56 protein-coding genes, 3 tRNA genes and 1 pseudogene (1 of these 60 only partly in view) are annotated in these 55,122 nt (G+C 71.3%); 27 read left to right on the forward strand and 33 right to left on the reverse strand.

Annotated elements, in window-relative coordinates; translation table 11 throughout:
- The 5 genes from gyrA to HF577_RS10390 form a co-directional block, all read left to right on the forward strand.
- A partial coding sequence (gyrA, locus tag HF577_RS10375; protein WP_407692198.1) for a DNA gyrase subunit A occupies positions 1-2,513 on the forward strand: 2,513 nt, incomplete at its 5' end.
- Between the two features lie 520 nt (positions 2,514-3,033).
- Positions 3,034-3,579, forward strand: a complete 546-nt coding sequence (locus tag HF577_RS10380; RefSeq protein ID WP_169395568.1) for a DUF3566 domain-containing protein — start codon at positions 3,034-3,036, stop codon at positions 3,577-3,579.
- Positions 3,580-3,659: 80 nt separating this feature from the next.
- Positions 3,660-3,733: transfer RNA gene (locus HF577_RS10385), tRNA-Ile, on the forward strand.
- Positions 3,734-3,767: 34 nt separating this feature from the next.
- Positions 3,768-3,881, forward strand: coding sequence for a DLW-39 family protein (locus HF577_RS39190; RefSeq protein WP_312859057.1), 114 nt, complete (start codon positions 3,768-3,770; stop codon positions 3,879-3,881).
- A gap of 50 nt (positions 3,882-3,931) precedes the next feature.
- Positions 3,932-4,007 (forward strand) — tRNA-Ala (locus HF577_RS10390).
- 62 nt (positions 4,008-4,069) lie between these two features.
- Here the strand turns inward: HF577_RS10390 and HF577_RS10395 are convergent.
- A complete protein-coding gene (locus HF577_RS10395) occupies positions 4,070-4,813 on the reverse strand; it encodes a tyrosine-type recombinase/integrase (RefSeq protein ID WP_169395569.1) in 744 nt (247 codons plus the stop codon).
- A gap of 24 nt (positions 4,814-4,837) precedes the next feature.
- Positions 4,838-5,095 (reverse strand): annotated as a pseudogene (locus HF577_RS40145) (N-terminal phage integrase SAM-like domain-containing protein); the annotation flags it as partial.
- A 476-nt stretch (positions 5,096-5,571) separates the two neighbouring features.
- Here HF577_RS40145 and HF577_RS10405 point away from each other — a divergent pair.
- The gene (locus tag HF577_RS10405; protein ID WP_246266198.1) at positions 5,572-6,129 is read left to right on the forward strand and encodes an AAA family ATPase; all 558 of its coding nucleotides are present in this window, start codon (positions 5,572-5,574) and stop codon (positions 6,127-6,129) included.
- Positions 6,130-6,382: 253 nt separating this feature from the next.
- Here the strand turns inward: HF577_RS10405 and HF577_RS10410 are convergent, their stop codons facing one another.
- From HF577_RS10410 to HF577_RS10430, 5 genes are all read right to left on the reverse strand, one after another.
- The gene (locus HF577_RS10410) at positions 6,383-6,586 is read right to left on the reverse strand and encodes a hypothetical protein (RefSeq protein WP_169395570.1); all 204 of its coding nucleotides are present in this window, start codon (positions 6,584-6,586) and stop codon (positions 6,383-6,385) included.
- Between the two features lie 189 nt (positions 6,587-6,775).
- The gene (locus tag HF577_RS10415) at positions 6,776-7,303 is read right to left on the reverse strand and encodes a hypothetical protein (protein ID WP_169395571.1); all 528 of its coding nucleotides are present in this window, start codon (positions 7,301-7,303) and stop codon (positions 6,776-6,778) included.
- 486 nt (positions 7,304-7,789) lie between these two features.
- Complete coding sequence (locus HF577_RS10420) at positions 7,790-7,936, reverse strand: hypothetical protein (RefSeq protein WP_169395572.1); 147 nt, start codon at positions 7,934-7,936, stop codon at positions 7,790-7,792.
- Between the two features lie 156 nt (positions 7,937-8,092).
- Positions 8,093-8,965: an HAD family hydrolase gene (locus tag HF577_RS10425; RefSeq protein WP_169395573.1), complete on the reverse strand. Its 873-nt coding sequence runs from the start codon at positions 8,963-8,965 to the stop codon at positions 8,093-8,095.
- Positions 8,966-9,500: 535 nt separating this feature from the next.
- Positions 9,501-10,160: a MarR family transcriptional regulator gene (locus HF577_RS10430; protein ID WP_169395574.1), complete on the reverse strand. Its 660-nt coding sequence runs from the start codon at positions 10,158-10,160 to the stop codon at positions 9,501-9,503.
- A 196-nt stretch (positions 10,161-10,356) separates the two neighbouring features.
- Between HF577_RS10430 and HF577_RS10435 the strand changes: the two genes are divergently transcribed.
- The 5 genes from HF577_RS10435 to HF577_RS10455 all read left to right on the forward strand — a co-directional run bounded on the left by HF577_RS10435 (position 10,357) and on the right by HF577_RS10455 (position 14,366).
- On the forward strand, positions 10,357-11,565 hold the full coding sequence (locus tag HF577_RS10435) for a cytochrome P450 (protein ID WP_169395575.1): 1,209 nt from the start codon (positions 10,357-10,359) through the stop codon (positions 11,563-11,565).
- A gap of 66 nt (positions 11,566-11,631) precedes the next feature.
- A complete protein-coding gene (locus HF577_RS10440; RefSeq protein ID WP_169395576.1) occupies positions 11,632-12,060 on the forward strand; it encodes a pyridoxamine 5'-phosphate oxidase family protein in 429 nt (142 codons plus the stop codon).
- Between the two features lie 140 nt (positions 12,061-12,200).
- Complete coding sequence (locus HF577_RS10445) at positions 12,201-13,082, forward strand: heavy metal-binding domain-containing protein (protein WP_169395577.1); 882 nt, start codon at positions 12,201-12,203, stop codon at positions 13,080-13,082.
- 17 nt (positions 13,083-13,099) lie between these two features.
- Positions 13,100-13,933, forward strand: coding sequence for a heavy metal-binding domain-containing protein (locus tag HF577_RS10450; protein WP_312859058.1), 834 nt, complete (start codon positions 13,100-13,102; stop codon positions 13,931-13,933).
- Positions 13,934-13,943: 10 nt separating this feature from the next.
- Positions 13,944-14,366: a hypothetical protein gene (locus tag HF577_RS10455; RefSeq protein WP_246266200.1), complete on the forward strand. Its 423-nt coding sequence runs from the start codon at positions 13,944-13,946 to the stop codon at positions 14,364-14,366.
- A gap of 6 nt (positions 14,367-14,372) precedes the next feature.
- Here the strand turns inward: HF577_RS10455 and HF577_RS10460 are convergent, their stop codons facing one another.
- Together HF577_RS10460 and HF577_RS10465 are read right to left on the reverse strand one after the other, a co-directional pair.
- Entirely contained in the window at positions 14,373-15,995 is a 1,623-nt protein-coding gene (locus tag HF577_RS10460) for an APC family permease (RefSeq protein ID WP_246266195.1), read from the reverse strand.
- Between the two features lie 188 nt (positions 15,996-16,183).
- Positions 16,184-17,176, reverse strand: a complete 993-nt coding sequence (locus HF577_RS10465; protein ID WP_169395578.1) for an undecaprenyl-diphosphate phosphatase — start codon at positions 17,174-17,176, stop codon at positions 16,184-16,186.
- Between the two features lie 257 nt (positions 17,177-17,433).
- Between HF577_RS10465 and HF577_RS10470 the strand changes: the two genes are divergently transcribed.
- Positions 17,434-18,429 carry an Ldh family oxidoreductase gene (locus tag HF577_RS10470; RefSeq protein WP_169395579.1) on the forward strand — a complete coding sequence of 332 codons (996 nt, stop codon included), beginning with the start codon at positions 17,434-17,436 and terminating at the stop codon, positions 18,427-18,429.
- Between the two features lie 35 nt (positions 18,430-18,464).
- Here the strand turns inward: HF577_RS10470 and HF577_RS10475 are convergent, their stop codons facing one another.
- Positions 18,465-19,970 carry a glycosyltransferase family 39 protein gene (locus HF577_RS10475; RefSeq protein WP_211174063.1) on the reverse strand — a complete coding sequence of 502 codons (1,506 nt, stop codon included), beginning with the start codon at positions 19,968-19,970 and terminating at the stop codon, positions 18,465-18,467.
- Between the two features lie 133 nt (positions 19,971-20,103).
- Here HF577_RS10475 and HF577_RS10480 point away from each other — a divergent pair, with 133 nt between their 5' ends.
- On the forward strand, positions 20,104-20,595 hold the full coding sequence (locus HF577_RS10480; protein WP_169395580.1) for a GNAT family N-acetyltransferase: 492 nt from the start codon (positions 20,104-20,106) through the stop codon (positions 20,593-20,595).
- Positions 20,596-20,659: 64 nt separating this feature from the next.
- On the opposite strand, the gene HF577_RS10485 is transcribed toward HF577_RS10480, so the two are convergent.
- Positions 20,660-21,220, reverse strand: a complete 561-nt coding sequence (locus HF577_RS10485) for a hypothetical protein (RefSeq protein WP_169395581.1) — start codon at positions 21,218-21,220, stop codon at positions 20,660-20,662.
- A gap of 244 nt (positions 21,221-21,464) precedes the next feature.
- Here HF577_RS10485 and HF577_RS10490 point away from each other — a divergent pair, with 244 nt between their 5' ends.
- From HF577_RS10490 to HF577_RS38130, 3 genes are all read left to right on the forward strand, one after another.
- Positions 21,465-22,607: an alpha/beta hydrolase family protein gene (locus tag HF577_RS10490; protein ID WP_169395582.1), complete on the forward strand. Its 1,143-nt coding sequence runs from the start codon at positions 21,465-21,467 to the stop codon at positions 22,605-22,607.
- Between the two features lie 31 nt (positions 22,608-22,638).
- Complete coding sequence (locus HF577_RS10495; RefSeq protein WP_169395583.1) at positions 22,639-23,172, forward strand: peptidylprolyl isomerase; 534 nt, start codon at positions 22,639-22,641, stop codon at positions 23,170-23,172.
- Positions 23,173-23,437: 265 nt separating this feature from the next.
- A complete protein-coding gene (locus tag HF577_RS38130) occupies positions 23,438-24,064 on the forward strand; it encodes a rhomboid family intramembrane serine protease (protein ID WP_312859059.1) in 627 nt (208 codons plus the stop codon).
- A 296-nt stretch (positions 24,065-24,360) separates the two neighbouring features.
- Here HF577_RS38130 and HF577_RS10505 read toward each other — a convergent pair whose 3' ends face one another.
- The 10 genes from HF577_RS10505 to HF577_RS10550 form a co-directional block, all read right to left on the reverse strand.
- Positions 24,361-24,795: a PH domain-containing protein gene (locus tag HF577_RS10505; protein WP_169395585.1), complete on the reverse strand. Its 435-nt coding sequence runs from the start codon at positions 24,793-24,795 to the stop codon at positions 24,361-24,363.
- Between the two features lie 73 nt (positions 24,796-24,868).
- Positions 24,869-25,132, reverse strand: coding sequence for a cell division protein CrgA (gene crgA / locus HF577_RS10510; RefSeq protein WP_169395586.1), 264 nt, complete (start codon positions 25,130-25,132; stop codon positions 24,869-24,871).
- A gap of 94 nt (positions 25,133-25,226) precedes the next feature.
- A complete protein-coding gene (locus tag HF577_RS10515) occupies positions 25,227-25,862 on the reverse strand; it encodes an aminodeoxychorismate/anthranilate synthase component II (RefSeq protein ID WP_169395587.1) in 636 nt (211 codons plus the stop codon).
- A 37-nt stretch (positions 25,863-25,899) separates the two neighbouring features.
- Positions 25,900-27,834, reverse strand: a complete 1,935-nt coding sequence (pknB, locus tag HF577_RS10520; RefSeq protein WP_169395588.1) for a Stk1 family PASTA domain-containing Ser/Thr kinase — start codon at positions 27,832-27,834, stop codon at positions 25,900-25,902.
- A gap of 109 nt (positions 27,835-27,943) precedes the next feature.
- The gene (locus HF577_RS10525; RefSeq protein WP_312859060.1) at positions 27,944-29,233 is read right to left on the reverse strand and encodes a serine/threonine-protein kinase; all 1,290 of its coding nucleotides are present in this window, start codon (positions 29,231-29,233) and stop codon (positions 27,944-27,946) included.
- A gap of 52 nt (positions 29,234-29,285) precedes the next feature.
- Positions 29,286-30,758, reverse strand: a complete 1,473-nt coding sequence (locus HF577_RS10530) for a peptidoglycan D,D-transpeptidase FtsI family protein (protein ID WP_169395589.1) — start codon at positions 30,756-30,758, stop codon at positions 29,286-29,288.
- The gene (locus HF577_RS10535; RefSeq protein WP_169395590.1) at positions 30,755-32,194 is read right to left on the reverse strand and encodes an FtsW/RodA/SpoVE family cell cycle protein; all 1,440 of its coding nucleotides are present in this window, start codon (positions 32,192-32,194) and stop codon (positions 30,755-30,757) included. Before HF577_RS10535 ends, HF577_RS10530 begins: the two co-directional genes overlap by 4 nt.
- Entirely contained in the window at positions 32,194-33,546 is a 1,353-nt protein-coding gene (locus HF577_RS10540) for a PP2C family protein-serine/threonine phosphatase (RefSeq protein ID WP_169395591.1), read from the reverse strand. Before HF577_RS10540 ends, HF577_RS10535 begins: the two co-directional genes overlap by 1 nt.
- A gap of 91 nt (positions 33,547-33,637) precedes the next feature.
- Complete coding sequence (locus HF577_RS10545; RefSeq protein ID WP_169395592.1) at positions 33,638-34,093, reverse strand: FHA domain-containing protein FhaB/FipA; 456 nt, start codon at positions 34,091-34,093, stop codon at positions 33,638-33,640.
- A 57-nt stretch (positions 34,094-34,150) separates the two neighbouring features.
- Positions 34,151-35,431, reverse strand: a complete 1,281-nt coding sequence (locus tag HF577_RS10550) for a DUF3662 and FHA domain-containing protein (RefSeq protein WP_281359724.1) — start codon at positions 35,429-35,431, stop codon at positions 34,151-34,153.
- A 134-nt stretch (positions 35,432-35,565) separates the two neighbouring features.
- Here HF577_RS10550 and HF577_RS10555 point away from each other — a divergent pair.
- Positions 35,566-35,648, forward strand: a tRNA-Leu gene (locus HF577_RS10555).
- Between the two features lie 3 nt (positions 35,649-35,651).
- On the opposite strand, the gene HF577_RS10560 is transcribed toward HF577_RS10555, so the two are convergent.
- Both HF577_RS10560 and HF577_RS10565 read right to left on the reverse strand, forming a co-directional pair.
- Positions 35,652-36,317, reverse strand: a complete 666-nt coding sequence (locus HF577_RS10560; protein ID WP_211174064.1) for a nucleoside/nucleotide kinase family protein — start codon at positions 36,315-36,317, stop codon at positions 35,652-35,654.
- 50 nt (positions 36,318-36,367) lie between these two features.
- Positions 36,368-36,610: a DUF2630 family protein gene (locus tag HF577_RS10565; RefSeq protein ID WP_169395595.1), complete on the reverse strand. Its 243-nt coding sequence runs from the start codon at positions 36,608-36,610 to the stop codon at positions 36,368-36,370.
- Positions 36,611-36,672: 62 nt separating this feature from the next.
- Here HF577_RS10565 and HF577_RS10570 point away from each other — a divergent pair, with 62 nt between their 5' ends.
- Positions 36,673-37,443 (forward strand): IclR family transcriptional regulator, encoded by a 771-nt coding sequence (locus HF577_RS10570; RefSeq protein WP_169395596.1) that lies wholly within the window; start codon positions 36,673-36,675, stop codon positions 37,441-37,443.
- Between the two features lie 3 nt (positions 37,444-37,446).
- On the opposite strand, the gene HF577_RS10575 is transcribed toward HF577_RS10570, so the two are convergent.
- Positions 37,447-38,280, reverse strand: a complete 834-nt coding sequence (locus HF577_RS10575) for an LLM class F420-dependent oxidoreductase (RefSeq protein ID WP_169395597.1) — start codon at positions 38,278-38,280, stop codon at positions 37,447-37,449.
- A 93-nt stretch (positions 38,281-38,373) separates the two neighbouring features.
- On the opposite strand from HF577_RS10575, the gene HF577_RS10580 reads away from it, so the two are divergent.
- Together HF577_RS10580 and HF577_RS10585 are read left to right on the forward strand one after the other, a co-directional pair.
- Positions 38,374-39,492, forward strand: coding sequence for a 5-methyltetrahydropteroyltriglutamate--homocysteine S-methyltransferase (locus tag HF577_RS10580; RefSeq protein ID WP_169395598.1), 1,119 nt, complete (start codon positions 38,374-38,376; stop codon positions 39,490-39,492).
- A gap of 31 nt (positions 39,493-39,523) precedes the next feature.
- Positions 39,524-40,240, forward strand: coding sequence for a methyltransferase domain-containing protein (locus tag HF577_RS10585; RefSeq protein ID WP_169395599.1), 717 nt, complete (start codon positions 39,524-39,526; stop codon positions 40,238-40,240).
- Positions 40,241-40,257: 17 nt separating this feature from the next.
- Here the strand turns inward: HF577_RS10585 and HF577_RS10590 are convergent, their stop codons facing one another.
- The 4 genes from HF577_RS10590 to HF577_RS10605 form a co-directional block, all read right to left on the reverse strand.
- Entirely contained in the window at positions 40,258-40,953 is a 696-nt protein-coding gene (locus HF577_RS10590; RefSeq protein ID WP_169395600.1) for a haloacid dehalogenase type II, read from the reverse strand.
- 127 nt (positions 40,954-41,080) lie between these two features.
- Positions 41,081-41,800 carry an iron-sulfur cluster assembly protein gene (locus HF577_RS10595; RefSeq protein ID WP_169395601.1) on the reverse strand — a complete coding sequence of 240 codons (720 nt, stop codon included), beginning with the start codon at positions 41,798-41,800 and terminating at the stop codon, positions 41,081-41,083.
- On the reverse strand, positions 41,800-42,864 hold the full coding sequence (locus HF577_RS10600) for an amidohydrolase family protein (protein WP_169395602.1): 1,065 nt from the start codon (positions 42,862-42,864) through the stop codon (positions 41,800-41,802). The genes HF577_RS10595 and HF577_RS10600 overlap by 1 nt, the downstream gene beginning before the upstream one ends.
- A 45-nt stretch (positions 42,865-42,909) precedes the next feature.
- Positions 42,910-43,938: an NAD(P)-dependent alcohol dehydrogenase gene (locus HF577_RS10605; protein ID WP_169395603.1), complete on the reverse strand. Its 1,029-nt coding sequence runs from the start codon at positions 43,936-43,938 to the stop codon at positions 42,910-42,912.
- A gap of 231 nt (positions 43,939-44,169) precedes the next feature.
- On the opposite strand from HF577_RS10605, the gene HF577_RS10610 reads away from it, so the two are divergent.
- The 3 genes from HF577_RS10610 to HF577_RS10620 all read left to right on the forward strand — a co-directional run bounded on the left by HF577_RS10610 (position 44,170) and on the right by HF577_RS10620 (position 46,802).
- Positions 44,170-44,637 (forward strand): DUF4442 domain-containing protein, encoded by a 468-nt coding sequence (locus tag HF577_RS10610; protein ID WP_312859061.1) that lies wholly within the window; start codon positions 44,170-44,172, stop codon positions 44,635-44,637.
- An 87-nt stretch (positions 44,638-44,724) separates the two neighbouring features.
- On the forward strand, positions 44,725-45,384 hold the full coding sequence (locus HF577_RS10615) for an NAD(P)-binding oxidoreductase (RefSeq protein ID WP_169395604.1): 660 nt from the start codon (positions 44,725-44,727) through the stop codon (positions 45,382-45,384).
- Positions 45,381-46,802, forward strand: a complete 1,422-nt coding sequence (locus tag HF577_RS10620) for a dihydrolipoyl dehydrogenase family protein (RefSeq protein WP_169395605.1) — start codon at positions 45,381-45,383, stop codon at positions 46,800-46,802. The genes HF577_RS10615 and HF577_RS10620 overlap by 4 nt, the downstream gene beginning before the upstream one ends.
- Before the next feature lie 2 nt (positions 46,803-46,804).
- Here HF577_RS10620 and HF577_RS10625 read toward each other — a convergent pair whose 3' ends face one another.
- Genes HF577_RS10625 through HF577_RS10645 form a run of 5 tightly spaced genes read right to left on the reverse strand, consistent with a single transcriptional unit; the run spans position 46,805 to position 50,271 of the window.
- Positions 46,805-47,800: a copper resistance D family protein gene (locus HF577_RS10625; protein WP_169395606.1), complete on the reverse strand. Its 996-nt coding sequence runs from the start codon at positions 47,798-47,800 to the stop codon at positions 46,805-46,807.
- Positions 47,797-48,369 carry a copper resistance CopC family protein gene (locus HF577_RS10630; RefSeq protein ID WP_211174067.1) on the reverse strand — a complete coding sequence of 191 codons (573 nt, stop codon included), beginning with the start codon at positions 48,367-48,369 and terminating at the stop codon, positions 47,797-47,799. The genes HF577_RS10625 and HF577_RS10630 overlap by 4 nt, the downstream gene beginning before the upstream one ends.
- On the reverse strand, positions 48,366-49,100 hold the full coding sequence (locus HF577_RS10635) for a YcnI family copper-binding membrane protein (RefSeq protein ID WP_169395607.1): 735 nt from the start codon (positions 49,098-49,100) through the stop codon (positions 48,366-48,368). Before HF577_RS10635 ends, HF577_RS10630 begins: the two co-directional genes overlap by 4 nt.
- A 36-nt stretch (positions 49,101-49,136) precedes the next feature.
- Entirely contained in the window at positions 49,137-49,673 is a 537-nt protein-coding gene (locus HF577_RS10640; protein WP_169395608.1) for a hypothetical protein, read from the reverse strand.
- 25 nt (positions 49,674-49,698) lie between these two features.
- Complete coding sequence (locus HF577_RS10645; RefSeq protein WP_169395609.1) at positions 49,699-50,271, reverse strand: DUF6474 family protein; 573 nt, start codon at positions 50,269-50,271, stop codon at positions 49,699-49,701.
- Between the two features lie 212 nt (positions 50,272-50,483).
- Between HF577_RS10645 and HF577_RS10650 the strand changes: the two genes are divergently transcribed.
- The 4 genes from HF577_RS10650 to HF577_RS10665 form a co-directional block, all read left to right on the forward strand.
- The gene (locus HF577_RS10650) at positions 50,484-52,196 is read left to right on the forward strand and encodes a TM0106 family RecB-like putative nuclease (RefSeq protein WP_312859062.1); all 1,713 of its coding nucleotides are present in this window, start codon (positions 50,484-50,486) and stop codon (positions 52,194-52,196) included.
- 78 nt (positions 52,197-52,274) lie between these two features.
- Positions 52,275-54,062 carry a gamma-glutamyltransferase family protein gene (locus HF577_RS10655; protein WP_169395610.1) on the forward strand — a complete coding sequence of 596 codons (1,788 nt, stop codon included), beginning with the start codon at positions 52,275-52,277 and terminating at the stop codon, positions 54,060-54,062.
- A 177-nt stretch (positions 54,063-54,239) separates the two neighbouring features.
- Complete coding sequence (locus tag HF577_RS10660) at positions 54,240-54,809, forward strand: TetR/AcrR family transcriptional regulator (protein ID WP_169395611.1); 570 nt, start codon at positions 54,240-54,242, stop codon at positions 54,807-54,809.
- A gap of 4 nt (positions 54,810-54,813) precedes the next feature.
- Positions 54,814-55,122, forward strand: the 5' portion of a protein-coding gene (locus tag HF577_RS10665) for a methylated-DNA--[protein]-cysteine S-methyltransferase (protein ID WP_211174068.1). The gene runs 225 nt beyond the window's last position; only the first 309 of its 534 coding nucleotides appear in the window; its start codon is at positions 54,814-54,816; its stop codon lies off the right edge, out of view.

The following is a 55,122-nucleotide window of genomic DNA, read 5'->3' on the forward strand; positions in this document are numbered from 1 at the left end:
CCCTCGACCCCACCCTGCCCCCACCGCCCGGCGGTGGCGACCGAACCGAACCGGTCGACATCCAGCAGGAGATGCAGCGCTCCTACATCGACTACGCGATGAGCGTCATCGTCGGCCGCGCGCTGCCGCTGGTCGAGGACGGGCTCAAGCCGGTGCACCGGCGCGTCCTGTACTCGATGGGGGAGAACGGCTTCCGCCCCGACCGCAGCTACGTCAAGTGCGCGCGCGTCGTGGGCGAGGTGATGGGGAACTACCACCCGCACGGTGACTCCTCGATCTACGACGCGCTCGTGCGGCTGGCCCAGCCCTGGGCGCTGCGCTACCCGCTGATCGACGGGCAGGGCAACTTCGGGTCCCGCGGCAACGACCCGGCTGCGGCGATGCGCTACACCGAGTGCCGCCTGTCGCCGCTGGCCATGGCGATGCTGCAGGACATCGACGAGGAGACCGTCGACTTCGCCGACAACTACGACGGCAAGACGCAGGAGCCACTCGTCCTGCCGTCGCGGGTGCCCAACCTGCTCATCAACGGCAGCGCCGGGATCGCCGTCGGCATGGCCACCAACGTGCCGCCGCACAACCTGCGTGAGGTCGGCGCCGGCGTCGTGTGGGCGCTGGACAACTGGGAGGCCACCGACGAGGAGCTGCTCGCCGCGCTCATGGAGCGCGTCAAGGGCCCCGACTTCCCCACCGCCGGGCTGATCGTCGGCCGCGACGGCATCGAGCAGGCGTACCGCACGGGTCGCGGCTCGGTGCGGATGCGCGCCGTGGTGGAGGTCGAGGAGGACGCCAAGGGGCGCGCCATCCTCGTGGTCACCGAGCTGCCCTACCAGGTCAACCCGGACAACCTGATCGAGTCGATCGCCGCGCAGCACCGCGACGGCAAGATCGCCGGGATCGCCGAGATCAACGACGAGTCCTCCGACCGCGTCGGCATGCGCATCGTCATCACGCTCAAGCGGGACGCCGTCGCCAAGGTCGTGCTGAACAACCTCTACAAGCACACCCAGCTGCAGTACGGCTTCGGCGTCAACATGCTGGCGATCGTCGACGGCGTGCCGCGCACCCTGCGGCTCGACCAGGTGGTGCGCAACTACATCCGCCACCAGATCGAGGTCATCGTCCGGCGCACCCGCTACCGCCTCCGCAAGAAGGAGGAGCGGGCCCACATCCTGCGCGGCTACGTCAAGGCGCTCGACGCGCTCGACGAGGTCATCGCGCTGATCCGCGCGTCGGAGACGGTCGACGTCGCCCGCGACGGCCTGATCCAGCTGCTCGACGTCGACGAGATCCAGGCCCAGGCGATCCTCGACATGCAGCTGCGGCGCCTCGCCGCACTCGAGCGCCAGAAGATCATCGACGAGCTCGCCGAGATCGAGCGGGAGATCGCCGACCTGCAGGACATCCTCGCCAGGCCCGAGCGCCAGCGGCAGATCGTCCGCGACGAGCTCACCGAGATCGTCGAGAAGCACGGCGACGACCGGCGCACCCGCATCGTGGCCGACGACGGCGACGTCACCAACGAGGACCTCATCGCCGTCGAGGACGTGGTCGTCACGATCACGCAGACCGGCTATGCGAAGCGCACGAAGACCGACCTCTACCGGGCGCAGAAGCGCGGCGGCAAGGGCGTGCAGGGCGCCACGCTGAAGCAGGACGACATCGTCGCCCACTTCTTCGTGTGCTCCACACACGACTGGATGCTGTTCTTCACCAACAAGGGGCGGGTCTACCGGCTCAAGGCCTACGAGCTGCCGGAAGCCAACCGCAACGCCCGCGGCCAGCACGTCGCCAACCTGCTCGCCTTCCAGCCCGACGAGCACATCGCCCAGGTCATGCAGATCAGCGACTACCAGGCGGCGCCCTACCTGGTGCTCGCCACCCGCACCGGCCTGGTGAAGAAGTCGCGGCTCACCGACTTCGACTCGCCCCGCACGGGCGGCCTGATCGGCATCAACCTGCGCGAGGACGACGAACTGGTCGGTGCGGTGCTCTGCTCGGCTGAGGACGACCTGCTGCTGGTGTCCGCCGAGGGCCAGTCCATCCGGTTCACGGCCAGCGACGAGGTGCTCCGGCCGATGGGACGCGCCACGTCCGGGGTGCTGGGGATGCGCTTCAACTCGGGCGACCGGCTGCTTTCGCTCGGCGTCGTCCAGCAGGACAAGTTCGTGCTGGTCGCCACGGCGGGCGGCTACGCGAAACGTACGCCGATCGAGGACTACCCCGTGCAGGGTCGCGGGGGTAAGGGTGTTCTCACGCTTCAGTACGACCGGCGCCGTGGCACTCTGGTTGGCGCGCTCATCGTCGGCATCGACGACGAGCTGTACGCGATCACCTCGACCGGAGGGGTGATTCGCACGTCGGCCCGCGAGGTACGCAAGGCCGGCCGTCAGACGAAGGGAGTGCGCCTGATGAATCTCGGTGAAAGCGCCACCCTCCTGGCGGTCGCCCGCAACGCGGAGGACGACGCGGACGATGCGGACCTGAACGGCGCTACCACCGCCGAGCAGTGATGCGCCGAGCCGGCAACACCCCACCTGGCCCCGAGGAGACGTTCACCTCGTGAACGACAAGACGCGAAAATCGAGTGAGCCCGACGGCCGTGGCCGGGTGACCACCGGAGAGTCCGCTGCTGCTCAGCAGCGTGCTGATGGCGCCGAGGTCGCCGCTCCGGAGGGGGCCGCGGGTTCCGCAGAGGCGCCTGTCGCGAACGGGGCCGGCGCCCCTGCCGGTACACCGGCCCAGGAACCGGTCGCTCCCGCGGTGCGCGTGTCGGAGGGTGCCGTCGCACGGCCGAAGGACGAGCGCGACTCGCCCCTGCTCGATCCGGAGGGGCCCGAGGCGGTCACCACGGAGTTGCGGTTGACCACAGCGGAGAACGGCTCCGGCCCGCAGCCGGCGCCGGAGCCCGCGGAGGCCTCTCGTGCTGCGGCGGCGCGTCCGTCCTCGGGATCGTCGGGCGCGCGTCCCGCCGCGTCTCCAGGTCCGGCTCCGTCCCCTGGCCCGGCAGCGGGGCCGCCACCGTGGCACCGGATGCCGGGGAAGGACGCGCCGGAGAAGCCCGAGAAGGCCGCCGACGAGCGACCTGCCGGTGGCCTGCTCGAAGAAGCCCCCACCACCTTCCTCGAGCCCGCCACCCACGGCGACGGTTCGTCGGAGACCGAGCCAGCGGCGGACAGCGACTCGCTCGCGACCGGTCGGCCCAGGCGTAGCCGCCCGCCGCGCCAGGCGGCGCTGCAGCTCAAGCGCCTCGATCCGTGGTCGGTACTGAAGCTCGGTCTCGTGCTGGCCGTGGTGCTGTTCTTCATCTGGATGGTCGCGATCGGGGTGCTGTACGGCATCCTCGACGGGATGGGTGTCTGGGACCGGCTCAACGGCACCTACGCCGACCTGGTGTCGGGTGAGACCCCGACCGGCAGCCCGCTGATCAGTGCCGGGCGCGTGTTCGGGCTCGCGGCGGTCATCGGCGCGATCAACAGCCTGCTCTTCGCCGTCGCCGTCACGATCGGGGCGTTCGTCTACAACGTGTCGGCCGACCTCGTCGGCGGCATCGAGGTCACGCTCTCCGAGCGCGACTGACCCCCGACCGGCGGTCCTCCGGAAGGGGGAGCCGGTGGGGGGCGGCTGGAGACGCTGGGGTAATCTCGTCTCCGCCGCAGGGGCCCATAGCTCAGTTGGTTAGAGCGCGTCGCTGATAACGACGAGGTCGCTGGTTCAAATCCAGCTGGGCCCACTACCCATCCCCGGGACAGGCAGGACGTGAACCCGTGAAGAAGATCATCGCTGTCGTCGCCGCAATCGCCGCAGGCGCCCTTGTGTTCTCGAAGGTCCGTGCGTCCCGTTCGGACAACGACCTCTGGCATGACGCCACCAACAACTGAGCCTGGTGTGCTCCCGCCCACCGCGGGCGGGTAACGTCCTCGCTCAGCATGGGGACGTAGCTCAATTGGCAGAGCACCGCCTTTGCAAGGCGGGGGTTAGGGGTTCGATTCCCCTCGTCTCCACCAGCAATAACGGCCCCTAGCGAGATCGTCAGGCCAGGGGCCGTGCCACATACGTGCCACACCGCTCATGAGCTGTCCTCCTTCGCGGCGCCTGCCCTGCGACCCATCTCCGCGGCGATCTCACGGTCCCGGCGATCGGTCGAGTGCTGGTAGCGCATCGCTGCACGGACTGTGCTGTGTCCCATTCGGCGCATGAGTTCGCGGGTGGTCGCGCCAGCCTCGGCGGCGAGCTGGTTACCGGTGTGTCGCAGGTCGTGAAAGTGGAAGTTGGCTGGCAGGCCCACCGCCTGCACAGTCGACGACCACCTCGTCGCGCGACGGAAGTTGCTGCGCCGCAGTCGGCCGCCCAGCTCACCGAGGAACACGAACGCCGCGGGATCTTCTTCGACGTGCTCGGCGACGTGCCCCATGAGATCGGGCAGGACCAGCGTTGGCACGGCCACCGTACGGACGCCGGCGTCGGACTTGGTGTGCCCGTCGGCGAGCGTGCCATCGTCGCGTTCGCTCAGGGTTCTCGTCACTTCGACGATGCCGTTGACCAGGTCGATGTCGACTCGGCGCAGGTTCACCAGCTCACCCCACCGCAGGCTCGTGAACGCCCCCAGCAGCACGAGCGTCCGGAACCGCGCGGGTACTGCATCTGCCAGCGCGTAGACCTGTAGCACCGTGGCAACCGGGCGGGCCGCCTCCCGCTCGCGGTCTGCCCCCTTGATCCGGCAGGGGTTCCGCTTGATCATCCCGTCGTCGACCGCGGTGTACAGGATCGCCCGCAGCAGCCGGTACACCTTCGCCGCCCGGTTCTCGCCCATCCCGCCGTCGAGTAGTTGCGCCCGCCACTGCCGGACTGTCGAGGTCCCGATCTCACCGACAGGAAGCGCGCCGAGGTGCGGGTCGATGTGGTTGCGGAAGATGCCCTCGTAGTCGTCGCGCGTCCGAGGCCGCAGAGTGCGCTCTTTGATCCAGCGTTGCCCGAAGTCGCCGAGCTTTACCGCGGACTGCCACGGGTCGATCCAGTCTCCCCGGAGGACCTCCGACTCGGTGATCGTCAGCCACTGATCGGCATCGCGTTTGGTGAGGAACGGGATGGCCAGGCTGGGGCAGTGGAGTTGCGGATGGGGTGAAGCGGGTGCGGCATCTCATTGACCTCCTCGAGGGCTACCACACGGCATCCCGGACGCAGGCTTGTCAGGATCGGCCGGCGGAACGGTGACAGGCTGCGCCCGGGATGCCGCGCGGTCGGGCTGCGCCAGGTCGACGAGATGCCACACAGATCCGTTGTGGCTCGGATACCCGGTGGTCGGCTGGTGGCTGTGCGGGCTGGCCGGGCCGCCGATGAGTGACTAACTGAGTGACAACCGCTGTGCAGGAGTGCGAACGGAGCCGGACTTTGGCGGACACTGTCGCCAGCAGGAGGGCACCATCGAGCCGGTTCCGACACCTCGCGCGAGTGGCTGGCAGTCAAAGGGCGCCCGGCGAAGCGGGCTCGGGCGGACGATCTTTGCTGCTGGGCGGTGATCGGCTGGCTCCCTAACCCAATGGCGCTCCTGTCCCACGCTGCGGCAGGGTGATGCTCGTGACCATGAGGCCGACGTTACATCTCACGGTCGGCTTGCCGGGGGTGGGCAAGACGACCCTTGCGCGCGAGTTGGAGCGGGGCAGCGGAGCCCTGCGGCTGACGCCTGATGAGTGGATGGTGCCGCTGTTCGGAGTCCGGTGGGTCGACTTCGGGGGGAAGCGCGACGTTCTGGAGGGTCGGCTTATCTGGGTTGCCCGCCACGTCTTGCGGGTGGGTGGCTCCGTGATCCTGGACTTCGGATGCTGGTCTAGTGACGAGCGATACGCTCTCCGCGTGATCGCCGAGCTCGCCGATGCGGACTTCGAGCTACACTACGTGACTCTTCCGGAGGAGGAGCGCAGAGAACGAGCGACGGCGCGGTGGCGCGAGGCTCCCGAGGAGACCTTCGAGATGACCGTGGCCGATCACGAGCGATTCCTAGGGTCCTTCACGCCCCCGACGGCGGCCGAGTTCGAAGGTTCTTCGATCCCTCCGCCTCCAGTACCGTTCGGCAGCTGGCCCGCCTGGGCGTCTGATCGATGGCCCACGCTCCCGCGTCTGGACATGTGAGCGGTGCCCAGGCGGGCGTGGACTCGGAGCATTCCCGGAGCGGGCCGGGTAGGCGTGCCCGACCTCTGCTGACACAGGACGTCAGGAAACCGCAGATCAGGTGGCACAAGGCGGCACCGGACGTCGGCACTCAAGCTGTCGCTTCCAGGTTCACACCGATGAGTTCGGGCGTCCACTTCGGGCCGTCCTGGAGGGCGTGACGACTCCGGCTACAACGCCGAGTTATTGATCAACTCCGAGCAAGCGGTCGCGTTCACGATGAATGCGAGCCTCGAACTGTTGCGGAGGACTGCCGGTCCAGCTGTCCAGTCGTGGTGAGGGCGAACAGGACGCCCAGCGCGAAGTGCCATTCCTTGCCCGGTGGATCGGAGGGTGTGTCGCGTACGTTCTCCACTCGGGCCAGTGCCCCCTCGATAAGTTCTGCCGGCGTTGGTCGTGGTGGGTTCTCGGCGGTCATGCGCCGATGATGCCCACGCTGCGCCGCTGGTCAAAGGGCCCGGTACAGATCCGGTACAGTGGCAGCTGATCTGGGGTATCACAGGACGACACGCCCTGACACTGCTCGGCAGCTCAGAGCGTTGCGGGGCTGAAAGCCCCTGGTTGGACACGGTTCACCAACTACCGCTGACACAGGTCGCGCTGTCGATTACGTCAAGTTCGTTGATCGTCGGCGCCGTACGCGAACGACCAGCACGCATGTCAGAACGATGACCCCGCCGAGCGCGCCGAGCGCGCCGAGCGCGATGACCCACCCCAGAATTGGCGACTCGGCGGGCGCCGCAGATGAAACCGCACCAGCAGGAGCAGCCGACGTCGAGGGTGAGGCTGGCAGCTCGTGGGTCGCAGTGCAGTTGTTGTCGGAGTACGGCGACGTGGAGTTGATCGGATGGAACTCGTACCGCTGGCCGGTCACGTAGGAGCGATCCACCGACGTGGCGGCGCCCCCGCCGGGAGGGTCGATGGCATCCGTGCCGCGCACCTCCACCATCAAGCCCGCGTCCGTCCGAACCTGAGCGATGCGCCCCGCTCGTGTCGTCTGAATGACGGTGCCGCTGAAGGCCGCATCCGATAGCCGCGGAGTTCCGGCCGCGCAGGATGCCCACGCTGGCGATGCTGCCCCTACGGACAGCACGAACAGGTGCGCCGCCGTCAGTAGCACCGTCACCACGATCATCCAACGAGCGCCCGGCTTCCGGCGAGACCTCGTGCGACTCAGCCTGCACTCACCAACTGATTGCGCAACCGACGCCGACACGTCCGCGATACTCCCATCCTGCCGCGCTTCCGCCCTGGGCACCCTGCCGACATCCCTGTGGACCTCTGCCCGACCGTTACCCCGGGTCGCCGATGCGCCGTGAGCCGCCCTCAGCCGCTTCAATTACGCCTCGGGTCAACGTGCGTCTGATGGGCTGGAGAGGCAGCAGAGAGGCATCACCAGCATCGGCACATGCTGATTTCGCCGAGCGCTCGATGGCACTACTACCAACCGCAACGGTCCTGAGCGGCACGACAGGACACGCCAAATCCGCGTTCACACCGAAAAGGTCACTGGTTCGATTCCATTATCGCCATAGCAAATGTCCTGTTCAGAGGCTCTTTTGAGAGCTTCCGACCAGATCGCGTTCGTCGTTGTATTAGCGCGATAGGCAGCAGGAAGGCATCAGGCGGGCACGAGGGCGCCAGTCGGGCCGTCCTCCGGCGTCTGGTCGTCGAGCTCACGCAAGATGCGAAAGGAGTCGTCGGTGCGGCGTGTGTAGAGATCCAGCGTCGTCGACGCGCGCTCGTGGCCCATTACCCGCTGCACCATGTACTTCTTTGCAAGTTCGGTCGGGTGGCGTCGAGCCGCTCCGAGATCAGGAAGGCGTGGGCTGGTGGTCTCGGGCTGCGCCGGGTCGACGTGCCGCCGTACGACCTTCGAAGTGGCTCGGCAGCGGTTCATCCGAGAGGCCGTCCAGGATGTGCTCTAAGTGTGTAAGGGGACCGCGGAAAGCACGCTGGGGTGGGCATTCGCCATCGCGTACCCAGCGCCGGCCCAACGGAGAAGGCTCAGGTCGTTCGGCATGTCGCCGAATGCAATCACCTCGGACCTGTTGACTCCCAACGAGCCACAAAGGCCCGCCACCGTGCTGGCCTTCGTTACCCCGGGCGCGCTGACTTCTAGCGGACCCACCGCGCTCGAACAGGTGATTTCAGCAACCTGCTGCACTGCCTCGGCCGCAATCGACAGCATCGAGTACGTATCCAGCCGGGGTGACCAGGCGAGCAGCTTGACGATCGGGTCCCCGACCCCCCAAAGCTGTTCCGCGTCATCGATGCGTACTCGGGCTCCCTTCCGATCGTCGGGGCTGGGCCAGTCGTAACCGGGTCCGTCGTATGCCATTCGTCCGGTATCGACAGCGAACCTGACATCTGGAAGCGTTCCAGCGAGGGCCTTGACGACCTCACGCACCGTTTTCACCTCCAGGGCGTGCACCTCGGCGAAGACGTGCGACGACAGGGTGTAGACGATGGCGCCGTTGCTGCAGACTGCAGGACCCGACAGGCGAAGACGCTCGGCGAGTTTGTCTAGCTGTCGGGGAGGGCGAGCGGTCACGAACACCACTGTCGCCCCGAGCTCGGTTATCGCTCGCAAGGCCGCCAGCGTCCGATCGGACACCGCGCCGTCGGGCCGCAGGAGCGTACCGTCAAGATCGGTAGCGATCAGTCGAGGCAGCAACACACCGCCGAGACTACCCAGGTCGCCGGAAGGGATCCGAGACCTCGTGCACTCCGCTATCGGCGTTTCCTCCGCCTTCGCCGCCGTTTCCTTCGCGAGATCCGCGAGACCCGCCAGCATGGCGGACGCTGTCGATCTGGCGATCGACGGCGAGCCAGGCTGAGCGACAAACTGAGTGACAACCGCGCCACAGAAGGGCGGATCGCTCTGGACTCCCATGGACGGAGCTACCAGCAGGTAAGCGGCGAGTAGCCGGATCAGAGCCGTAGCGCGATTGCCTGGCAGTCAAACGCCTCACGTGCCACACCCGTGCCACAGGGTCCGGTCAACCACGGTCACTACGGACACACGCAGACGCTCGCGGAGCTGCGCGAATGCCCTCGTCGTGGCCGCTGATCCACATTTGCAAGGCGGGGGTTAGGGGTTCGATTCCCCTCGTCTCCACCAGCAATAACGGCCTCCGGTGAGGTCGCCCGGTCAGCGGGCGTGCCATGCCACACGCTCATGGACTGTCGCCCCTCGCGGCGCCTGTCCTGCGGCTCATCTCTGCGGTGACCTCCTGGCGCCGCTGCAGCCGGCCAGTCACCTGACACGGGTCGGTGGAGATCGGCAGGAACTGGTCGGCCGGCACTCCAGGTGATCGGGCTCGGACCCATCACGCCAGGAGGGCGCGCCAGCGATCGGCCGACTCGATGACGTCCAGGCTGACCCGCTCCAGGAACGCCCCTGTTCTGGCCATTCGCTGCCCCACGGGCCTGTCGAGCCCGAGCTTCTCCGCCGCCGCCGTCGCGGCCCGCGCCGACTCGAGCGTCTGCTGCGCTCCGAGTACGACCGAGTGGTACCAGGCGGCGTCGTCGACCACGTAGATGTCGCGACGTCGCTGCGGATCACGCTCTCGCCGGACATACCCGTGCTGGACCAGGTAGTTCACGGCCACGGAGACGGAGGCCGGGCTGACGTTCAGCCTCCTGGTCAGCTCTGCCGCGGAGCGCCTGCCGTCCTCGGACAGCAACAGGTCGAGGTGCACGCGCGCCGTCATTCTCGGCAGCCCCGTCCGGACCGCCATCTCGATGATCTCCTCTTCCACCGCGCTGGTGGGCGATCCGGCCTCGCGCGGGGGCGCCGGTGTGCCACGCCGCGCCCGCTGGACCGTCGCTCGGTGCGCCTGCTGGGGCCGGTAGCCGTGAGGGCCGCCGTTGCGTCCGACCTCCCGGCTGATCGTCGAGGTCGGACGGTCGAGCCGCCTGGCGATCTCAGCGTAGGAGAGCCGGGCGGCGAGGCCGGCCGCGATGCGCTGGCGGTCCTGCTGGGTCAACCGTCCTCTCGGCACGCCGCCACTATTGCCTTCGCCGTCAGCAATTGCAACGCAGCATTGCGTTCGGGCCCAGCGTCATCGCACCAGTTTCCCTCGTCTATCTGGGAAAACGCATCTAGATCTTTGACGCAATTCTGAATGCAACGTAGCTTTCCGCTCGAACCGAACATGCTCCATCGCGAGATCGGGAATGATCATGAGTGAGTCCGTCCACACCGTCGCGACGCTGCCGACGGCGCGTCAGCCGGGCTGCCCCTTCGACCCGCCGGCAGAGCTGACCGACGCCCGTCGGCACGGCCCCATCAGCCGTTACCCCTTCCCTGACGGGCACGAGGGCTGGCTGATCACCGGATACGACCTGGTCCGGTCGGTGCTGGCCGACTCGCGGTTCAGCTCACGCAAGGAGCTCATGTTCCACCACCCGTTGATCGACTACACCGGCGTGGAGGTCCCGCCGGCGGCGCCCGGCGAGTTTCTCCTCATGGACGAGCCACAGCACGGGCGCTACCGGAAACCGCTGGTGGGCAAGTTCACCGTGCGGCGGATGCGGCAGCTCACCGAGCGCGTGGAACAGATCACCGCCGAGCACCTGGACGCCATGGAGAAGGCCGGGCCGCCGACGGACCTGGTGACCGCGTTCGCCACGCCCATCCCCGCCATCATGATCTGCGAGCTGCTGGGGGTGCCGTACGAGGACCGGGGCTACTTCCAGAAGCAGGTCGAGTCGTTCATGAGCGGGGAGACGAGCGACGAGGACCTGATGGCGGCCTACACCGCGACCCAGACCTACCTCGCGGAGCTGGTGGCCGCCAAGCGCGCGAACCCTACCGACGACGTGCTCAGCGACCTCACCGACAGTGATCTGAGCGATGAGGAGCTGCGCGGGATGAGTCTGATCCTGCTGGCGGCCGGGCTCGACACCACCGCGAACATGCTGGCGCTGGGCACCTTCGCGCTGCTGCGCAACCCGGCACAGCTGGCTGCGCTGCGCGTCGATCCCACGCTCGCCGACCAGGCCGTGGAGGAGCTGCTGCGGTATCTCAGCGTCGCCAAGACGTTCATGAGGACAGCGCTGGAGGACGTGGAGCTGGGTGGCCAGACCATCGAGGCCGGTACCGCCGTCATCCTGTCGTACAACACCGCGAACCGCGACCCTGAGCGCTTCGCCGATCCCCAGGTGCTCGATCTCCGCAGGCAGGACGGCGGGCACCTGGCCTTCGGCCACGGCATCCACCAGTGCCTGGGTCAGCAACTGGCCCGCGTCGAGATGCGCGTCGCGTTCCCCGCGCTGGTCAACCGCTTTCCCACGCTGCGCCTGGCCGTAGCTCCTGAAGAGGTCGGCCTGCGCCCCGAGACCGCGGACATCTACGGGGTGAAGAGCCTCCCGGTCACCTGGGACGTGTGACCGCAAGCCGGTGACCGGGCTCGATCAACGCCGGGTTTGTCGGGGTCGGGTCCTACGCTCGATCACATGGCGTTGTCCCTGGAAGAGCGACAGAAGTTCCTGGCCGAGCCGCGCATCGCCGCGCTGTCCGTGTCCGCAGGGCCGGATCGCGGCCCCCTGACCGTGCCCATGTGGTACCAGTACGCCCCGGGCGGCGAGGTCTGGGTGCTCACCTCGGTCGCATCCGTGAAGGCGGAGCTCATCCGGGCCGCGGGCCGCTTCACGTTGATGGTCGATCGTGTCGAACCGACGATAAGGTACGTGTCGGTGGAAGGGCCGGTCTCGCGGACCGTTCCGGGCACGGACGAGCACCTGTGGGAGATCAGCAGGCGGTATCTGCCGCCGGACGAGGTCGCCGCCTACGTCGAGTTCGCGAAGGCCGACCACGGTGAGCAGATCTGCATCTTCCTGCGCCCGGAGCGGTGGCACTCGGCGGATCTGGGGGGCTCGTCCTGACCTGACTCGGCACACCGCCCGGACGGGCGAGAGGATTCGTACCCATCGTCCATACCGTCCCTGACGTGCCTTTTTCCGCGCCCACCGGGTCCTCGGAGAGGACTAGTGTCCGAAGTGGGGAATGAAGCGCGGAGGACGACGTGGCCGACTGGGACGGGCATGGGCTGCCGCCTGTTGCGGCCGAGCGGGCGCGGCGGGCGGCAGCGGGTGGCGCCTGGACGTCGTTGCTCTCGGCGCCGGCGGCGGCCGGCTTGCAGGTGGCCGGGTTCGAGCCCGTCGGAGAGGTGATGGGCTCGATGGTCCAGCAGATCGGCTGGACCGGGTACCAGGGCTGCGGTATCTACGGCGGTGTCTATGGCGGCGCCTACGGGGGGTGGGCCACCCCCACGATCACGTCGTCGGCGCCCACCCGGTTCGCGGGCTTCCGTCCCTACGTGGACGCGCTCTACCGCGGCTACGGCACCGCGATGAGCCGTATGGCTCAGGAGGCGGCGACGATCGGCGCCGACGGCGTCGTCGGGGTCGGACTCGTGATGTCCCAGCTCGACGGCGGCGCGCGTGAGTTCACCGCGCTGGGCACCGGTGTGCGTGCTCGCGGCAGCGTCCGACCGTCCCGGATCTTCAGCACCCACCTGCCGGGACAGGACGTCGCCAAGCTCGTCGCGGCCGGCTGGATGCCGACCGACCTCGTCTACGGCATCTCGGTGGCCATCCGGCACGACGACTGGCAGACCCGCCAGCAGGCCGCGTGGGGCGCGGGCAACACGGAGGTCACCGGTTACACCGAGCTGATCAGCCACACGAGGGCCGACGCCCGGCACCGGCTCGCCGGGCACGTGCGGGAGTCGGGGGCCGACGGCGCGATCGTGTCGTCGATGGACTTGCATGCCTGGGAGATCGAGCCCGGAGAGAACCACCGCGACCACGTCGCCGAGGCGGCGGTCTTCGGCACCGCTCTGGTGCGTTTCCACACCGACACCGCGGCGCCGACGCGGACGTTGACCTACCTGCCGCTCCGTTGACCCACCCTGGAGATCCTGTGACCGCCGACCCGACAGCGCTGGGCGTACCCGAGGACGCGATGCGTCGCCTCGCCGAGATGCGTCCCGGGCAGGCGACGAGCCTGTTCACCTCCGACCTCTCGGTGAACGAGTTCCTGCTCGTGCGGGAGGCCGGTTTCCGGCCGGTGGGGCTGGTGCTCGGGTCGAGCATCTACCACGTCGGTTTCCAGATGGGCCGATGGAACCGCAACCAGGAGCTCACCACGCTGTCGCAGGCGATGTACCACGCCCGGGAGCTCGCGATGACGCGGATGGAGGCCGAGGCCGACCAGCTGGGTGCCGACGGGATCGTCGGGGTCCGGCTGCACATCGAGTTCAAGGAGTTCGGCGCCGACCTCGCCGAGTTCATCGCCGTGGGCACCGCGGTGACGGCCGACGAGCCCCGCACGCCCGAAGGCGTGTCGTGGCGCAACAACAAGAACCAGCCCTTCACGTCCGACCTGTCCGGACAGGACTTCTGGACGCTCGTGCAGGCCGGGTACGCGCCACTGGGCATGGTGATGGGCTCGTGCGTCTATCACATCGCCCACCAGCGGTTCTGGCAGGCGATGGGCAACGTCGGACAGAACGTCGAGCTGCCGCAGTTCACCGAGGCGCTCTACGACGCCCGTGAGCTCGCGATGAGCCGGATGCAGGCGGAGGCGGAGCAACTGCACGCCGAAGGGATCGTCGGGGTGCAGCTGCTCTCGCACGGTCATCGGTGGGGTGGTCACACCACGGAGTTCTTCGCCATCGGCACGGCGGTGCGTCCCCTGCGCCCCGACCATCGCATCCCGACCCCCCAGCTCGTGCTGCCGCTGACGGACGGGTGACGCGGTGACGATGGAGCCGAGCGGCCTCGGGCCGATGGGCGACGTGCAGCTTCTTGCGGCCACCCTGGGATCCGACCGCACCGACGTCGCCTCCTACGCGAGGGTCCTCTCCGGGGCACTGGCCGGTGCCCTCCCGGCCGGGATGGTGGAGGTGGACCACCGGCGCGGGATGGGTGACCGGATCGCGGGCCGGAAGGGGCACGTGGTCGCGGTGGTCGTGCACGGCGAGGGCAGGCAGCTGGCGTTGCACGAGGGACCGCACGGCACCGTGGAGGCCGAGGTGCGCCAGGTCGTGCGGGACGTCGTGATCAGCAGGCGCGCCGTCACCGTCGAGCAGTGGTTGCAGGCACTCGCCGAGGACCTCACCCGGGTCGCGGCCCGTGACGCCGCGGCCCGGGTGGCCCTGGAGCGGCTTCTCGCCGGCGGTGTCTGAGCCGGGTCAGATCGCCGGTTCGGCGGCGGCCTCGGCCTCCTCGATCACGAGCGCCTCGGCCACCCGGTCCGGGGGCAGCGCGACCTGGATGCCGATGTAGAAGATCGCCAGCGCGAACACGGCCACCACGGCGAGGTCGACCCACGGCGGGATCACTCCGATGCCGCCGTACTGGCCCAGGTAGGAGATGATCCCGAGGCCGATGAACCACGGCAGGACCCAGAGCATCGCGCGTCCGTCCAGGGGCCCGCTCGAGGCCTGCTTGCCCAGCAGGCGCGAGATCACGAAGACCACCATGCCGACCGCGAGCAGGATCAGCAGCTTCTCGACGGTCTGCCACGACGCCCAGTAGACGATCTCGCTCGCGAAGATGAAGGCGATCGGCGAGATGACGGCGGCGCCCTTGAGCCGGTAGGGACGCGCCCGGTCGGGGTCGTTGCGACGCAGCGCCATGAGCGTGACCGGAGCGAAGCCGTACATGATCACGACGGCTGAGGTGATGAGGCCGACGAGGCTCTGCCAGCTCGGGAACGGCAGGAAGCAGATGATCCCGACCACGAACGCCAGCAGCAGCGACACCCACGGCACCCCGGCCTGGTTGAGCTTGGCGGTCGACCGCGGGATGTAGCCGGAGTGCCCGAGTGCGTAGGACAGGCGCGACGCGGTGCCGATGTACACCAGGCCGGTTCCGGCAGGTGAGATGAAAGCGTCGATGTAGAGGATGACGGCGAGCCAGCCCACGCCGAGTGTGGTGGCGAGGGTGGCGTAGGGGCCGTAGTCGCCCTTGCCGACCGGCGCCGCCCAGCCGTGCAGCAGGTTGGCCGGGTTGAGCGCGCCGATGAACGCGATCTCGAGCCCGATGTAGATGACCGTGCCGATGAGGACCGCACCGATCACGGCCCGCGGGAGGTCACGCTGGGGGTTGCGCGACTCGCCGCCCAGCTGGACCGCCTGCTCGAAACCCTGCAGGGCGAACACCACACCGAGCGGCAGGGCCGCGAACACGCCGTGTGCGCCGAACGGGGCGAAACCGCCGCCAGCGGTGAAGTTGCCGGCGTGGAAGGACACCACGATCAGCACGATGACGGTCAGGACCGGCACCGCCACCTTCCACAGCATGGTGACCCGGTTGGACTCCGCCAGCCACTTGACGCCCATGATGTTGATGGCGGTGAAGATGGCCATCAACAGGACGGCGATGACGAGTCCGAGCCCGGTGAGGGCGCCGTCCCCGTTCACCAGTCCCGGCCAGGCGTGGTCCAGGTAGCTCAGCGCGGCCTCGACCTCGATCGGAGCGAGGGTCACCGCCTGCAGCCACCCCACCCAGCCGGCCGCGAACCCGGCCAGCGCGCCGAAGGCTATGCGGGGGTAGCGGGCCGTGCCGCCCGCGAAGGGGTACGCGGCCGCGAGTTCGGCGTGCACGAGGGCGAGCAGCACCATCACGGCGCCCGCCAGCAACCACGACAACACCGACGCGCCGCCGGCGGCAGTGGCCGCGGTGAGAGCGCCCAGCAGCCAGCCGGAACCGATGATGGAGCCCAGCGAGATGAACATCAACGGGATCGGCCCGACGTCACGACGCAGGCCGGGCACCGCCGTTCTCTCACGTCCGGCGGAGATTTCGGTCATGGGGAATGACTCCGATCAGGGGGACTGCGGACAGCGCACGTACAAAGTAAATTCGGCTTTGCTATTCGCCCGTTCGATGGTGGCAGCGTACGTGTGAGCTAACGCCAGTAAAAGGGTGTAGCGAGACCTGGCTCGAGCGGTTCCCGAGAGGCTGTCCGAAATGCCAAGTATTGGTTGATCGGATGCGCTCAGCGCAGCCAGAACCAGGCCAGACACGCAAGGCCCGCGACGATGCAGTAGATGCCGAACGGGCGTAGCGAGCGGGTCTCGAAGTAACGGGTGAGATACCGCACCGACACGTAGGCGCCGACTCCGGACAACAGGCTGCCGACCAGGATCTGGGGCCGGATGCCGTCGCCGAGAGGGCCGGCGAGGTCGCCGACCTTGAGCAGGCCGGCGGCGAGGATCACGGGCGTGGCCAGCAGGAAGGAGAAGCGTGCCGCGTCGGCATGGGAGAGCCCCTTGACCAGGCCGGCGACCATCGCGGAGCCGGACCGGCTGATGCCCGGGGCGAGCGCGGCGATCTGCGCCGCGCCGATCAGCACCGCTCTACCCAGGGGAAGCTCGGCGAGCCGGCGGTCCGCCAGTTCCTCGGCGGTTGCGGGCGCCGGCGCACGACGCCCCGCCCGTCCATGGCCGGGGTCGGCCCGGACCCGAGCGAGGGGGACGGTGGCGGGATCCTGGGCCAGTGGCACGGTCGCCGGCTCCGGGTCGCGCGCTTCGGACCGTTGCCTCAGCCGCTCCCCCACGAGCAGGAGCACGCCGTTGACGACGAGAAATGCGGCAGTCGGCTGCGGCCTGCTCAGGTAGACGCGGAACACGTGCTCCAGTACCAGGCCCGCGAGTGCCACCGGAATGGTCGACACGACCAGCAGCCAGCCCAGCCGCTGATCGGGCTCGGTCACCTCACGGCGGACGATGCTCGTGACGAGGCCCCGGATGATGCGGGCCCAGTCGCGCCAGAAGTACACGACGAGAGCGAGAGCCGTGGCCACGTGCAGTCCGACGACGAAGGCCAGGTACGGCGACTCCGGTGAGCTGACGTCGAGATCCTGGGCCCAGCTGCCCCCGATCACCGCGGGAATCAGCACGCTGTGTCCGAGGCTGGATACCGGAAAGAGCTCCGCGACCCCCTGTAGGCCACCGATCACGATCGCTTCCAGCCAACTCAAGGTGCCCACTGCGGTGCTCTCCTCGTTGCAAATCGGCGCTCGGTCCGCACCCTAATGGAAATGCCGCATCGAGGTTCGGGTCGGTGGTCGGAGCGAGAGCATGTCGGGAAAAGCCGGATAGGATCCGGCCGCCGGGAATAACCGACACGGATATTTGGTCCGTTCTGTGCGGGAATTCCGATCGGCCGGCTCCCGGTCGGTGCTGAGGCGGAACAGGACGCAGAATCGACGCCATGGTGAACTCGCCCGGCCGGCAGGCCTGAGCCATGGCCTTCGTCGCACTCGACACCGCGGTCCGACTCGGCACCGACGCGCTGCGCGCCCTCGGCTTCGACGGGTCGGATGCCGCGATCGTCCTCGACCACCTCATGGACTGCGAGCTCCGCGGGCTCTCCTACAGCGGCCTCGCCCGGATCCTCAGCATCGCCGACCGGTTCGGCCACACCCCGCTGACCGGTGCGGACATGCGGATCACGCGGGAGTCGCCGGTGTCGGCGCAGCTCGACGGCGCCGACCGCATCGGCTACCTGGTGGGCCGCCGCGCCACCGAGATCGCGGTGGAGAAGGCCCGGACATCAGGTCTGGCCGTGGTGGGGGCGAACCGCACCTGGTACACCGGCATGCTCTCGTACTACGCGGAGATGATCACCGGGGCCGGGATGGTCGCCATGCTCGCGTCGAACGCGACGCCGTGGGTGGCGCCGTACGGCGGCACCGAGCCGCGCTTCGGCACCAACCCGATCTGCTTCGGGTTCCCGACCGGCGGCGAGGTTCCGGTGATCTGGGACATCGGCATCTCCGAGATCATCCACGCGCAGGCGGTGCTCGCCCACCGCACCGGGCGCCGGTTGCCGCCCGGCTCGGCCTACGACGCCGCAGGTGAGCCGACCGACGACCCGGTGGCGGCGCTGTCCGGTGCTTTCGCCGCCTGGGGTGGCCATCGGGGCAGCGGGCTCGGCATCGTCGTGCAGCTCCTCGGCATGCTGGCCGGGTCCCCCGCCGCGCCGCCGCAGCTGGAGGACTTCGGCATGCTCGTGCTCGTGCTGCGGCCGGACCTCTTCGGCTCGGCCGCCGAGTTCGAGCAGCGGACCGCGGAGTTCGCGGCCTCCGTACGGGCGACCCGTCCGGTCGATCCGGCGGTGGCCGTGCGCATGCCGTTCGAGCGCTCGGTGGCCGTGCGTGCCGACCGGGTCGCCGCAGGGGGCATCGACGTCGAGCCGGCCGTGCTGGAGGCACTCAGCGAGCTCACCTCCATGCACTGACCCCGCCGCGGCGGGGCACTGCCGAGTCGCCGGCCTCAGCCGAGGTGGCGTAGCTGCGGCCAGAGCCGGTCCCACGGCACCAGCTGGTCGCGTGCCACCCACACCGGGGTGCCCTGCTCGTCGTTCTCGAGCCCGACCCCGTTGTCGACCCGCCCCGCGTGCTCCACCCGGCCGAACCACCTGCGCAGCTGCTCCTCCTCGAACCCCACGGCGATCACGGTCGTGGCGTCGGGGGGCGGTCCCCACGTCCAGTAGGAGTTGTGGCCGCTGTAGGCCGGACGGAGCTCGGGCAGATAGCGGTCGACGGCGCCGGCCTGCCCGTAGTTGCGCGTCAGAACGGCGACGCGCTCGGACGCAGGCACGGTGAGGCGGGCGGCGGCGACGGTGGCCGCCAGGCGGGGCCAGCCGACGGTCTCCCCCGCGTCGTAGTTGATGTCGACGATCGGCGTCGCGGCGAGCCGGTGGTCGGGCACCAGCGGCAGCATGAGGACGCTCGCCGTGACCGCGCTCAGTACGAGTGCCACGCCCAGGCTTACCGCCCGCCCCGCCCCGGAGCGCGCCCAGGCCAGCACCGGCGCCGCCCCGGCGGCGAGCAGCACGGGGTAGAGGCCAGCCAGGTAGTACGGCTTGCCGCCGGTGACGAGGAACAGCACCGCGAGCACCACGTAGGCCATGGCGAAGGAGCGCCACGTGCGGAGCCGGGGATCACGCGCGAGGCGCCACCACCCCAGAGCCCAGACGGGGACGAGCGCCGGGCTCACCAGGATCAGCTGGAACGGGAGGAACACGTACCAGGGCTCGCTGGTGCCCGAGCCGCCCGCGGCGATGGCAGCGGAGAGCGCCACCTGCGGGAACCCGTTTGCGGCCTGCCAGACGAGGTTGGGCGCCCACAGCACCAGCGCGAGCAGCCCGCCGAGCCACGGCCACGGCGAGCGCAGTGCCGGGCGCGGTCCGGCCACCAGCACCCCCACCAGCAGGGCGCCCAGCAGGAACGCAGGAAGGAACTTGTTCTGCAGCCCGATGCCGGCGACGAGCCCGACGGCGAGCCACACCGGGCCACCATCGCGCAGGGCCCGCACGACGAGCCAGGAGATCGCGGTCCACACCAGCAGGTCGATCGACGTGGTGGAGAGCATGTGGCTCACCACGGGCAGCACCGCCGAGGCCGCCATGCACGCGGCCGCGAGGACCTGCGCACCCCGCCCGGCCCCGAACTCGCGGGCGAGCAGCCCGGTGAGCAGCACGACCAACCCGGCGATCACCGCGGACGGGAGTCGCAGCCCGACCAGCGAGCCGTGGAAGAGGGTGTGGAGGGCGTGTGCGAGCAACGGGGTGAGCGGGGGCTGGTCGGCGTAACCGAAGGCGGGCTCGGATCCGGCGCGGATGAAGTACAGCTCGTCGCGGTGGTAGCCGTACCGGCCGGCCACGGCCAGCAGCAGCACCGTCACGGCTGTGGCGAGCGCGCCGAGCCAGGTCCACGCGACGGGCTTCCGACCGGGTGCACGATCCGCAGCGCCGAGCTCACCCGTGGCGCTGATCACGCGTGGACGGTACCGCGCCCTGTTTGCCCCGTCTGACCCTTTCTCGTCGACTTCACGGCGGCGGACCGGTGCGCAGTCCGTTGTTCCACGTGGAACAACGTGGTGGTCACCGCCGCCTTGCGATGATCGCGGTATGACCGTGATCTGTGTGCTCACCACGGGTGACCAGGAGTTCTCCGTCCGTCGCGCCCGCCGCGCCGACGTGCCGCACCTGGTGGCACTGCTCGCCGACGACCCGCTCGGACGGGGCCGGGAAACAGCCGAGCTCAGCGCCTACGAGGCCGCGTTCGCCGAGATCGACGCGTCCGACGAGCAACTTCTGGTCTGCCTGACGACGAGCTCGGACGAGGTCGTCGGCACCATGCAGCTCACGTTCACCCGGGGGCTCTCACATGGTGGGGGGCTGCGGGGTCAGCTGGAGGCGGTACGGGTGCACAGCTCGTACCGCGACCGCGGGCTGGGACGGCTTTTCGTTCAGTGGGCGATCGACGAATGCCGCGGCCGTGGCTGCGAGCTGGTGCAGCTCACGTCGGACCGCTCGCGCGTCGACGCGCACCGCTTCTACGAACGGCTGGGGTTCGTCGACTCCCACCGAGGTCTCAAGCTCGCCGCGCCGGCGCACTGACAGGTGCCGGCTCCGTGCCGCGGCAACCAGGAGCGGTGGCCGCGGCACGAACCGTGAGGGCGTATCAGGCGAGGATGTCGCCGGCGAGCGACGCAGCGTCGAACTGCGGTGCGCCCAGGTCGGTCGGGGCGGCGTCCGTGACGGTGCTCAGGGCGTCGAGGCTCGGGGTCGCCGGGAGCTCGGGCAGGTCGGCGGGGAGCGCCGGGAGCTCGGGCAGCCCCGCCTCGGGGAGGGCCGGCAGTTCGGGGAGCCCCGGAAGGCCGGCATCGGTGAGCGCGGGGAGTTCGGGCAGGCCGGCATCGGGGGCCGCCGGCAGCTCGAACGCCGACGCGTCGGGCAGTGCCGGAGTCTCCAGACCGGCGGCGGTGAACGACGGGGCCTCGAACGTGAACGCCTCCGGCAGCTCCGCCAGGTCGCTGGTCGGGGCGGCAGGCAGGCTTCCGAGGACGTCCGGGAGGGACGCCGCATCCGGCAGGCCCGGCGCCTCGAGTCCGTCGACGCCGGGCACGGCCGGCAGCTCGGGAGTCTCGGCCGCGAAGGCGTGACCGGCGAAGCCGACCCCGAGGGCTGCGATACCGGCCGCTGCGGCGGTCGTACGGATGGTGCGCCGGGCGAAACTGCTCATGTGGGGGGTTCCCTTCGTACTGGTGGCGTTGATGTCGACGGTGATCGACCAACGTTGATCAACTTGGACAACGAAGGCTTCGGTGACTGGGTGTGCCGATCAGCACGGAGTGATCACGATTCACTCTTTCCGGTGGTCGAGAACCCGTCGGAGCGAGCGGGTTCACCAGGACGGATGACATCCGAACCCTTGACGGTGGGACGCGAGTGAACGATCACGATCCGGATTCGGCATCATCACCGGAATGGCGTTGCTCGTACGGGTCGGAACCGGGATCGGTCTCGGAATGGGTCTCGGGATCGGCGCCGGTGCTGCCGGAGTCGGCTGGTTCTACTCCTCGCTTCTCCTGGACACGTCCGAGCGCCCGCTGTACCCGGAGCGCGTGCTCGCCTCCGACGACGCCACCGTCACGCTGGCGGCCTCGCGGTTGACCTCCCAGCCGGGGACGTGGGGCCTGCGGTGGCCCGGTCCTGACGGGCGGCCCGACACCGGGGGTGGGCTGGCGGTGATCGGACCCGTCACAACGGTGCGGCAGCGCGAGGTGGTCCGTCCGCTGCTGGGCGGCCCGGTCCCGCGGCCCGGCACCTCCGCCGTCCTCGACGCCGGGCCGTACGACCCCGATCCCGGGGCGCGCGGCCTGCCCTTCGACGACGTCGAGGTCGTCGGGCCGCTGGGTCCCTGCCCCGCCTGGCTCGTCCCGGCGGACGGTGACACCTGGGTGGTGATGGTGCACGGCCGCGGCGGCTCGCGCCGGGAGGCACTGCGGGTCCTGCCCGCCCTGCACGGGATGGGCCTCCCGGGCCTGGTGGTGACCTACCGCAACGACGTGGGCGCGCCGAGGAGCCCGGACGGCTTCTACCACCTCGGCGACACCGAATGGACGGATCTCGAGGCGGCCGTCCGCTTCGCCCGGGACCGCGGTGCCCGGCGGGTCGTGCTGTTCGGCTGGTCCATGGGTGGCGCGATCATCGCGGCGCTGCTGGACCGCTCGCCCGAGGCGGCAGCCGTGGCCGCCGTCGTCTGGGACGCTCCGCTGGTGGACTGGCGGGCCACCCTGCGGCAGCAGGCCCGCAACCGCAGACTGCCGCCCGTCCTCAGCCGGCTCGCGACGGCGATGACCAGCAGGCGGATCGGAATCGACTTCGACCGCTTCGACCTGCGGCGGCGGCCGCCCGCACACCGGCCGCCCACCCTGATCGTGCACAGCACCGGGGACACGGCCGTCCCGGTGGGGCCCAGCCGGGACCTCGCGGCCGCGGCGCCCGCTCTCGACTGGCCGATGCGCTACCTCGAGGTGCCTGCCGTCGAGCACACGGCGTCCTGGAACGCCGACCCCGCCGCGTACGAACGTGCCGTCACATCGTTCCTGGCCGAGGTGCTGCGCTGACGCCCGGGAGGCGGGCTGGCACCATGTAGACGTGACGGAACCAGGTAACTCCAAGCACACCGCGACGTTGCGGACGAACCAGGGTGATATCCGCATCACCCTCTTCCCGGACCACGCTCCGAAGACGGTGGAGAACTTCGTCGGGCTCGCGACCGGCCGGAAGAGCTACTCGCAGCCCAATGCGAGCGGCGGGGACTCCGGCCCGTTCTACGACGGCTCGGTCTTCCACCGGGTCATCAGCGGGTTCATGATCCAGGGCGGCGACCCCACGGGCACCGGACGGGGTGGCCCCGGCTACCAGTTCGGCGACGAGTTCCACCCCGACCTGCGCTTCGACCGCCCCTACCTGCTGGCCATGGCCAATGCCGGGCCCGGCACCAACGGATCCCAGTTCTTCATCACCGTCGGCCCCACGCCGCACCTCAACCGCAAGCACACCATCTTCGGTGAGGTGGCCGACGCCGAGTCCAGGGCGATCGTCGACGCGATCGCCACCACCAGCACCGACCGCTCCGACCGGCCGCTCAACGAGGTCGTCATCGAGCGCGTCGAGATCTCGGACTGACCGAGCGGTGAGCCACCCCGACGGTCCGCCGTCGCCCCCGCCTCATCCGGGGGGCCCACCGCCGGGGGCGCCGGCCGTCTGCGTCCGGCACCCGGACCGCGCCACGGGTCTGACGTGCACGCGGTGCGACCGGCCTGCGTGTCCCGAGTGTCTGCGCGAGGCGTCGGTCGGCTACCAGTGCGTCGACTGCGTCGGTCAGGCCGCACGTCGCGGCAGGCGCGGCACGACGGTGGCGGGAGCCGAGCCGAGGACCGGGCGCCCGTGGGTGGTGCCCACGCTGATCGGGCTCAACACCGCGATCTTTGTCTGGACCGTGGTGCAGGCGGGCAGCGTCAACGGGAACGCGGCCGCCCCGCTGTTCGACGAGTGGGCACTCGTTCCCGTGCTGGTGCAGAACGGCGAGTGGTGGCGGCTGTTCACCTCGGGCTTCCTGCACATCGGCCCGATCCACCTGTTGTTCAACATGATCGCGCTGTGGGTGCTCGGCCGGGACCTCGAGATCGTGCTCGGCCGCGGCCGGTTCCTGGCCGTGTACCTGATCTCGCTGCTCGGTGGCTCTGCTGCGGTGATGCTGTTCTCGATGCCGAACCAGGCGGTGGCCGGTGCGTCGGGCGCCGTGTTCGGGCTGATGGGTGGGCTCGCCGTCGTGCTGCGCAGGCTGCGGGCACCGGCCGGCCAGGTGATCGGGTTGATCGCGGTCAACCTCGTGATCAGCGTGCTCATCCCGGGCATCTCGCTGCTCGGCCACCTCGGTGGACTGGTGATCGGCGCCGTGGCCACCAGCGCGCTGGTCTACGCGCCCGTCCGGAACCGGACGGCGGTGCAGGCCGTGGCGCTCGTCGGGTTGACGATCGTGCTGTTGCTCCTGATCGCGGTGACCGCGCTCCGGTAGCAGCGCCGCGACACGACGGCTGGAACGACGACGGCGGGGGCACCCTGGGAAGGGTGCCCCCGCCGTGGCTCGTCGGGATGGATCAGGCGGGTGTACTGCAGCCACAGCCCGTGGCGCAGCCGTCAGTGCCCCGCATCGGTGTCCTCGCTGCCATGCAGACTCCCTTCGTAGACTCCCCGTGATCCTAAACAGGTTCGGGTGTCGGCACGACCGCTCATCCGGGCGGCTCCGGCTCACGAGCAGTGCCACGTCTGCGACATGTGAGGGATGCGCCGGGCCCGGGACGGGACCGCCGCTCAGGGCCGGAGTGCGAGGAGTTGCGGCGCGACGTCCTCCGGGTCGGCGGCGAGGTCGAGCCGGCCGAACACGATCAGCCGCTCGTCGCCGTCGGTCGTGACGGTGTCGACCTCCAGCAGCGAGGTCTGCCGCCCCAGCCTGCGTATCCGCAGCACCCGCACCTCACGGACCAGGGGCCAGGGGTGGTGGTGGGTGCGGAACATCCCCGTGACGGTCAGGCCGTCCGCGTCGACGCGCAGCCGCGGCCGGGCCCTGGTGCCGAATGCCGCGGCGATACCTGCCCCGACCACGGCCACGCCGGCGAGCAGCCGCCCGGCCGGGTCGGCAGCCGTGGCCGTGAGCGCGACGAACCAGGCAGCGGCGGCCACGGTGAACAGCCAGGCGCAGACCACCAGACCGGGCGCCGGGCTCCACTCCCTGACCTGCTCACCCATGATCACTCAGCGTGAACTTGTCCACAGCATCCGTCCACACTGGGGACTGCTTACACTCCGGTATTTCCGCTGGTCAGCGCCACCGCATGGTCATCAGAAGGCCGATTACGATGAGTGCGAACCCGATGAAGAAGTTCCAGGGCCCCAGGGCGACCATGAAGTGGATCGAGTCGCCGGCGAGGTAGTTGACGACCAGCCAGACCAGGCCGACGAGCATCAGGCCGAGCATCACCACGACGTAGACGGGGTGGGTCGGCCCGGCCACCTTCACCGGTGTGCGGCGCTCGCTCGACGGCGGTGTGTAGACCGCCTTCTTCCGGACCTTCGACTTCGGCATGTCTGACCTCGCGGAATGTTCGGGGTGCGTCGGCCCCACGGTAGCGCGCGCCGGGTAGGACCCGGGACCCGCAGGTCCGGCAACGGCTCGGGGCTCAGGCGCTGGCGCTCAGAGCGGCCGTCTCCGCCGTGAGCGCCTCCACCGTGGGCTCGGCGGCCGGGTGCCCGGCCTCCGCCATCCAGTTGGCCAGTAGCCGGTGGCCGCCCTCGGTCAGCACGGACTCCGGGTGGAACTGGACGCCGACGACCGGGAGCTCACGATGGCGAACGGCCATGATCACGCCGCTCTCGGTGCGCCCGGTGACCTCCAGGGCGGCCGGCAGCGAGTCGGGACGGATCGACAGCGAGTGGTAGCGGGTGGCGACGAACGGATCCGGCAGCCCGGCGAGCAGCGGGTCGCCCGCGTGGTGCACGAGTGATGTCTTGCCGTGGAGCAGTTCCGGCGCGCGCTCGACGACCCCGCCCCACGCCACGCCGATCGCCTGGTGGCCCAGGCACACACCGAGCAGGGGAAGCCCGCGGTCGGCGCTGCGCCGGATCACCTCGATGCTGGACCCCGCCCGCTCCGGCGTGCCGGGGCCCGGGCTGACCAGCACGCCGTCGACGTCGTCGAGCTCGTCGAGGTCGACCTCGTCGTTGCGCCGAACCGTACTGTCGGCGCCGAGCTGGGCCAGGTACTGCACCAGGTTGTAGACGAAGCTGTCGTAGTTGTCGATCACCAGCACGCGCATCCACCCAGTGTCCCCGAGAATCCGGACGGGCGTCGTGTCAGTTGTTGCCGAAGACACCTTCGGAGAAGCGACCGCGCGTGATGGTGATCTCGTCGTTCGGATCGGCCGTGGAACCGGCGGGGACGGACTGCTTGATGATCTTGCCGTCCTGGTCCTGGCTGTTGACGTCGGCGGTCGCCAGGCTGAGGTTCCGGAAGCCGGCCTGCTGGAGGTCGCGCTGCGCGTCCGAGACGGACTCCCCGACCACGTTGGGCACCTCGACCTCGTTGCCGCGCGACACCTGCAGGGTGACCTGCGAGCCACGCGCCACCCTGCTGCCTGCCTGCGGGTTGGTGCCCACCACCGAGCCCTCGTCGCCACCGCCGTCGACGTCCTGGGTCTGCACCCGGAAACCGGCCTGGGTGAGGGCCTGCTCCGCGTCGTCGGCGTCGCGCCCCGACACGTCGGGAATCTGAATGGTGGTCTGCTCGGCACCGATGACCACGGCGACCTCGCTCCCGCCCGGAGCCGACTCGCCCGGCCCCGGCGTGGAGGAGATGATCTTCCCGACGCTGTCGGCGTTCGAGGTCTCCTTGGTGGTCTGCGCGCCGATCTTGAGTCCCTGCTTCGCGAGCAGGTCGGTGGCCTCGGCCACCGTCTTGCCCGTGAGGGCGGGCACCGTGGCCGTCTCCGGCCCCTTGCCCACCGAGAGGTTCACGGAGGAGCGCTCGGCGACCTGGCTGCCCACCGGCGGATCGCTGGAGATGACCTGACCGATCTGGGCCACCTGGGACGGGACCTCCTGGACCGTGCCCAACCGCAGGCCCGCGGCCGCGATCTGGTTGGTGGCGTCCGCCTGGGTCTGCCCCACGACACCTGGGACCGCCACCTGCGCGGGCGCTGGTGGCGGTCGCATGAACTGGTAGACCCCGAACCCGACGACAGCGAGCACGACGAGTACCGCTGCGACGATGCCGACGGTGCGCGCGGTGTTTCGGCGCGGCTCCTCGTCGTAGTAGTCGCCGTAGTCGGCCACCGGCGCGGGCGCCGCGTTGTGCCGGCCGCCGTTGAGCCGGCGGGTGGGGCCGGTGGACGGACCCGGGGCGAGCATCGCCGTGCGCTCGTCCTCGCTCATCACGAGCGGGGCCAGCGGGCTCTGCCCGCTGCGCACCCGCACCAGGTCCGACCGCATCTCGGCGGCCGACTGGTAGCGGTTGAGCGGGTTCTTGGACAGTGCCTTGAGCACCACGGCGTCGAGCGCGGCGGGGATGCTCGGGTTGACGTCCGACGGGCGTCGCGGGTCCTCCCGCACGTGCTGGTAGGCCACGGCCACGGGCGTGTCGCCGGTGAACGGCGGGTCGCCGGTGAGCAGTTCGAACAGCACGCATCCCGCCGCGTAGACGTCGCTGCGGGCGTCGACCGCCTCGCCGCGCGCCTGCTCGGGCGACAGGTACTGCGCCGTGCCGATCACGGCGGCGGTCTGGGTGACGTTCTGGCCCTCGCCGAGCGCGCGGGCGATGCCGAAGTCCATCACCTTCACCGCGCCGGCGCGGTTGATCATGATGTTGGCCGGCTTCACGTCGCGGTGGATGATGTTGTGCCGGTGGCTGAAGTCGAGGGCGGCGCAGACGTCCGCCATCACCTCGATGACCCGCTGCTGCGTCATCGGCCCGGTGGTCTTGACGATCTCGCGCAGCGTCTGCCCGTCGACGTACTCCATGACGATGTAGGGCAGCGTGCCGGACTCGGCGGCCACCTCACCGGTGTCGTAGACCGCGACGATGGCCGGGTGGTTGAGCGCGGCGGCGTTCTGCGCCTCTCGACGGAAGCGCATCTGGAACTGGGGGTCACGCGCGAGGTCCGCGCGGAGCACCTTGATAGCGACGTCCCGGCCCAGCCGCGTGTCGAGCCCGCGATGCACCTCGGACATGCCGCCGTAGCCGAGCACCTCGCCCAGCTCATAGCGCTCGGACAACAGTCGGGGGGTGGTCATCGCTGCCGGTTCCTGGGAGTCATGAGTGATTCGGACATCATGCCGGGCGCCGTCGCCCAGTGGGGGGCGGTGTCGGCCACCTGAGCGCCGGACCGTCGATTTGCCGGGTTCACCGGACGATCTTCGAGACGAGCGTGTGTTCAGCCACCGCCGGTCCGGCCAGGACGCCCTCCCGGCTCGTCAACGTACCGGTCGACGACCCCAGCGGAACCGGATCGGGTGATTGTCGACCGTCAGACCGTGGACTGCGGACCAGGAACACCCCGACCAGCACCGCAGCCATCGTCAGGAGCACGAACAGCACGAGCAGCAGCGTGCGTCCGGACCCGGCCTTGGGCTGCAACCGCAGCGGTTCGGTGCGGGCCGACGGCCCGGGTGCGGGCCGTTCCGGCGTGGCGCGGCGCATCGCGGCGGCCGGGGTGCGGGGCCGGTGGTCCTGGGCGGGCTTCCCACCGGGACGCCGCGGGGCGGCGCTGACGACCGGCCGGGGCCGCGACGGCGTGACCGGCGACCTCGCCGTGATGAGGGGCACCTCGCCACTCACCGAGATGGGCTCGGGGAGCGGCTCACCGCGCCGGACGGCCGCGACGGCGAGGGCCAGTTCGCCTCCGGTGCCGTAGCGCAGCGTGGGGTCCTTGACGAGCACCGCCTCGATGAGCTCGCGGGCGCGCACCGGGACCGTGGCGGGCAACGGCGGTGGGAGCTCCCTCACCTGCATCATCGCGACCGCCACCGCGCTCTCGGCGCGGAACGGCCGGTGCCCGGCCAGGCACTCGTAGCCGACGATCCCGAGCGAGTAGACGTCGCCCGCCGGGCCGGCCTCTGAGCCACTGGCCTGTTCCGGGGCGATGTAGTGGGCGGTGCCCATCACCATCCCGGACCGGGTGACCGGGACGGCGTCGGCGGCCTTCGCGATCCCGAAGTCGGTGAGCTTCACCAGCCCGTCGTTGCGGACGAGGATGTTGCCCGGCTTCACGTCCCGGTGCACGAACCCGCGCTCGTGGGCTGCCTGGAGCGCCCACGCCGCCTCCTCGAGGAGGCGCAGCGTCTCGTCCGTCTCGATGGGCCCCCGCGAGATGAGGGTGGACAGCGGCTCGCCGCGAACGAGCTCCATCACCAGGTACGCCGTGCGGCGCCCGCCGGGCCCGTCGTCCTCGCCGTAGTCGTGCACCGCGGCGATGCCGGTGTGGTCGAGCGACGCGACCGTGCGGGCCTCGATGCGGAAGCGGTGCAGGAACTCGGGGTCGTCGGACAGCTCCGGCCGCAGCACCTTGACCGCGACGCTGCGACCCAGGCGGGTGTCGGACGCCTCCCAGACCTCGCCCATGCCGCCGACGGCGATCCGGCGGTCCAGCTGGTAGCGGTCGGCGATCTTCTGCCCCGCGGCGAGAACCGTCACGGCTGCTCCTCGCTGGTGCTCGTCGTGACTCCGGTGCCGTGTCCGTGCAGCCTCACTGCCCACCCCCGAGCGCGGCGCGGATCACGGCCCGGCCGATCGGGGCCGCGACCGCGCCGCCCGTGGCCGCCAGGTCGTTCGGGTCGCCGCCGGACTCCACGAGCACGGCGACCGCCACCTGCGGGTTGTCGGCCGGGGCGAACCCGACGTACCAGACGTGCGGCGGGGTGTTCTTGGGATCGTTGCCGTGCTCGGCCGTGCCGGTCTTGGCCGCGATCTGCACGCCGGTGATCTTCCCCGCGCCCGAGTAGCTGTTCTCGTTGTTGACCATCAGCTGGGTCAGGGTCTGCGCCACGGCGGGATCGATGGCGCGGCCGAGACGATCCGGCTCGGTGGTCTCGACGGGGTCGAGCTCCTGGCTCTGGATCTCCTTCACCAGGTACGGAGCCATGACCTGGCCACCGTTGGCGATCGTGGCCACGATCATCGCGTTCTGCAGCGGCGTGAGCGCCACGTCCCGCTGGCCGATGGAGGACTGCTCCAGCGCGGCGGTGTCCTGGATGTCGCCGATCGTGGAAGGGGCCACCGGCATCGGGATCGTGAGGCTCTGGCCGATCCCGAACTTGTTGGCCTGGTCGCGGATGGCCTGCTCACCGAGGTCGGCGCCCAGCTGGGCGAAGGCGGTGTTGCAGGAACGCTGCAGCGCGTCCTTCAGGCTCGCCGTGGCCGCGGTGCCGCACGCGTTGCCGTTGAAGTTCTCCAACGTGGTGTTGGTCCCCTGCAACGTGATCCGCGGCGCCGCCGTGAGCTGGCTGTCCGGCGTGTAGCGCCCGCTGCTGAGCGCCGCGGCGGTGTCGATGAGCTTGAACGTGGAACCGGGCGGATAGGTCTCGGAGATCGCCCGGTTGATCAGGACCGGAGGATCGGCGCTCTCGTCGGCCTTCCAGGCCGAGTTCTGCTGCTCGGAGTTGTGGCTCGCCAGCGGGTTGGGGTCGAACGACGGGGTCGACACCATCGCGAGGATCTCGCCGGTCTGCGGGCGGATCGCCACGACCGAGCCGGCGTACCCCTTGCGCTCCAGCTGGTCGTAGGCGGTCTGTTGCACGTCGGGGTCGAGGGTGAGCACCACGTTGCCCCCGCTGGGGTCGCGGCCGGTGATGAGATCCGACAGCCTGCGGCCGAACAGCCGGTCGTCGCTTCCGTTGAGCACCGAGTCGGCGGCGCGCTCGATGCCACTGGAACCGTAGATGACCGAGTAGTAGCCGGTGATGGGGCCGTAGACCTTCCCGTCCGAGTACTGCCGCTGGTAGCGCAGCCTGTCGTCGGTCTCCACGCTGCTTGCCAGGATCTGGTTGTCGGCGCTGATCTGCCCGCGCTTGCGCGAGTACTCGGCGAGCAGCACCCGCTGGTTGCGCGGGTCGTTGCGGTAGTCGCTCGCCTTGACCACCTGCACGTAGGTCAGGTTGGTCATCAGCAGCAGGATCATCACCATCACCGCGATGGCGACGCGCCGGACCGGAGTGTTCACCGCGGCCGCTCCACCAGTTCGGTGCCGGCCTCGGCGATCGGCGGCAGCGGGACGGCCGGGCGGCGGGGCAGCGGGGCCCGCGCGGCGTGGGAGATGCGCAGCAGGAGCGCGACGAGTGCGTAGTTGGCCACGAGCGACGAGCCCCCGTAGGAGAGGAAGGGCAGCGTGAGGCCGGTGAGCGGGATCAGCTTCGACGCCCCGCCTGCGACGATGAAGATCTGCAGTGCGATGCCGAACGCCAGGCCGGTGGCCAGCAGCTTGCCGAAGCTGTCCCGCACCGCCAGCGCGCTGCGCAGGCCGCGGGTGATCAGCACGAGGTAGATCACGAGGATGGCGGCCAGCCCGATCAGCCCCAGCTCCTCGCCGAGGGAGGAGAGCATGAAGTCGCTCTCCGCGAACGGGACCAGGTCGGGACGGCCGGCGCCGAGCCCCGTGCCGCCGACGCCTCCGGTGCCGAGGCCGAACAGCGCCTGCCCGATCTGGAACCCGCTACCGCTGAAGTCGGCGAAGGGGTCGAGCCAGATCTGGACGCGGACGCGGACGTGGGCGAACAGGTGGTAGGCCAGCACGCAGCCGCCGAGGAAGAACGTGATGCCGATGAGCATCCACGACACGCGCTCGGTGGCGACGTAGAGCAGCACGAGCAGGATGCCGAAGAACAGCAGCGAGGTGCCGAGGTCGCTCTCGAGCACGAGCACGCCGACCGACATGCCCCACGCCAGCAGCAGCGGGGCGAGGTCACGGGCCCGCGGCAGCTCCATGCCGATGAACCGGCGGCCCGCGGTGCTGAACAGGTCGCGCTTCTGCACGAGGAAGGCCGCGAAGAAGATGATCAGCAGGATCTTCGCGAACTCGCCGGGCTGGATGCTGACCGGCCCGAGTCTGATCCAGATCTTCGCGCCGTTGACCTCGGAGAGCGACGACGGCAGCAGCCCCGGCAACGCCAGCAGCGCGATGCCCGTGAACCCCGCCGTGTAGGCGTAGCGGGCGAGCGTGCGGTGGTCGCGGACGGCCCACAGCACGGCGACGAACAGGAGGAGGCCGATGGCGGTCCAGGCGACCTGTCGGCCGATGAGCTCGGTCGGCGCGTCCCTGCCCAGCGCGAGCGCCTGGTCGATCTCGGCCAGGTCCAGCCGGTGGATCATCACCAGGCCCAGCCCGTTGAGGAGCGCCACGCACGGCAGGATCAGCGGATCGGCGTACGGGGCGAACCGGCGCACCGCGAAGTGCGCCGCCGTGAACAGCCCCAGGTATGCGAGCCCGACGAACAGCAGCACCCGGGTGAGTTCCTGCTCCTGGTTCGCCTCGACCAGCACCAGAGCACCCGTCACCAGCACGGCGGCGAACGCCAGGAGCACGAGCTCGATGCCTCGACCGGTGGGCAGCGGCGCCGGCGCGGCCGGTGCCGGCTCGGAGCGCAGGTCGGGAGCCGCCATCAGCTCACCAACCGGCAGGTCGTTCCGGGTTCGGGTGCCGGCGTCGGCAGCGGTGTCGTGTCGACGGGCGGGACGCCCGCGACGGGTGGCTGGCCCTGGCCGGCCGCCGGGGGTGGCGGCGGCGGCGGTGTCGGCGAGGGCGGCGGCGCCGGCGGTGGGCAGGGCTCCAGCATCCGGTCGCGCAGCCGCTCGACGAGCACGCGGGCCCCGGCGAGCCCTTGCTCGGTGTTGATCCCGGCGCGGACCGAGGAGCGCTCGGTCTCCGGCAGGTCGTCGAGCGCGATGTCGGTGCGCTCCGCGACCTTGTGCAGCGGGATGCCGAGCACCTCCCCGCGCACCCCTTGGAAGATCGAGACGAGCTGCGCGTCCACGCCGACGTAGTACTGCTGCAGCACCCACATCCGCGCGAGCACGGCGCCACCGACCAGCACCGCGAGCACCGTGACCACGCCGACGACGAGCTTCGCGCGGGACCGGCGGGCCGCAGGTGCCTTGGTGGCGGTCTGCACCCGCTGCGGGGCCACGCGCGTGAGAGTGGTGGCGGACGCGCGGGCCGCCGCGGAGTCGGGCGGCGGTCCGTCCTCGCTGCCGTCGCCCACCGACCCGCCGATGATGGGGGCGTCCTCGCCGAACTCGATGTCGACGACGTCCGCGACGATGCACGTGATGTTGTCCGGGCCGCCCCCGCGCAGCGCGAGCTCGATCATGCGATCGGCGCACTCCCGGGGGTCGCGGTAGGACTGCAGCGTGTCGGCCAGCGTCTCGTCGCTCACCACGCCGGACAGCCCGTCGGAGCACAGCAGGTAGCGGTCGCCCGCGCGGGCCTCGCGCACGGTCAGCGAGGGGTCGACGTCCTGGCCGGTGATGGCGCGCAGCAGCAGCGACCGCTGCGGGTGCGTGTGCGCCTCCTCCTCGGTGATGCGGCCCTCGTCGATCAGCGACTGGACGAACGTGTCGTCCTTCGTGATCTGGCTGAAGACGCCCTCACGCAGCTGGTAGGCCCGCGAGTCACCGATGTGCACCAGGCCCAGCCGGGAGCCCGCGAACAGGATGGCCGTGAGGGTGGTGCCCATCCCGTCGAGGTCGGGGGCGTCGGCGACGTGGCGCGTGATCGCCGCGTTGCCCTCGACGGTGGCGTCACGCAGCTCGGCGAGCAGGTCGTCGCCGGGGTCGTCCTCGTCGAGCGGTGCCAGCGCGGAGATCACGAGCGATGACGCCACCTCGCCGGCAGCGTGGCCGCCCATCCCGTCGGCGAGTGCCAGCAACCGGGGCCCGGCATAGACCGCGTCCTGGTTGTTCTGCCGGACGAGCCCGCGGTCGCTGCGGGCGGAGTAGCGCAGGACCAGCGTCATGTCAGCGCTCCGCCAATACGTTCGGGGCAGATCGACCGGCGAGGCCGCCCCCGGTCGGACACCGGGGTGCGCACGTGCAGCGTTCGCCGACTCATGACCGGAGCTCGATCACCGTCTTGCCGATGCGGACAGGGACTCCCAGGGGAACCCGGGTGGGTCCGGTGACCTTAGCCCGATCAAGGTATGTCCCGTTCGTCGACCCGAGATCCTCGACATACCACTCGTCTCCCTGCATCGCGATGCGTGCGTGGCGGGTGGAGGCGTAGTCGTCGTCGAGCACCAGTGTCGAGTCGTCGGCCCGGCCGATCAGGATCGGCCGGGAGTCCAGCGACACGCGGGTCCCCGCCAGCGCTCCCTGCGTAACGAGCAGCTGACGGGCCGTGCGTCCGCGCCCGGTCCGGGTGGTGGTCCGCCCGCCGGGGACCAGGGCCCGAAGGCCGGACGCGGCGTACAGATCGGAGCGCACCACCCGGAGCGCGACAAGCACGAACAGCCAGAGGAGGGCGAGGAAGCCCGCCCTGGTCAGCTGCAGCACCAACTCCGGCACTCGCGGCGAACTCCGTTCTCTCCGATAGGTGTGATGGCCGAACTCGAGTCCGCGCGACTACTGGGCGCGGAAGACGAGGCTCGAGTGCCCGACCCGGATGACGTCGCCGTCGTTCAGCTGCCAGGTCTGCACAGGGTTGCCGTTGACGGTGGTCCCGTTGGTGGAACCAAGATCCGTCAGCGTGGCGGTGTGACCATCCCAGCTGATCTCCAGGTGGCGTCGCGACACGCCGGTGTCCGGCAACCGGAACGAGGAATCCTGGCCGCGACCGATGACGTGGCTGCCCTGGGTGAGGTCGTAGGTTCGACCGGAGCCGTCGTCGAGGCTGAGCGAGGCGGTCAGGCCCTGCTGGTAGCCGCCGTAGCCGCCGCCCTGCTGGCCGTAGCCCTGGTCGTAGCCGCCGTCGTAGCCCTGCTCGTAGGGCTGCTGCTGCGGGTAGCCGCCGCCCTGCTGGTAGCCGGCGTCGTAGCCGGGCTGGCCATAGCCGGGCTGGCCGTAGCCGGGCTGCGCGTAGCCCTGCTGGCCGTAGCCCTGCTCGTAGCCGCCACCCTGCTGCGGGGGGTAGCCGGGCGCACCGGGCTGACCGCCGGGCTGGCCGTAGCCCTGCTCGTACCCGCCGCCCGGCTGCTGGCCGCCGTAGCCGCCACCCTGCTGCGGCGGCGGGTAGCCGCCACCCGGCTGCTGCCCGTAGCCCTGGTCGTAGCCACCCTGCTGGGGGTGGCCGCCCTGCGGCGGGTAGCCGCCGCCCGGCTGCTGGCCGTAGCCCGGCTGCTGGGGGTGCTGCTCGCCCTGGTCGTACCCCCCCTGGCGCTGGTCGTAGGCGGGCGGGGCGTACGTCTGCTGCCCGTATCCGCCGGGGGCACCACGGTCGTAGCCGTACTGCCCGTTCTCCTCGGGGTGGCCCGGTTGCTGGCTCATGGGTGCTTCTCCTGCGTCGCGTGCTCGGATGGCGTCCCGGCGGGAAGCGTCGGGGTCCACGGACGAGCGGGTGCGGAACTGTCCCGTGTGCAGCGCATCGGAGCGCTCCAGAAAGACTACGACCTCGCCGTAGGTGTCCCATCCCTGGTCGGCGAGTTGTTCGGTGACGGAGGCAGAGAGCGAGTTCACGATCTGCTCCCGATCACCGGCCATGCGATCGAGATCCGACGGGCTGAGGAGCACCGTGAAGCGGTTGGGCGCCAGCAGGCGCCCTCCCGCGAGCTCCTCGATGTGGTCCTCGGCTTCCCTGAGCAGCGCTTGCATGACTTCCTGGGGAACGACGCTGCCACCGAAGACCCGCGCGAAGGCGTCGCCCACCAGTCCCTGGAGACGGCGTTCGAACCTGTCCACGCGGCCCAACCGATCTTCCTCCGTTCGCATCGGCGTGTTGCTGGCAGCACAGATCGTATCTGTGCTAGCCAGCGGTGCCACGCCCACCGACCCGGGCCCCTGATCGGACCCCTCCGGGGGGCGTGCTAACTTTCCTCCTGCCAGGGCGAGTGGCGGAATGGCAGACGCGCACGGTTCAGGTCCGTGTGTCCGTAAGGACGTGAGGGTTCAACTCCCTCCTCGCCCACAATCACCTCCTTTCCACCCGTCGGATCGCGGGACGGTCCGGGTGGTCGGCCAGCACCAGAAGATCGGCTGCTGCCGCCGGATCGCGCTCCACGTCGTAGCGGTCGTAGGCCGGCAGGGTCCACTGCTCACCGTCGGCAAGGCTGCGGGCCAGGGCCGCCGAGCTCATCCGCAGGTGCACGCTCACGTCGAACGGCAGCCCGCGGCCGAGCAGCAGCGCGCCGGCGAGCACCACCACCCCGTCCGCCGGTAGCTCCGTGTACCCGTCCCGGTAGGCGCGGTCCGTCGCCGCGTCCCACAGCCGGGGCAGCACCCGCCCGGAACCGTCCGGTCCGGCCGGCCCGAGCACCTCCCGGCGCAGGCCGGCCTCGTCCAGCCAGCCCTCGAGGAACTCGTCGGGATCCTCACGTCCGTACTCCAGCCGCACCGACGCGGGCCGCAGGAAGTCCGTGGCCGCCACGACCAGCACGGCGCGCCCGAGTGCCCGCAGCTGCACGGCCACGCGCTCGGCGAGCGCGACCGGCCCCGACGGGGGAGGCCCGTCGAGCGCGAGTCGCACGCGTCCGGCCCGGCCCGCCACGAGGTCGGTGATCTCCTCGACGAGGAGGTCGGGGCTGACCGGAGTGATCCGCACGGTGTCGATGCTCCCCGAGCGGAGCCTGCGGCGCATCCCATGTCCGCCGTGGTTGCTGCGCGCGGTGGTCCCGGGCGCCCGGCGGTCTACTGGCGGTAGCCCTCGACCACGTCCCCGGCGCGCTCCTGCGCCTCGTCGGGGTTCAGGCCGGCGCGGCGGCGCGCGTCGCGCTGGCGCAGCAGATCCCAGTATCGGTCCAGCTGCACCCCCAGCTGCTCCATGCGCTGCTGCTCGGACTCCGACAGCGGCTGGCCGACGTGGGCGCGCTCCAACCGGTGCTCCTCGGCCACCAGCTCGTCGATGCGGTGGTGCAGTTCGTCGTCGTTCATCTGGTCGTCCCCGTCCATCGGTGAGGTGCGCGTGACGCACGTTCTACCCGACACTGGGGCGCGTGGCACCGGCGCGCACGACCGGTTCCTCGATCACCCGCGCGCTCCGGGTCGTCGAGGCGGTCGCCGCCGCGGGCGACGGGGTGACCGCCAAGGCCATCGCCCGCCGCCTCGGCGCCCCGCTCCCCACCGTCTACCGGGCTCTGGGCACGCTCGTGGAGGAGGGCTACCTCGTCCGGCTGCACGACGTGCGCGGCTACGGACTCGGCTACCGCGTCGCCGAGCTGCACCGCGGTCTCACCGACCAGGTGCGCCCGCCCGCGTCCGTGCGCGCGATCCTCCACGAGGTGCACACCGCCGCCGACGCCGCCGCCTACCTCGCGGTGCTGCGCGACGTCGACGTCGTCGTGGCGTACGTCGACGACTGCGCCGAGCACCCCCGGCCCGACCCGATGCGCGTCGGCGAACCCACGGCACCTCACGCCATCGCGGCCGGGAAGGTACTGCTGGCCGACATGCGGCCCGGACGGCTGGCGGAGCTCATCACCCGCACCGGGATGCCCCGGCTCGCCCCGCACACGGTGGCCGACCGCAGAGCGCTGGACCGGGAGCTGATGAGGATCCGGTCCGACGGCGCCGCCGTCGAGGTGGAGGAGTACCAGCCCGGTGTGGCCGGCGTGGCCGCCCCCGTCCGTGGTCCGGGCGGGGAGGTCACGGGAGCGCTCGGCGTCTCCGTCACGCGTGCTGAGTTCGCCGACCGGCGCTGGGAGCTCGAACGCGTGGTGCGGCAGGCGGCAGCCCGGATGGGCGCCACCGGCCCGCGTCCGGAGTGAGGCTCAGGCCACCAGTGCGGCCCACTCGTCGAGAAGGGGCAGGACCGTGTCGGGCCCCTCGGCCGGCAGCGTGAACAGCACGCCGTCCACCCCCGCGTCGGCGTAGGCCGCGAGCTCCTTCGCATCGGGCCTGACACCGAAGACGGTGACGAGCATGTGCCCGCGGCCGGCGTCGGCAGCCCGGGTCTGCAGCTCGGTGATGCGCGCGGCGAGCGCGTCGATCTCGTCCAGCCCCGCTCGGCGCGGCATCCAGCCGTCACCGTGGGACAGCACGCGGTCGAGCACGGTCGGGCCCTCACCGCCGATCAGGACCGGGGGGACGCGCACCGGCTTGGGCCACGACCAGATCGGGTCGAAGTCCACGAACCTGCCGTGGAACTCGGCCTCGTCGTTCTCCCAGATCGCCCGCATGGCCGCGATGTGCTCCAGCATCCGTGCGGTGCGGGTGCGCGGGTCGATGCCGTGGTTGGCCATCTCCTCGCGGTTCCATCCCGGCCCGACGCCGAGCTCGACGCGGCCGCCCGCGATGTGGTCCACGCTCGCGACCGCCTTCGCCAGCCCGATGGGGTTGTGCTGCAGGATCAGCGAGACGGCCGTGCCCAGCGTGATCCTCTCGGTGACGGCCGCCATCGCCCCGAGCGCCACGAACGGGTCGAGGGTGTGCGAGTAGTGCCGCGGCAGGTCGGGGCCGTTCGGCCACGGCGTCTCCCGGCTGGTCGGGATGTGGGTGTGCTCGGTGAGGAAGAGGCCGTCGAGACCGCGCTCCTCCACGGCCCTGGCCAGGGCCGGGCCGTCGATGCCGTAGTCGGTCAGGAAGGTGACGATGCCGTGTTCCATCCCGTCAGGTTCGCACGAGAGGGGAGAAGCGGGCTTCCACCATGTGGAAGGTCACGCCCCGGCGGCGCCCACCCTGGCGATACATTGCTGACCATGCATCGACGCAGTGAACCTCCCTTCCGGGCCGATCACGTCGGGAGCCTGCTCCGCCCCCAGGCCCTCCTCGCGGCGCGGGAGCGGTTCGCCGCAGGCAGCCTCGACGCCGACGGCCTGCGCGAGGCCGAGGACACCGCCATCCGCGACGTGGTGGCGCTGCAGGAGGAGATCGGCCTCCAGGCGGCCACCGACGGCGAGTTCCGGCGCACGTCGTGGCACATGGACTTCATCTACCAGCTCGGCGGCATCAGCAAGACCGACGAGCAGATCCGCGTGCGGATGGTGAACGCCGAGGGCGAGGGCGCCTTCACCTCGGCCGGGCTCGCCATCCACGACAAGGTGCGCCTGGAGCACCCGATCTTCGCCGAGCACTACAAGTACCTCGCCTCGGTCACCACCACGGCCGTGCCGAAGCTGACGATCCCGTCGCCGAGCATGGTCCACTACCGCGGCGGGACGGCCGCCATCGACAGGACCGTCTACCCGGACGTCGAGGAGTTCTGGACCGACCTGTCCGCTGCCTACGCCGACGAGGTCCGCGCGCTCGCCGACCTCGGATGCCGCTACCTGCAGCTCGACGACACGAGCCTGGCCTACCTGAACGACCCGGCACAGCGCGCCGAGATGGCCGCGAAGGGCGAGGACGCCGACCACGCCCACCTGCGCTACATCCGGCAGATCAACGCGGCCATCGCCGGGCGGCCGGACGAGATGAAGATCACCACCCACATGTGCCGGGGCAACTTCCGCTCCTCGTGGGCGGCTGAGGGCGGCTACGACTTCGTGGCCGAGGCCCTGTTCGGCGAGCTCGACGTCGACGGCTTCTTCTGCGAGTTCGACGACGAGCGCTCCGGCGGGTTCGCCCCGCTGCGGTTCGTGCCGCCGGGCAAGCAGGTGGTGCTCGGGCTCGTCACCACCAAGCGCGGCGAGCTCGAGGACGCCGACACGCTGAAGCGACGCATCGACGAGGCGTCCAAGTACGTGCCGCTCGACCAGCTCTGCCTCTCCCCGCAGTGCGGCTTCTCCTCCACGGTCGAGGGCAACTCCCTGACGCAGGACGAGCAGGTGGCGAAGCTGCGCCTGATCGTCGAGGTGGCGCAGGACGTCTGGGGCTGACCGGTCCCTGAGCGGGCACTAGCCTTCGCCCGTGTCCGACGAGGGTCCGCGCGGCTGGGGCGCGCCCCTGCACGCGCGGGCGCTCGAGGCGGCCGGGATCGGCAGGGGCACCACGCTCCTCGACCTCGGCTGCGGGGCCGGGGCCTTCGCCAGGGCGGCCGCCGACCGCGGAGCCGTGGTCACCGGCCTGGACGTCGACCGCTCCGCGGTCGCCGCTGCCGCAGCTGCGGTGCCCGAAGGCGACTTCCGCATCGGCGATGCGCACGACCCGCCCGCCGGCCCCTTCGACGTCGTGGCGGCCGTGCAGCTGCTCCCCCACGTCACCAACCCGCTCGTGGTGCTGCGCTCGGCGGCCCGCGTGGGGACGGTCGTCGTCGTCACGGTGTGGGGGCGGGAGGAGGAGTGCGACGTGCGCGCGTTCGGGGAGGCACTCGCCCCGTGGTTGCCGCCACGGCAGGCGCCCGCCGGCCCCGCGCCGCTCACCGAGCCCGGCCGCCTGCGCAAGCTCGTCACGCTGGCGGGCCTGCGGGTCGAGGTGCTCGACCAGGTCGTCTGCCCCTTCCGCTACCCCGACGCGGACGCGGTGCTCGGGCCGCTGCTCGCGTCCGGGATCGGGCGCCGCGCGTCCGCGCGTGCGGGGGAACCCGCCGTCCGCCGGGCCGTGCTCGCCCGGCTCGCGGAGTACCGGACGGCCGACGGCGGCTACCGCCTCGACAACACCTTCCGCGTGCTCACCGCCCGTTCCTGACGTCCAGGTGCCGAGGCTCAGCCGCCGAGGCGGTCGGCCAGCTCGGTCAGGGACCCGACGGTGAGGTCGGCGTCCGGATCCGTCGCAGGCGGCGGGGGTGCCTCCGGTCCGCGTTCGAGCGGTCGGTGGACGTAGGCCGTGCGCAGACCCCGGGACCGGGCCGCGGCGAGGTCGTCGACGTGGGCGGCGACCATCAGCACCCGCTCCGGTGGGAGGGCGAGGAGCCGCACGGCGCCGTCGTAGACCTCGCCGTCGCGCTTGTAGTGGCCGAACAGCTCGGCCGAGAGCACGGTGTCCCACGGCAGGCCTGCGTGCTTCGCCATGTCCACCAGCAGCGCCACGTTGCCGTTGGAGAGGGTGGCGATGATGTGGCGGCGCTTCAGCCGCGTGAGCCCGTCGACGGAGTCGGGCCACGCCGGCAGCCGGTGCCAGGCGAGCACCAGCTCGGTACGGGTCTCCTCGGACACCTCCCCCACACCGAGGTCGCCGAGCAGGTCGTCGAGGGAGGCACGGTGCAGGGCGTCGAGCGGAGTCCATGGCAGCTCGCCGCGGCGGACGCGGTCCATGGACGGGCGGTACCGGCTCCGCCACTCGTCGGCGAACGCCTCGGCGTCCACCTTCTCGCCGAGCAACCGTGCGACCTCGCTCGCCACCCCGGAGCGCCAGTCCACCACCGTGCCGAAAACGTCGAACACCAGCGCGCGAACATCCACGGAACCGACCCTAACCCCGCCGAACCCCCACCCCCCGTTGCAGCAAAGCCACTTTCATGCAACCTCGTTGCCGGAAAGTGGCTTTGCTGCAAGTTCGGGGTGGTGCCCTGGCCGAATGGGCGCGCTCCTACACCCCGGCTCCCGCATATCTCGTCTTCAGCAGGCTCTTGCAGTACTCCCCGTTCGTCTCGATCCCGATCCGCTGCAGCCGCGCCCGCCGCAGGTGCAGGGGCACCTGGGCGGCCGTGACCCGGCTGCCGTCGGCCTGGACGAGCAGCGGAGCGTCGTCGCCGTGCGCCATCCCGATCGCCGCGCGGCGCTCGCGGAGCCGGTTCAGCTCCGGGGACGGCGGCACCGACCCGAGGGTCAGCGCCGCGAGCTCGTCGGGCCCGGCACCGGCGTCGACCAAGGGCCGGGCGACCCGGTCCTGGCCGGCGAGTGCCGCCTTGCGGAGGAACTGCTCACGAAGCTCGTCGAGCTCCGCGCCTGCCTCCTCCCCGAACGAACCGACGAACCCCGCCTGGGCGGCCACCCCGCCGTTGATCTCCGCGGAGGCGTGGTGGTCGGCCAGCGTCACCTCCGCCCGTGTCACCCCGGGGACCGCCGCCACCGCATCGAACGCGTCGGCGACCATCAGGAACGAGAAGTTCGGGGCGCAGAAGAACGTGGGCAGCCGCAGGACGACGGTCGCCACGACTTCGGCAGCACCTGTGGCGGCGTGCTCGGAGACGGTGCACGACTCGACGAAGTCGAGCTCGGTGATGGGCTCGTCCAGCTCCGGGTCGAGCACCGTCCCCAGCGCGGCCCACACCGCGTCCCGAAGCTCGGAACCGGGTGGGCACCGCATCACGCCTGCGCCCCCGCGACGTCCTTGACGAGCTCCTCGCCCGGCTGCAGGTCCTCGCCCGCCGTGGTCGCGAGCTGCAGCTCAGCGGGAACCGGGATGTCGTAGAGCCGCGCGGCGTTGAGCCCGAGGATCTTCTTCTTCGTCTCGGTGGTGAGCTTCGCGTAGTCGGTGAAGGCCTCGTCGTCGGGCATCTGCCAGTCGACGAACCCCTCGACCTGCCACTTCGGCACCCAGATGTTGTAGTCGCCGCCGTAGAGCATCTTGTCCTCGCCGACCCAGAACATCAGCTCGCCGATGACCTTGGCGAAGAACTTCGGCCGCGCGTGCATCAGTCCGCCGATCACCACCGACAGGCCCGCGTAGACGTTGGGTTCCTGCACCGCCATGAAGCAGAAGTCCTCGATACGCGGCAGGCCGACGTGCTCGACGATGAAGTTCAGGTCGGTGAAGTCGGTGGCGGTCTGGTCCACGTCGGCCACGTCGAACGCGTCCTTGTTCAGCGGCCAGATCGTGGGGCCCTTGTGGACGTGGACGTTCTTGATCCCGAGCTCCTGACACCTCTCCAGGAACCGGTAGGACTCGGGGTCGGTGAGCTTCCAGCCCCGGGAGCCGTTGTTCCACTCCGCGGTGTAGAGCTTCACGCCCTTGAGGTTGTACCTCTCGGCGTCGGCCTCGAGCTCGGCCATGCCGGCCTCGCCGTCACGCGGGTCGAACCGGCCGTTGACGATGAGGCGGTCGCCGAACTTCTCGAGCATCTCGGCGTTCTTCGCGGCCGTGTTGAAGCCGGTGGTGTACCACTCCTTGAGGTAGGTCGACTGGAAGATCGCGTGGTCGACGTGGCCCTCGGTGAAGATGTCGCGCTCGAAGTCCTCGGGAGTGACCTTCAGGTACTTCTCGTAGTCCCAGTGGGTCTCGGGCGGGCCGAGCTGGTGGTAGCCGTAGAAGCAGTCGATCCAGCCCTTCGCGTACTCCTCGGCTCCCGGCTTCCAGTTCTCCCGGCTGGCGTCCCAGTAGTGGATGTGCGAATCAACGATGAAGTACTTCTCGCCGTCCTTCTCGTACATGGTGGGCCTTTCGCGTCGGTGCGGACCAGCTGTTGTGTCGAGTTGCTACGGAACGAGAATCGCGCGGCCGCGGACCCGGCCGGCGTCGAGATCGTGGAGGGCGTCGAGCGCCGCGTCGAGGGGGTACTGCTTGGTGTGCAGGGTGACCTTCCCGGCCTGGGCCAGGACCATCAGTTCGGCGAGGTCGTTGTACGTGCCGACGATGTTGCCGATGACGTTCTTCTCGCCGCCGACGAAGTCGAGCGTCGGAATTCGCAGTTCTCCGCCGTACCCGATGATGAAATCCGAACCGGCGGGCGCGGTCATCTGCCACGCGTCGTTCTCCGCGCCCTGCTCGGCGACGAAGTCGAACACGACGTTCGCGCCGTTGCCGCCCGTCAGGTCCTTCACGGCCTCCACGTGGTTGCCGTCGGCCAGCACGGTCTCGTCGGCACCGATCTGCTTGGCCAGCGCCAGCGCGTCGGGGTTGCGGTCGACCACGACGATGCGGGTGGCGGTGAGTGCGGCCAGCGCCTGGATGCCGATGTGCCCGAGGCCGCCTGCGCCCTGCACCACGGCCGTCGTGCCCGGGTAGAGCAGCGGGACGGCCTTGCGCACGGCGTGGTAGGCGGTGATGCCGGCGTCGGCGAGCGCGGCGACGTCGGCGGGGTTGGTGTCGGGGTTGAGCTTCACGCACGCCCTGGCGGTGGTGCGCAGGTACTCGGCCATGCCGCCGTCGTTGTTCGACAGCCCCGGGAAGAACGCGTTCTCGCACTGCATGTCGCGGCCCGCGCGGCAGGCCAGGCAGAGCCCGCACGAGGGCTGCGGATGCAGGATCACGGTGTCACCGACCGCGACGTTGGTGACGCCCTCGCCCACCTCCTGCACCCAGCCGGCGTTCTCGTGGCCGATGACGTAGGGCAGTTCGGGGCCCATCGCCTCGGCCCACTGCCCTTCGAGGATGTGCAGGTCGGTGCGGCAGACGCCGGCGCCACCGATCTTCACGATCACGTCGAGCGGCCCAGCGAGCTTGGGTTCCGGTATGTCGTCGATCGTGGGATCGACGTGGTACTCGTGCACCCGGACGGCCTTCACCGGCATACCTCCGTGGGATGTCGTCTCGATTCCAACCCGCATCCCGATCCCAATCCCGGGCCGTAGCGGTCACAACCACGCCTATTCCACGGAGCGATAAAACGGACACGATCGACCGCGTCGACCTGCGGTCCGACCGGCTGACCTGGGGCGGCGACGAGGCCCGCGCCCCGGCGCGCCGGGTCGCCCCGAACCTGTCGGTTGGTGCTACCGACGAGTAACATCCCCGCTGTGACGACGGACACGAGCGGGGTCGGCGCACTGATGGGGCAGCTGGTCCCGTGGGTGCGCACGGTGGGCGTGGAGTTCGAGGAGGTCACACCCGAGCGTGCGGTGGCCCGGCTGCCGGACACCGCCGAGCTGCGCAACCACGTGGGCGGCCCGCACGCCGCGATGATCTTCGGGCTCGGGGAGACGGCATCCGGTGCCGTCTCCATGGCCGCCTTCGGGGCCGCGCTTGAGCGCGCGACACCGTTGGTCGTCAGCAGCGAGATCCGCTACCTGCGGCTCGCCCGCGGCCCGCTCACCGCCACCGCCGTGCTCGACCGGCCGGCGGCCGATGTGCTCGCCGACCTCGACGCGGGGGCTCGCCCGGAGTTCGCGGTCACCGTCGTGGTCACGGGCGAGGACGGCGTCGAGACCACCCGGATGTCGGTGGTCTGGACGCTGCGCCCGAACCGCCGGGATGCGACGGACTGAACCACCACGGCACGAATGGGGTCAGCCCGTACCCGGGACGGGGCACTCGCCCGGCGACGAGGCGGCCGCGCGACTAGCGTCCCTGCGGTGCATGTGGTGATCGCAGGGGCGCACGGCAAGATCGGTTTGCGGCTCGCCGCGTTGCTGGCGAGCCGCGGTGACGTGGTCACGGGTGTGGTGCGCAACCCCGACCACCGAGCCGACCTCGAGCAGGCAGGTGCGGCCGTCGCCGTCGTCGACCTGGAGTCGGCGGGTGCTGGGGAGCTCGCCGAGCACCTCACGGGCGCCGACGCGGTGGTGTTCACCGCAGGCGCCGGGCCGGGCAGCGGAGTCGCCCGCAAGGACACCGTCGACCGGGCAGCTGCCGAGCTGCTCGCCGAGGCCGCCCGGCTGGCCGGGGTCCGGCGGTACCTGCTGGTCTCCTCCACGGGGGTGGACGAAACCCTTGCGCCCGGCGCCGACGGGGTCTGGGCGGCCTACGTGGCGGCGAAGAAGGCCGCCGAGGAGGCGTTGAAGGCCACCGACCTGGACTGGACGATCCTGCGCCCCGGTGCCCTGACCGACGACCCGGGCACCGGGCGCGTGCTGCTCGCCCCGCCGCCGGTCGACCGCGCGGAGGTCACCCGCGACGACACCGCCGCGGTGCTCGCCGCTCTCCTCGACGCTCCTGGCACCATCGGGAAGGTGCTGGAGCTGCGCGAGGGCGATGACGAGGTGCACGAGGCGATCGCGGCGGTGTCGGCATGAGCGAACCGCAGAGCCGGACCTTCGACGTGGTCGTCGTCGGTGGCGGCGCGGTCGGCGAGAACGTCGCGGACTACGCGATGCGAGCGGGGCTCTCGGCCGTGATCGTGGAGTCCGAGCTGCTCGGCGGGGAGTGCTCCTACTGGGCGTGCATGCCGTCCAAGGCGCTGCTGCGCACCGGCCACGCGGTGGCGGCGGTCCGCAGGCTGCCCGGCACGACGGCCGACTTCGACCCCGCCGCAGTGCTCGCCCGCCGTGACTCCTTCACCCACGACTGGAGCGACGAGAGCCAGGTGGAGTGGGCCACGGGCGCAGGCATCGCCGTCGTGCGCGGAACGGCCCGGTTGACGGGTGAGCGCACGGTGGCGGTCGAGGGCGGCCCCGTCGGTACCGAGACGCTCACCGCCCGCCGTGCCGTCGTGCTGTGCACCGGGAGCGTCCCGATCGCGCCGCCGGTGCCCGGCCTCGACACCGTGCGCACGTGGAGCTCCCGCGAGGCCACTTCGGCCAAGGAGATCCCGGCCCGGTTGGGCGTGCTGGGCGGTGGGGTCGTCGGATGTGAGCTGGCGCAGGCGTTCCAGCGGCTCGGCTCACAGGTCACGCTCGTGCAGCACGGGCCGCGGCTGCTGGCGGCGCTCGAGCGGTTCGCCGGCGAGCGGGTGGCTGCTGCGCTGCGCGACGAGGGCATCGACCTGCGTCTGGACCGGCGCCTCGACTCCGTCTCGCCGGCGGGCGACGCCATCGAGATGCACCTCGGGGACAGCTCGGTCACGGTCGACGAGCTGCTCCTCGCCACCGGTCGGCGCCCGAACACCGACTCCGTGGGGGTCGAGGTCGTCGGGCTGGAGCCGGGGAAGCCGCTCACCGTCGACGACTCCGGGCTGGTGCAGGGCGTCGAGGGGGAATGGCTCTACGCCGCGGGCGACGTCACGGGCCGGGCGCCGTTGACCCACCAGGGCAAGTACGCCGCCCGGATCGTCGGCGCCGCCATCGGGGCCCGTTCCATCGGCGAGGAGCTCGATCTCGGGCCGTGGGGTGAGCACGCCGCCACCGCCGACCACGTCGCGGTGCCGCAGGTGGTGTTCACCGACCCGGAGGTGGCCGCGGTGGGGCTCACCGAGGACCAGGCCAGGGCCGCGGGGATCGACGTCCGCGTGGTCGACATCCCGTTCGCCGTGGGCGGGTCGTCTCTGCAGGCCGACGGCTACGACGGGGAGGCCCGGCTCGTGGTCGACGAGGGGCGCGGCGTACTGGTGGGCGCGACGTTCGTGGGCCAGGACGTGGCCGAGATGCTCCACGCGGCCACCATCGCGGTCGTTGGCGAGGTGCCGATGGCCCGGCTCTGGCACGCCGTCCCGGCCTATCCCACGATGAACGAGGTGTGGCTGCGCCTGCTGGAGGCCTACCGCACGCCCTCCTGAGGTCAGCCGGCCTGGGAGAGCGCCGCGGCGAGCCCGAGGGTCGCCGCCATCAGCGCGGTCTCGAGCGCGGCCCAGCGCAGCACCGGGGTACGCCCGGTGGCGAGCCGGCGCCGGGCGAGGGCGCCGAGGCACGCGAGCAGCAGCAGGCAGCCGGTCTTGGCGAGGACGAGCCAGCCGTAGCCGGTGGTGAAGAGCGCGGTCCAGCTCTGCAGCCGGAGCTGGGCCGTCACGACGCCGGTCAGCGTGATCGCAAGCAGGCAGCCGCCCGCCAGCCTCGAGAAGCGGGGCAGCACCGCCTCGAGCAACGGGCGGTGTCGCGCGACCAGCACCAGCATCGCCGCGAGCCCGCCGACCCACAGGCCGGCCGCGCCCACGTGCACTCCCACGGTGATGATCGCGAGCTGGTGGTCGGGTGCGGCGCCGGCATGGCCGGTCACGGAGGGGGTGATCAGGCCGAGCAGCGCGGCGACCATGGGCACGCGCACCTCGAGCCGGTCGCGGTCGTACAGCCGGACGACGCCGCAACCGAGTACGACGGCGGCGCAGCCCGCGGTCAGCACCATGCCGCGGCCCGCCGCGAGCTCGGTCGCCCACGCCACGACCTCCGTGCCGTTCAGTTCCGACACCGGACGGGCGAACGCCGACGCGACCCGGAACATGACGCCGACGATGACGACCACCAGCCAGCCGCCTGCCAGCAGCACGAGCCAACGGTCGGCCGTGGCCCGCACCCGGTTCAGGTCCCGTACCGCTCCTCCGGGCAGGTCGCGGACCTGCGGGAGCAGCGTGCCGAGCAGGGTCAGCCCGACGCACGCGACACCGGCGACGTCCATGCCGGTACGGGTGACGGACGTGCCGATCATCACCGGCAGGGTCGCGCCGGCCAGCGCGCCGGACAGGATGCTGGCCAGGATGGCGGCTCCGACCGCGAGACCGGCCCAGCTGAGCGGCAGGAGGTACCGGTCAGCCGGGCGCGGACCCGCGGTCGGGGGCGTCATCCCCTGGCCATCCGCAGTGCGGCGAACACGCCACCGCCGACGAGCACCACGGCGCCGACGATCCACGGCCAGATGGGTGCGCCACCGTCACCGGCGGGTTGCGCCGGGGCGCTCTCGGCCGCGACGGGTGCGGAGGAGGTGGGCGCCGGCGCGGCGGTGGCGGCCGGGCTCGCCGCTGCGGCGGCCCCGGGGCCTGCGGTGGTGAGGGTGAACCCGATGCTGCCGCTGACGGGGTGTCCGTCCTCCGACACCACCCGGTAGCCGATCTGGTAGCTGCCGGCCGGCCCGAGCGGGCGGACGGCGATGCTCACCGTGTCGCCGTTCGCGGTGACGTCGCCGGTCTCGTAGCGCGCCTGGTCGGGCCCGACGACGGTGAGCGTGGTGAAGCCGGGCTGCATCGTCTCGTTGAACGTGAGCGACACGCGTTGGGGTGCGGTGGACAGGCTCGCTCCGTCGGCCGGGTCGCTGCTCTCCAGCCGGGTGTGGGCGAGCGCCGGCCCGGCGCCGAGCAGCAGCGCCAGGCCACACAGCACCGTGACGGCGGCACCCCGCAGGACACCGGTGGTCATTTGCCTGCTCCTGCCGTGCGGCGGGTGCGCAGCACCGCACCCGCACCGACACCGAGGCCGAGTGCCCCGACCAGCAGACCCGCGCCGCCGAGCCAGCGGGCCGTGTCGTCGGTGGCTCCCGCGGTGGGGGCGCCGGTGGCCGATGCGCTGGTGACCAGCGCGGTCCCCGCCTCGTCGTCCGCCGGGGTCAGGGTGACGCTGGGGGCGGGCCGTTCCGGCTCGGAGCCGTCAGCAGCAGGAGGCTGGTCCCACGCCACGACCTCGCCGTTGTCGTAGGTCTGCACGGCCGGGAGCACGAGCCGGTCGGTGTCGGTGGGCAGCGGGCCGAGCGACAGCGGGAAGTCGACGAACTCGCCGGGGGCGATCCGGGTGCCGGGGTCGGCGGTCCAGGTGACGGTGCTGACGGCCTCGGTGATCGTGCGTCCGCTGCGCTGGATGGGCGGGTTCAGCGGCGCCTTGGTCATCGTCGCGGTCCAGCCGGGGCGCGGCGTGGTGCGGACGGAGGTGATCGGGTGGTCCAGCGGCAGGGTCACCTGCAGCTTGACGGTGCCCGCGGTGTCGGACTCGGTGGGTACGCGCAGGGCGACCACGGAGTAGCCGCCCTGCTGGGCGGTGCCGGGCTGGGCGGTGACGTGCGCGAGTGCCGGAGCGGCGCCGATGACGGCGACCGTCACGGCCAGCGCGCCGACGGTGCCGGCACGCAGAGCGTTCCGGCGGGCGGACGAGGACATGGGTGTCTCCCGGTGTGGGTCGGTGAAAGGGGCTGGTCAGCACCCCACCGGAGGGCCACGCCTCACATGGGCGACAGCGAGCGCGCGAGCGAGCCGCGCGGGTACGGCAGGGCCGGGCACCGCGCGGGTGGGCAGTGGCCGGTCGGCCGGAGGCGGGCTCAGGCGCCGCGGCACCACCCGCCGCAGCGCGGCGACGAGCCCCGCTCCGGCCGCGTCGGCGTGCCGCAGGACGCAGGCGAGGACGAGCGTGATGGCCACGTGCATGCCCAGCATCCCGGCCCCCGAGGACACCACCGGCGCCCCGGCGTGGTCCATCGGATGCAGCAGCACCATCAGCAGGTGCATCACCAGCTGGCCGGCACCGAGGGCCGCGACCATGCCCACGGCGGTGCGGGAGCGCTCCGCCACCGTGACGAACGCCGCCGCGAGCAGCGGGAACAGCACCACGAGCAGGGACAGCTCTGGCACGGAGCCGCCACCTGCCATGTGCCCGACGGCGGTGAGCAGCGTGGTCAGCACGGCCAGGGCCGCGCCGCGCAGCGGGCGGTGGCCGCCCGCAGAACCGCCGCTCATGGGGACCGACGGTAGCCCCGCTGCACTACGTGATGATGCCCAGGTGGGTGAGGAGGTCGATTTCGATCCGGTCGAGCTCGCCCCCGATCGCCCGGTACGCGGTGCGCCGGCGGGCGGTGGGCATCTGCTCGGCGGCCCGCACGGCGACCGACAGGTCGACCAGCCGCGGCCGGGTGTCGGCGACGAACCTGCGTGCCGCCTCCGTGGGCTGCGCATGCGTCCCCGACTCCAGCTCGCCCAGCGCCTCGGCCACCCGCGAGAGCCGCGCGTGCAGGGCACCGCCCGGACCTGCGTAGGCGGACAGCTGGGTGGGATCCACCCCCAGGCGCGCGGCCCGGTAGGCGTCCCAGCGGGCCCTGGCCACTCCGGCGAGCGCGAGGGCGTAGGGCGCCAGCAGCGGGGCGACGGCCTTGCTGACGCCGATGAGTCGCCTCGCCCTGGCCGCGGTGAGCGGCTGGCGGCTGCGGCCGTGGTCGGCCCCCGCGCTGTCGATGGCTGTCTCCGCCTTCCGCCGGGCGGCTCGCCCGGCCTTCTTCGTCTTCTTCGTCTTCTTCGTCTCGTCCGGGAGTGGCGCTGCCGTGGAGTCGGCGGAGCGCACGTCATCACCGGACCGTCGCCGGAGCCCCATCCGCTCACCCTCCTCGCGCCCGTCCGATGATCAGAACGGTGTGGTCAGCAGCTTAGGGCTCCCGCCCGGGGCTCGCTGCGGCGTCCACCCGGCGCGTCCGCGGCCCGGATCACCGGTTCGGGTGGTCGCGGCACGAACGCCGACTGTCGGTGGCGGTCATTACCCTCGTCCCTGTGACGGCAATCGAGAACCGGCCCTGTCCGGTGCGGCCCACCGGTGACGCTCCCACCGGAGCGGCCGTGGTGTCCCTCGACGCCGCCGTCACCACGCGTTGCCGTCGGCGGGTCCACCTCGACCACGATCCGGAGGCGGTCGGGCTCCCGCGTGCGCTGCCCGATCCGTCGCTCGAACAGCGCCGCGCCGACGCCGCTGCCCACCGTGCCCACATCGGCGAGCGGCTCGCTGCGGCCGCCGGTCCGGGCTGGCACGTCGTGCCCGCTTCGGCGTCCACCCGCGAGCGCATCGCCTCCACCACCGCGGCCGTCCACGCCGACGCGCCGCTGATCTGGGGTGCGGTGCTGCCCGACGTCGGTGCCGCCGGGCGTCGTGGTGGGGCCGAGCTGCTGGTCAGGGTGGCCGGCGGCGGGTACCTGCCCGTCATCGTCGTGCGCCACCGCATCACCGATCCGGGCAGCGGGGCGCTCACCTCCCCGCTCGTCGAGCCGTCACCGCGGCGCGCCCTGCCGGATCCGGCGCGGAAGGTGCGGTCCCAGCCGCGCGATCTGCTGCGCCTGGCCCACCTCAACCGCATGCTGCACGCCGCGGGCTGGGCGCCCGTGGCCGAGCTCGTGCACGGCGACCACGGCGGAGTCATCGGCATGGACGCCGACGTGGTCGTCTGGCACGACCTGCGTGCCGGCCACTGGCCCGGCGCCCGGTCCACGCTCGCGGAGTACGACACCCGCTTCGCCGACCGCACGGCCGTCGCCACGGCCGCAGCCACCGGTGCACCCGCGCTGGCCGCCCCGTCGCGCATCACGGAGTGCCGCCACTGTCCCTGGTGGCCCACCTGCGAGGCCGATCTGGAACGCGTCGAGGACGTCAGCCTCGTGGTGCGCGGTGAGCCAGCAGCGGTGCTGCGGGACCTCGGGGTGCGCACCGTCGGCCAGCTCGCCGCACTCGATCCCGCGCTCGAGCCGCCGATCCCGCCTGCCGGGGTGCCGTTCGCCGACATGATCGCGCTGGCGCGGGCCCGGCAGCGGGGGCTCTCGGTGGTGCGGCGGGTGCCACGGACGCCGGTGCTGCGAGCCGACGTCGAGGTCGACGTCGACATGGAGAGCTTCGGCGAGGCCGGTGCGTACCTGTGGGGTGTGCTGTTGCACCACCCCGGTGGTGCTCGGCCGGGAGACGAGCCCGACGGCTACCGCGCCTTCGCCACCTGGGAGCCGGTTCCCACCGTCGACGAGGCGCGCTCCTTCGCCGAGTTCTGGGCGTGGTTCACCGGCGTCCGGGAGGCTGCCCGCGCCAGCGGGCGCAGCTTCGCCGCCTACTGCTACAACGAACAGGCCGAGAACCGCTGGTTGCTGGCCTCGGCCCGCCGGTTCGCCGGGCTGCCCGGCGTCCCTCCGGTGGCCGAGATCGAGGAGTTCATCGCCGGTCCGTGCTGGGTCGACCTCTTCGCCGTGGTCAGTGAGTGGTTCCTGTGCGCACACGGGAAGGGTCTCAAGCGCATCGCCCCGGCGGCGGGCTTCTCCTGGCACGATCCCGAGGCGGGCGGCGAGAACTCGATGCGGTGGTACCGCGACGCCGTCGGCATGGACGGCGCACCTCCCGACGAGGCGCAGCGCAGGCGCCTGCTCGAGTACAACGCCGACGACGTGGCCGCCACCCGCGCGTTGCGGGAGTGGATGACCTCGGCCGCCATCGACGAGGTACCGCTCGCGACTGATCTCTGATCAGCGACGACGTCGCGGCGGCGTGATACGTGCCGCTCCTGGCCCACGCCGGTGCGTTGCACGGGCGATGATTCGGTCATGTCGCCGATCAAGCACGAACAGCGGGGCGCCAACGGCGCCGCCTCCAGCACCCACTATCTCGGCACTGCCACGGCCATGGCGGTTCTCGCCCGTGGCGGCAACGCGTTCGACGCCGCGGTCGCGGCGGGGTTCGTGCTGCAGGTCGTCGAGCCGCACCTGTGCGGCCCCGGCGGCGACCTGCCTGCGGTGTTCGTCACCGCGGGCAGCACCACCCCGCGGGTGCTGTGCGCGCAGGGCGTCGCGCCCGCTCGGGCCACCGTCAGCCTGCTGCGCGACGAGCTGGGCCTGACGATCGTGCCCGGCACGGGCCTGCTGGCGCCCACCGTGCCCGGTGCCTGGGACGGCTGGCTGATCCTGTTGCGCGACCACGGCACGATGTCGCTGGCCGAGGTGCTCGGGCCGGCCCTGCGCTACGCGGCGTCGGGGTTCCCGCTGGTGCCGCGGATCCCGACCACGATCGCTACGGTCGCCGACCACTTCCGGGAGTTCTGGCCGAGCTCGGCCGCCACCTGGATGCCCGACGGCACCGTGCCCACGTCCGTCCACCGGCTGCCGGCGCTGGCCGCCACCTGGCAGCGGCTGCTCGACGCGGCCGCTGCGGCGGGCAGCGACCGCGAGCGGCAGATCGACGCCGCCCGTGACGCCTGGTACCGCGGGTTCGTCGCCGAGGAGATCGAGGCGTTCGTCCGCACCCCGGTGCGCGACGAGTCCGGCCGGGACCACGCCGGCCTGCTCACCGCCGACGACCTCGCGGGCTGGGAGGCCACCTACGAGGACGCCCTCACCGTGGACGTCGGGGACGGCTGGACGGTGGCGAAGCCGGGCCCGTGGTCGCAGGGACCCGTGCTGCCGCAGACGCTGCAGCTGCTCAGGGACACCGAACTGCGCTACGACGACGGCGTGGCCTCGGCCGAGACGGTGCACCGGGCGGTGGAGGCGATGAAGCTGGCTCTCGCCGACCGGGAGGCCTGGTACGGCGACAGCGCACCGGTACCGATCGAAACGCTGGTGTCCCCGGAGTACGCCGCCGCGCGCCGATCGCTGATCGGCGAGAAGGCATCGCTCGAGCTGCGTCCCGGTTCCCCGGACGGGCGCGAGCCGCGCATCGGGGCGTACGCGGCGCAGCCGGGCGACAAGCACGGCGCCGGGGTGAGTGGGCTGGGGCTGGGCGAGCCGACGGTCAGCCGCACCGGTGTGATGCGCGGTGACACGGTGCACGTCGACGTCGTCGACGCCGCGGGCAACATGGTCTCCGCGACACCGTCGGGTGGCTGGTTGCAGTCCTCACCCACCATCCCTGCGCTCGGGTTCTGCCTCGGCACGCGGGCGCAGATGTTCTGGCTGGAGGACGGCCTGCCGTCCTCGCTCGTGCCGGGCAGGCGGCCGCGCACCACGCTGAGCCCGTCGCTCGGCCTGCGGGACGGCGAGCCTCGGCTCGCGTTCGGCACCCCCGGCGGCGACCAGCAGGACCAGTGGCAGCTGTGCTTCTGGCTCGCCCACACTGTGGGCGGCCTGGACCTGCAGGCGGCGATCGACTCGCCGGCCTGGCACAGCACGGCGTTCCCGTCGTCGTTCGCGCCGCGCGGGTGGGAGCCCGGCGGGCTCGTGGTCGAGTCCCGGCTCGGCGCAGCCACCCTGGCCGAGCTGAGCCGCCGCGGTCACGTGGTCACCGACCAGGGCGAATGGGCACTCGGCCGGATGTGCGCGGTGGGACGCGGCGACGGCCCGCTGCTGCGTGCGGCGGCGGACACCCGCAGCGGAGTGGGTGCCGCCTCGGCGTTCTGACCCGGCCGCGCACCCGCACCGGACTCCGGTGCGGGTGCGCCGCCGCGGCCGGCCCCGGGCGTGGAACTTGATGTTGTAACGTCATACTGGAACGACGTTCCAGTGGAGGGTTCCATCAATACGCGCCGACGCAATACCGTCCGTAGCGAGCGGGCTCGGGCCACCCGTGCCCGCATCGTGGAGGCAGCCGGAGCGCTGTTCGTGCGCGACGGCTATCTCGAGACCACGATGGCCGGCATCGCGCGGGAGGCCGGCGTCGCGGTGCAGACGCTGTACCTGTCCTTCGGGAGCAAGGTGGCCGTTCTGGAGGCCGCGCTCGGCCTCGACCCGGAGGATCGGCCCGGTGACGAGGTCGGGCAGCTCACGGCGGAGCCGGACGGGCTCCGCGCGCTGGGCCACCACGTGGCCGCCACCGTGTCGGCCATCGAGCGGACCCACCCGCTGGACACCGTGCTGCGTGCCGCGGCGGCCGATCCCGAGCTCGCGGAGCTGCTGGACCGGACCAGGCGCGCCGTGCTCGCCCGGCACGCCCAGGCGGTCGACGAGCTGGCCGAGAAGCCCGGCTTCACCGACCGGATCTCCCTGCAGCGAGCCACGGACGTCGTCGCCGCCCTGCTGGCGCCGGAGACGTACGGCCTGCTCGTCGTGGGCCAGGGATGGACGCCACCGGACTGGGCGGAGTGGGTGTGCCGGCACCTGGCCGCCGATCTCTTCCCGGGGGACGGTCGGGAGCCGGTGCCACACTGAGCTCGTGGCCATCGTCCGCACCGTCGTCCCCGCCCCCGGGCCGATCCGTGCCCTCACACTCGGTGTCTCCGACGCCGGTCTCGTGCTCGTGGCGTTCGGCGACCGTCCCGAGACGGTCGACCGGATGGCGGCGCGGCTCGGAGAGTCCGTCGTCGACGGCGCCGGGGGAACGGCGGCCGAGCAGGTCGCGGAGTACTTCTCGGGCGTCCGGCGGGTGTTCGACGTCCCCCTCGACTGGAGGCTCACCCACGGCTGGCAGCGCACGGTCCTGCAGGCGTTGTACGACACCGTGCCGTTCGGGAGCACGGTGACC

Source organism: Pseudonocardia xinjiangensis (assembly GCF_012911925.1).
Lineage (GTDB): Bacteria > Actinomycetota > Actinomycetes > Mycobacteriales > Pseudonocardiaceae > Pseudonocardia > Pseudonocardia xinjiangensis.

What these genes read in the sequence shown, in the direction of transcription:
- HF577_RS10380 (WP_169395568.1), top strand. Translation starts at nt 3,034, where the DNA reads ATGCCGGGGAAGGACGCGCCGGAGAAGCCCGAGAAGGCCGCCGACGAG.
- HF577_RS10395 (WP_169395569.1), bottom strand. Translation starts at nt 4,813, where the DNA reads ATGGGCGAGAACCGGGCGGCGAAGGTGTACCGGCTGCTGCGGGCGATC.
- HF577_RS10405 (WP_246266198.1), top strand. Translation starts at nt 5,572, where the DNA reads ATGCTCGTGACCATGAGGCCGACGTTACATCTCACGGTCGGCTTGCCG.
- HF577_RS10410 (WP_169395570.1), bottom strand. Translation starts at nt 6,586, where the DNA reads ATGACCGCCGAGAACCCACCACGACCAACGCCGGCAGAACTTATCGAG.
- HF577_RS10415 (WP_169395571.1), bottom strand. Translation starts at nt 7,303, where the DNA reads ATGATCGTGGTGACGGTGCTACTGACGGCGGCGCACCTGTTCGTGCTG.
- HF577_RS10420 (WP_169395572.1), bottom strand. Translation starts at nt 7,936, where the DNA reads ATGGTGCAGCGGGTAATGGGCCACGAGCGCGCGTCGACGACGCTGGAT.
- HF577_RS10425 (WP_169395573.1), bottom strand. Translation starts at nt 8,965, where the DNA reads ATGCTGGCGGGTCTCGCGGATCTCGCGAAGGAAACGGCGGCGAAGGCG.
- HF577_RS10435 (WP_169395575.1), top strand. Translation starts at nt 10,357, where the DNA reads ATGAGTGAGTCCGTCCACACCGTCGCGACGCTGCCGACGGCGCGTCAG.
- HF577_RS10440 (WP_169395576.1), top strand. Translation starts at nt 11,632, where the DNA reads ATGGCGTTGTCCCTGGAAGAGCGACAGAAGTTCCTGGCCGAGCCGCGC.
- HF577_RS10455 (WP_246266200.1), top strand. Translation starts at nt 13,944, where the DNA reads ATGGAGCCGAGCGGCCTCGGGCCGATGGGCGACGTGCAGCTTCTTGCG.
- HF577_RS10460 (WP_246266195.1), bottom strand. Translation starts at nt 15,995, where the DNA reads ATGACCGAAATCTCCGCCGGACGTGAGAGAACGGCGGTGCCCGGCCTG.
- HF577_RS10470 (WP_169395579.1), top strand. Translation starts at nt 17,434, where the DNA reads ATGGCCTTCGTCGCACTCGACACCGCGGTCCGACTCGGCACCGACGCG.
- HF577_RS10480 (WP_169395580.1), top strand. Translation starts at nt 20,104, where the DNA reads ATGACCGTGATCTGTGTGCTCACCACGGGTGACCAGGAGTTCTCCGTC.
- HF577_RS10485 (WP_169395581.1), bottom strand. Translation starts at nt 21,220, where the DNA reads ATGAGCAGTTTCGCCCGGCGCACCATCCGTACGACCGCCGCAGCGGCC.
- HF577_RS10490 (WP_169395582.1), top strand. Translation starts at nt 21,465, where the DNA reads ATGGCGTTGCTCGTACGGGTCGGAACCGGGATCGGTCTCGGAATGGGT.
- HF577_RS10505 (WP_169395585.1), bottom strand. Translation starts at nt 24,795, where the DNA reads ATGGGTGAGCAGGTCAGGGAGTGGAGCCCGGCGCCCGGTCTGGTGGTC.
- crgA (WP_169395586.1), bottom strand. Translation starts at nt 25,132, where the DNA reads ATGCCGAAGTCGAAGGTCCGGAAGAAGGCGGTCTACACACCGCCGTCG.
- HF577_RS10515 (WP_169395587.1), bottom strand. Translation starts at nt 25,862, where the DNA reads ATGCGCGTGCTGGTGATCGACAACTACGACAGCTTCGTCTACAACCTG.
- pknB (WP_169395588.1), bottom strand. Translation starts at nt 27,834, where the DNA reads ATGACCACCCCCCGACTGTTGTCCGAGCGCTATGAGCTGGGCGAGGTG.
- HF577_RS10535 (WP_169395590.1), bottom strand. Translation starts at nt 32,194, where the DNA reads ATGGCGGCTCCCGACCTGCGCTCCGAGCCGGCACCGGCCGCGCCGGCG.
- HF577_RS10540 (WP_169395591.1), bottom strand. Translation starts at nt 33,546, where the DNA reads ATGACGCTGGTCCTGCGCTACTCCGCCCGCAGCGACCGCGGGCTCGTC.
- HF577_RS10560 (WP_211174064.1), bottom strand. Translation starts at nt 36,317, where the DNA reads ATGCGCCGCAGGCTCCGCTCGGGGAGCATCGACACCGTGCGGATCACT.
- HF577_RS10565 (WP_169395595.1), bottom strand. Translation starts at nt 36,610, where the DNA reads ATGAACGACGACGAACTGCACCACCGCATCGACGAGCTGGTGGCCGAG.
- HF577_RS10575 (WP_169395597.1), bottom strand. Translation starts at nt 38,280, where the DNA reads ATGGAACACGGCATCGTCACCTTCCTGACCGACTACGGCATCGACGGC.
- HF577_RS10580 (WP_169395598.1), top strand. Translation starts at nt 38,374, where the DNA reads ATGCATCGACGCAGTGAACCTCCCTTCCGGGCCGATCACGTCGGGAGC.
- HF577_RS10595 (WP_169395601.1), bottom strand. Translation starts at nt 41,800, where the DNA reads ATGCGGTGCCCACCCGGTTCCGAGCTTCGGGACGCGGTGTGGGCCGCG.
- HF577_RS10600 (WP_169395602.1), bottom strand. Translation starts at nt 42,864, where the DNA reads ATGTACGAGAAGGACGGCGAGAAGTACTTCATCGTTGATTCGCACATC.
- HF577_RS10620 (WP_169395605.1), top strand. Translation starts at nt 45,381, where the DNA reads ATGAGCGAACCGCAGAGCCGGACCTTCGACGTGGTCGTCGTCGGTGGC.
- HF577_RS10625 (WP_169395606.1), bottom strand. Translation starts at nt 47,800, where the DNA reads ATGACGCCCCCGACCGCGGGTCCGCGCCCGGCTGACCGGTACCTCCTG.
- HF577_RS10630 (WP_211174067.1), bottom strand. Translation starts at nt 48,369, where the DNA reads ATGACCACCGGTGTCCTGCGGGGTGCCGCCGTCACGGTGCTGTGTGGC.
- HF577_RS10635 (WP_169395607.1), bottom strand. Translation starts at nt 49,100, where the DNA reads ATGTCCTCGTCCGCCCGCCGGAACGCTCTGCGTGCCGGCACCGTCGGC.
- HF577_RS10640 (WP_169395608.1), bottom strand. Translation starts at nt 49,673, where the DNA reads ATGAGCGGCGGTTCTGCGGGCGGCCACCGCCCGCTGCGCGGCGCGGCC.
- HF577_RS10655 (WP_169395610.1), top strand. Translation starts at nt 52,275, where the DNA reads ATGTCGCCGATCAAGCACGAACAGCGGGGCGCCAACGGCGCCGCCTCC.